Below are 57,671 nucleotides of genomic sequence, written 5' to 3'. Positions count from 1 at the left end.
TAGTAGTTGCACGTTTGGTACAAGGAATGGAACCGTTCACGTCGCAAGTAATATCCGCGATGGTGTTGATTCTAAAATCTGAATAGCGGGTTTCTTCCTCTGTAAAGAGCCTAGGTGCTTTCGGATCCCAGTAGGCGCAGGCTAGTAGTATATCTGTTACCCGAGTAAACTTCCGGAAGGTAGACTTATATAAATGAGGGTTCGCATAGAAATCCGGTGAATCCCACACCTCCACATCAGGGCGGGCATTATAATCACCGGTGTGCAGCTGCGCATAAACAGGCTCTGAAAACTGCTTGTACAGGTAATCGAACACGCTCACCTTTTTTATCCCCATCTTATCCAACACTTCCATGGCTCCTCCTGCCACACGACCTCCCCCAGTAACGGCAATCTTTATAGGAGGCAACTTCACTTTAAAGTACTCCTCCTGCATATCTTCCATTTCATGGCACAGGTAGGCTGGCTTCAGGTTAAACAGGCCGTGCTTTTTGCCATACGTCAGTATCCCGTTATAGGCCCCGACGATACCTGCGTAACGACCAAAGGCTACTACTCGCTGCCCTTCTGCTGTTTTCAGCGTTTCATAGTCTATCAGCGTGATGTTCTTGTCTAGAATAGCACGCAGCAGTTTCGCGTTATGAGGCTGCTTTTTAATGGTGTGGGAGAAGAACAGGTAAGTCTTGTCCGGGATAAGCTGCTCAAAGGGTACTTCCTTCACCCCCATCAGTACGTCACAGCTTGTCAGGTCCTGTTGCAGGGTAATCCCCAGTTCCTCATACTCTTCATCCGTGAAGCATCGCACGTCGCTTGGCTGTACCGCGATTTCCATTTCCGGAAACTTTTGCAGTGCCTCCACACACTTCTTCGGGGTAAGCGGTACACGCTTGTCCACAGGTACTTTTCCTTCCTTTATAATCCCGACTCTAAGCTTACTCATAAGGGTCACCTTCTTGAATTGTTAGACAATAAGATTTGTTAGGGGTACAAGAAAAAGCAACAGATTGCCCTGCTTGTGGTTAAACGCCTCCGCTCGTGTCAGCAGCTTGTTGCACAGCTCTTAAAAGGCTTATACCTTACTATTTAAGTCTGATGGTTCAATATACCAAACATTACTGTTACTTTTGTGAAAAACATGAAACCAGCGATGTTGCGCTGATTTCCGGCAACTTTTAAAACCCATAATTCCCAGTCAATAAAAACCGTTATGATATTTAAAACCAAACCTGCGGATGTGTTTAAGGAGCGCCACAATGGCCCCGACAAAGAGCAAATGCAGGACATGCTTACAACGATAGGGGTAAACTCGCTGGATCAACTGATTGAGGAAACTGTACCTGCCGCTATCCGGCTTAAGAAACCACTTAACTTGCCCGCTGCGCTTTCTGAAAGAGACTTCCTGAACAAGTTCTCGCAAATCGCCAAGCAGAACAAGGTGTACAAGTCGTATATCGGCCTTGGTTACAATGATACTATTCTACCGCCGGTTATCCTTCGCAACATCATGGAGAACCCGGGCTGGTATACAGCCTATACACCATACCAGGCCGAGATCGCACAGGGCCGCCTAGAGGCGCTGATCAATTATCAGACGATGGTAATGGAGCTGACCGGCATGGAGATCGCCAATGCCTCCTTGTTAGACGAGGGCACTGCCGCTGCTGAGGCCATGGCTATGTTCTATGCACAGCGCAAAGGCTCCCGCAAAAACGCCTCCCGCTTCTTCGTGTCAGAGCAAGTGCTGCCACAGACAATTGATATCCTGCTTACACGGGCTACGCCACTTGGTATTGAACTGGTGATCGGCGACCACCGGGAAGCAAACCTGGAAGACACAAGCCTTTTTGGTGCTATCGTACAGTACCCTGCTGCTGATGGTGCCATTTTCGATTATACTGACTTTATCGCAAAGGCGCACGCGCAGGATATGCTTGTTGCCGTTGCGGCCGATATCCTTTCCCTGACCTTATTAACACCTCCGGGTGAGATGGGGGCTGATGCCGTGGTAGGAACTACCCAGCGCTTTGGTGTACCAATGGGCTTTGGTGGCCCACACGCCGGCTATTTCGCTACGCGCGATGCCTTTAAGCGCGTGATTCCTGGCCGTATCATTGGTGTTTCAGTGGACGCCGAGGGTAACAAAGCGTACCGTATGGCCCTGCAGACCCGCGAGCAGCACATCCGTCGCGAAAAAGCAACTTCTAACATCTGTACGGCTCAGGTATTATTAGCCGTTATTGCCGGTATGTATGCCGTGTACCACGGTCCACGCCGTCTGAAGTATATCGGCCTAAACACATACGCCCTGACACAGCAGCTGGAGAAAGGCCTGAAGGCATTGGGCTTTGCGCAGCAGAACGAACACTACTTCGACACGCTGAGGATAGCTGTGGAGAGCGCCGACCTGCAGCAGGCGATCCGCCAAGAGGCAGAGGCTGCCGGCATCAACTTCCGCTACTTCAACAATACGAACATCGGTATCTCTCTTAACCAAAACACCGACCTGCAGGACGTGAAAGATATCCTTGCCGTGTTTGCAAAAGTAGCCGGTAAAGCTGGGGATGTACTAGATATCGACACGCTGCCAGAAGAAACAGAGGTTACATGGACTGATAGTCTGATTCGTAAGAGCGAGTACCTAACGCACGAAGTGTTTAACGAGCACCACTCGGAGCACGAGATACTGCGTTACATGAAGCGCCTGGAGAACAAAGATATTTCACTTGTGCACTCCATGATCTCTTTAGGGTCTTGTACCATGAAGCTGAATGCCACGGCCGAGATGATTCCGGTAACTTGGCCAGAGATTGGGCAACTGCATCCTTTTGCCCCTGCTGACCAGACACAAGGCTATAAGCAGATTTTCACTGACCTGGAAAGCTGGCTGTGCGAGGTAACTGGTTTTGACGGCGTATCGCTGCAGCCAAATTCTGGTGCACAGGGCGAGTACGCTGGCCTGATGGTGATCCGCGCTTACCACGAGTCACGCGGCGAAGGGCACAGAAACGTGTCCCTGATTCCTTCTTCTGCACACGGTACCAATCCAGCTTCTGCTGTAATGGCCGGCATGAAGGTGGTGATCGTGAAATGTGATGAGAAAGGTAACATCGACGTAGCTGACCTACGCGCGAAAGCAGAGCAGTACAAAGACCAGTTGTCTTGCCTAATGGTAACTTACCCGTCTACGCATGGCGTGTATGAGGAGAGCATCATCGAGGTTTGCCAGATCATCCACGATAACGGTGGACGCGTGTACATGGACGGCGCAAACATGAACGCACAGGTAGGCCTGACTTCTCCGGCTACTATTGGTGCCGACGTTTGCCACCTGAACCTGCACAAAACCTTCTGTATCCCTCACGGTGGTGGTGGACCAGGTGTTGGCCCAATCGGTGTGGTAGCAGACCTGGTACCGTTCCTGCCAGGACACGCCGTCGTGAAGACTGGCGGAGATAACGCTATCAATGCGGTTTCTGCAGCACCTTGGGGTTCTGCTTCTATCCTGCCGATCTCTTATGCTTATATCGCCATGATGGGTGGCGAAGGTCTGACAGAGGCAACGAAAGTGGCTATCCTGAACGCCAATTACATTAAGGCCCGCCTGGAGAAACACTATCCGGTGCTGTATGTTGGTAAGAACGGACGTTGTGCACACGAGATGATCCTGGATTGCCGAGGCTTCAAGAAAGCAGGCGTGGAGGTAGAAGATATCGCCAAGCGCCTGATGGACTACGGCTTCCACGCTCCAACTGTGTCGTTCCCGGTTGCCGGCACCCTGATGGTAGAGCCAACAGAGTCAGAAGCACAGGAAGAACTGGATAGATTCTGCGATGTGATGATCTCCATCCGTGAAGAGATCCGTGAGATAGAGGAAGGCAAAGCCGACCAGAAAAACAACGTGCTGAAGAATGCACCGCACACAGCCAAGGTGGTGATGGTAGAGAACTGGGAGCGTCCTTACTCACGAGAGAAAGCGGTATTCCCAATGGCGTACCTACGCGATAACAAAGTATGGCCAACAGTTAGCCGTATCGATAGCGCGTACGGAGACCGTAACCTGATCTGCTCTTGCGCTCCGACAGAAGCATACAATGAAAGTAGTAACGAAGTGGTAGCTGTAGGATAGGTTACCTAACGATAAAGAAAAGCCTGGCCGCTCCGGTCAGGCTTTTTTTATGCTTGCCACCCTACTGTCGTTTATTCGCCAAAGCTTAAGCCCCTTGTACCCTATGTGGCTACCTCTTCCGTATACATGACTACATGTACATATTAATCATAAACCAACAAGCTATGAATCGAACCAAAAACAAGATTACAGTACTCTTATCGGCCTTCTGCTTTATGCTGTTAACAGGCTGTGCCGTTACTGAAACTGTAAACTATGACCCTACAGCAAACTTTAGTGAGTTTCAGACCTTCGGCTTTTATCAGGAAAACCCAGCCGCAGAGCAGGATATAGCCGCCGGTAACTATAACACTTTGCTAGATCAATACCTGAAGTCCGCTATCAGGCAGACGCTGTCAGCACAAGAAGGACTGACCTATGACGCTACGAATCCAGATTTAAAAGTGGCCTACGATGTATCAGTTGATACAGAAACAAACGTGAACACTAATTATGCCTTTGCCCCAGGCTTTGGCTATGGCTACAGCTATTGGTATGGCTATCGCTATAATTATGGTTTCAACAATTTTCCAACTGCCTACCGTACCATTAACCAATACAAGGAAGGAACAGTGGTGGTAGACCTGGTAAATGCGGAAACCAACGAACTGGTATGGCGCGGGGTAGGCGAAGCTGTCGTGGACATGACAGGCAACATTAGCCAGGAAACGATTAACCAGATCATATCAGAAGTGCTGGAAGAATATCCTCCCAAGAACAATTAAGCTGGTACGCCTCTAACCAAGATGAGAAAGCCATACGTTGCAAATGAACGTATGGCTTTCTGTTTTGCCTCCCTCTAATCGTCATTCATGTTCCCCCGTATACCTTGTACAAAGCAATCTATCGTACATGAAGCACAAGAAACTAAGGCCCTTTGGCACTCTCCCGCTACTTATCTTTAGCATGCTGTTACTTCCGTTAAGTAGCTGTACAAGATTCCCGCTGGCTGATACAGAGTACATTTTTGACCCGTCGATTAACTACAGGCAGTTTCGTACTTATGCCTGGATAGAGCCGGAAGTTCCATCCCCCATTGAGGGAGAGGTGGGCCCTTTCTACAATACTTTGTGGGACCGCCGCATAAGGGAAGCTGTTTCCAGTGCTTTGGTTAAGGAAGGCCTGAACCCTACGGGTGGCGAAGAAATACCCGATGTACTACTGGCTTATGATGTGAGGGTAGACGACGGGCAACGTGCCGTTGAAGACAACACTTTTCCGCCCAGCTATGGCTACTGGTATGGCTACCGCTACCGCTATGACTACACGAACCTCGCCAGCGCCCGGAATATACGTGATTACCAGGTGGGCTCTATCATTGTTGACGTGATAGACCCTGTAACAAAGGAACTGATCTGGCGGGGCTGGTCAGAAGCAACTGTAGACCCTGCAGACATGAACGAAGGGTATTTGAATATGGTAGTAGCAGACATTATGGCCCGCTTCCCCCCAACACCTGACATTACCCGTTAAACTTGACCTTTTAAAACATAAAGCGGCAGCGATAACTCGATCGCTGCCGCTTTATGTTAGCCTGTAAAAGTTGTGCCTGCTTCGATTATCACCCTTAAAAGTTGTAACCCAGGTTCAAGCCACCATAGTAGTTCCGAGCCGGGGCAGGTTGAAAAAAGCGCCCCCCAAAGGCATTCAGGTCATTGCCCAAGCTATACTTTTCATCTGTCAGGTTATCTACTCCGGCAAATACCTCTAGCCCTAATCGCTGCCATAGTTGATGCCGGAAACCGGTTCTTGCGCCCAACACTATATAGCTGTCGGCATACACTGTGTTCTCATCATCCAGGGGGATTTCATCAACATAGTTGGCCGTAGTACGCAGGTAAAAGCCCGGTTTGGTATTTAGGTCTAAACCTACGGTAGCCATGTTAGGGGCAGCACCTGTTAATGCATTACCCGAAAGATCGGTCTCATCTTTTTGGTAATCGTCAAACCGGAAATGGCTGTAGGTATAACTGCCCCATGCTTTTACAAGGTTTAGTACCTGCTCAGGCTCATCCAGAACAGTATAGCCCAGGCTTACCTCCAAGCCCTTCTGATCTGTAGAGCCCACGTTTCTGAAAACGGCCACGCTCGATACGTCCTGCCGGCTCACAATCGTTTCCTTTAACCGGAAGTAGAAAGCCACTACATCAAAGCTAAACTTATCTGCCAGTGCGAAGCCGCGGATGCCCAGTTCGTAGTTCGTTCCCTTTTCTGCCTCCAGGTCATCGTTCAGGCTCCCATCTGATGTCAGGATCTCTTCTTCCGTTGGAGGGGAAAAACCTGAACTGACGCTGGCGTAGGCCGATACTTTCTCCGTAAGTTTCTTTAGCAAAGCCACCCTCGGAGAGAGCACTGCTTCAAAATTCCTGTTATACTGGTAAATCCCACCACTAGGAATCTGGTGCAGGCGGGTTATTTCATAGCGTGTGTCATTCAGGCTAATAGCAGCAGTGGCAATAAAATCAGCAGGTAGCTCTAGCTCTGTTTGGGCAAATACAAAACCTGTTTTAGCAACTACCTCATCATCTGTTCGCAAAGCCCCGGGTTCTCCGCCATTGTTGTTATAGGTTCGGGCAACTTCAAAGCCTCTCTGAAACTCAGCCCCCACCGTAAAAATGGCTCCTACACTTCCTAAATTTGTATTGTAAACAAAGCTGGTACGGCCCCCAAACTCCTGGTTCGTGTTACGTTCATAGTCTGTGTTAAAAGGGTTGTCCTTAAACTTGTGCAGGCCGTAGAGGGCAAGGTTGTTCCGGAAGCTGTCGCTGAACTTGTACGCTTGTTTCAAACCGATGTTAATTCCCTCCAGGTCCAGCGAGGCATTCTGCGCTACGCTCCCGAAGGTGCCACCGCGGGCCTGCCTCGGGTTCTCGGCATACTGCTCAAGCGTTAGCCCGCCGGGCAACTCATAGTACAGGTCAGAATAAAGAACATTAATCCCAACCGTCCGCTTTTCTGAGGGGCGGAACTCAGAGGAAATCAGCAACACATCCCGGTCAATAGCCGACTGCTCTCTGTAGCCATCATACTGCTGACGGGTATATTGTACCATGATACTTGCATTTTCTGTACCTGTACCTACCAAAGCGGCATAACGTCTAAAACCGTAGGAACCTGCTGTAGTCCCAACTTCTAGTACTTTTTCGCCTGATGCAAACCGGCGTGGCTCCAATAAGACAGTACCGCCTGTACCAGCTCCGTAAATACTGGCTGTCGGTCCCTTCAGCACCTCGATGCGCCCTATGTTCGCGGCATCCAATAAATTAAGAGCCGTTGTTCCGTTCGCCTCTGTAAAAGGGACACCATCGTAATAGACCTTCACGTTACGAATCCCATAAGGGGAGCGCAGCGTGCTGCCCCGAATAGAGAGGCGATAACTGGCAGGGGCGCGTTCCTCCATGCGTACACCCGGCACTGTATTAACAGCCCTTACAATAGAGCTTTGATCAAAGCGATCCAACACTTCCTGCTCTATCAGGCTTAAGGCTCCTGCCGTTTCAAGCAGCGGCCTGTTAGTTTCGTAACCCGTTATCACCACCTCCTGTAGGCTTGCCCCTTCTGGCAAGAGTTTCACATGCATCTCTTGTGTTGCTAAAGGAACAGGTACTGTTAGCGGCCTGTACCCTAGAGAGCTGAACCTTAAGTGCCTTGCTGCCGCTGGTACGGCTAAACTAAAGCGCCCCTGCTCATTACTGATCGTTTGCTCCCCAGTGCTGGCCGTCACTGTAACTCCCTGCAAGGGCTGTTCGGTGCCGGCACTAACCACTTGCCCGCTTACCACCAGCTGTGCCATCAGCGCTTCCGGTAAGAGCACCAGTACGAAGAAGAGAAAAAGGGAAACCGGTAAGCGAACTAAATATTTCATATTAGTGTGATGTAACGTTTTTAGGACCCAGGTCCGAAGCAAGACTGAGGCTGTGAGCGTGCTTGCCTCTATCCATTACTCAAAATTACCCTTATAGTTTGTCTGCACAAAAAACTGCCAGAACAGCCTAAAAATAGAAAGGCTCTGCAGAACCTGCAGAGCCTTTCTATTTTATGAAAGCTTATAAGCCTGTAACTTAGTTCTTCTTAATAGTGAACTCAGTACGGCGGTTCAACTGGTGTTCTGCCTCGGAGCACTTCACTCCGGTAGCACAACTATTCACCAGTCTTGTTTTGCCGTAACCTTTAGCTGTCAGCCTGCTTCTGTTTATTCCTTTAGAAACAAGGTAATCAACGGCAGCTTTAGCTCTCTTCTCCGACAGTTGCTGGTTATAGTTCAAGCTCTCACGGCTATCAGTGTGTGAGCTCATCTCTATCTCTATGCTCGGGTTGTTTTTCAACAGCACCACCAGCTTGTCTAACTCTTTCGCAGCGTCCGAGCGGATAGCCCACTTGTCCAGGTCATAGTAGATATTATCCAGAACAATCGCTTTTTCCAGCTCGTTTTTATCGAACAGTAATGCTACTTCCACTGTGTCAGGGGCTGCTGAAGGTATGTCCTTAGATAATCCCATCTTCAGGTAGCCTTCTCTCGTGCTGTTGAACGTGTAAGTATCCCCCTTGCGTGCATCCAGGTAATATTTACCCGCTCTGTCTGTAACAAGTACGGTAGAGTCAGTGGATGACTTCTCAGTTACTACGATGCGTGTCTGCGGCAGGGCCTCCTGCACTGTCTGCTTCTTCTCGTTTTGCTTACGCTCTATGGTTGTAATCGCAAGAACAACAGGTTGCTTCAGGATCTCAAAGCTGTAGATATCTTCTGTTCCGTTGTTTGAGTCACGGTTAGAGGACAAGAAACCTTTCTTTCCTGGCTTTGAGAACATGATGCCGTAGTCGTTCTTAGAAGAGTTAACCGGGTAACCAAGGTTTTTAACAGCTCTCCAGTTGCCTTGCTGCCCTTCAGCGGAGAAGATGTCCATTCCCCCCATCCCTGGGTGGCCTTCTGAGGCAAAGAAAAGTTTGCCTTCAGCATCTACATAAGGGAAGCTTTCACGCGCAGCAGTATTTACCACTGGTCCTGCGTTAACAGGTTTTCCCCAGCTACCGTCTGCCTGACGAACAGAGTAGAAGATGTCCGTGTCTCCCAGGCTTCCTGGCATATCAGATGCAAAGTAAAGCACTTTTCCGTCGGCCGATAAGGCCGGATGACCAACAGAGTAAGCGTCTACCTTGTTATAAGCGAAAGGCTGAATGTTCGTCCAGTTTCCTCCCTGCTTTTCAGCTGAGTAGATCTCCAAGCGGTTGATGTGGCCTTCCAATGCTTTGCTTTCAACCCAACTGGTCGGGTCTGGGTTTCCGCTCTCGTCCACTACCATGTTTGTGCGGGTAAAGTAGATCTTTTGCCCGTCTTCTGCTACAGCGGCAGTGGCATTGTGGTAACCGGCATTGACAGTTTCCTGCAAGGCTACTGTATTTGTCCAGTTGCCGTCCTTATCCTGCTGTGCTGTGAACAACTGTAAGTAAGGGCGTCCTGTCCAGCCATACACCTTTACCTTTTCCCTCTTTTGGGCCGGCACCCCTCTGTCAGAAGTAAAGAGAAGGCTGTTATTGTACATAATAGGGCTAAGCTCTGCATAGTCGGCTGTGTTAATGCCTTTCAGAGGCTCAACTTTGGCTATGGCAGCTTTGCTTTTCCACTTCGCTGCCTTGTCAACCGCCTCCATCAAGGCCTGTGCCTGCTCTGTTTTCTCCGGCATCTCCTCGCCCCACAGCATGTACTGCTCTTTTGCCTCTTTGTACTTGCCGTTTTGTCTTAGCGCCTCTGCATAATAGTACAGGTTGATTGGCTCTCGGCCTTCCATCGCCACTACCTTTGCAAACCAGTCTTCCGCCTGCTGGCTCTGCTGCGTTTGACGGTAAGCATCGGCAATGCGCTTTGCTGTTTCTAGATCAGGCTGACGTTTCTGCACAGCCTCCTGGTAGTTCGCCAGGGCCAGGGCAAACTCCTGGTTGTTGTAATAACTATTTGCTTTCTTTAGTGGCGACTGGCCTTTGGCCACAGGACCTAAACCTAACATCGCTGCCACTACTAGGCATATGGGTGTGTATTTATATTTCATGGATGTAAACGCTAAAGATTAAAAGTACTGAGGAGTCAACATGCTCGTGTCCTTCTTCTTGAAGAAGTAATAGCCGACAGAGACCTCGTGGGTATTGTAGTCAGAAAAGCCATTTAGCATCTTATCGAAAGAATAACCTACTCGAAGCTCTTTCAGCACTTGTAGTTCAGCAATAAATGCAACAGCTGTTTTCTTGCTCAGGGTTTCTCCTTCTGGATTGTTGAACACGTTCATGCTGGTACGGTAAGAGCTTCCTAACCACAGGCGCTCTCCTAATAACAGGAAGCCATTAAGGTCTACACTTGTAGGCGCATGGAAGTCCTCTTTCACCAACACGCTCGGCTTAAACTTCACAAAAGGACTCACATCGAACACATAACCAGAAGTAAAGTAGTAGTGGCGCTCCGGCTCTACCTGATCCATGTCTTTATACTGAATAAGGTCTGAAGCAGACACACCAGCATAAAAGCGGCTTGTGTGCAGGTAAGCACCGATCTTCACATCCGGCTTAAGGTCTGTTTGCTTACCGGTAGGAATAGATGGGTCATCCTGAATACCGAACTTAGAGCCATCTACAACATGCTGCACTAAACCTGGGGCAATACCTAAACTTAAAATCGCATTTTGGCTAACCTGCAGTTTTACAGCAATGTTTGCATAGGCACTAGTGACAGACTGTGCACCAATTTCATCACGGGTTAAAGTTAAACCTGCCCCCAGTCTGTCGTTGGCTACTAAGCCGTCAACAGTCAGGGCCTGTGTCTCAGGCGCTCCCTCTACGCCGGTCCACTGTGAGCGGTAAAAGGCATTGAGGTTAAGCACGTTCTTGCTACCCGTGTAGGCAGGGTTGATAGACGTACTGTTAAAAATGTACTGCGAGTACTGCGGGTTTTGCTGTGCGCTGGCTGCTGTTGTAAGCAGCAGCGCAAGCAGAAGGTAATATATTTTCATTTTATTCATCTGAATTACTTTTTTAGAGGCCATCAATTAGCGGAAAATAGTAGTATAGCCTGTGTATTCTTTTACAACGCCATCGCACACTGTTACCCTTACCTTATAGAAGTAAGTACCTTGTTCCAGCCTCTTACCATTCCAGTCGTTCTGGTAATTCTTCATCTTGTACAGTTCGGATCCCCAACGGTTGAAGATGGTTACCTCGTTGTTGGTGAACTTCTCTAGGTTCTTGATTTCCCAAGTGTCATTGCGTCCGTCGCCGTTCGGGCTAAAGGCTTTCGGGAATACCAACTGACCATCGGCAAGTGAAGCATCCATGGTAGCGCTTGTTACAGGGCTGCTGCAGGTGGCATTGCTAGCCATTACCGACACTGTACCTGTTGACGCTGGATTGCTTGCCTTCACCTTGATAGTGGTTGTACCCTGACCTGAAGTGATCGTGAAACCGGCAGGCACTGTCCAGGTATATTCAGTAGCTCCTGGCACAGCTGCGATAGAGTAAGTTAAACCTTCGCACACGTCGCTGTTATCCGAGATAGGGCCTGGAGCAACTAAAGGAGCCGCTACGTTAACCGCAAGAGGAGTACCTTCTGTTGTGCCGCAGTTGTTTGTAGCTGCCACAGAGATGGCACCACCTGTGTTACCGGCGTTTACAGTTATGCTGGTTGTACCCTGTCCGGAGATGATTTCCCAACCAGCAGGCACTGTCCATGCATACGTCACGTTTTCAGCAGGATTAGAGATGGTGTAAGTAAGGTTCTGGCTGTCCTGACAAACTTCTGTGTTTCCTGTCACGCTTGGTGCTACTGGCGCTAAACGGGGTGCTACAGCAAGTGTAGAGGCAGTTCCTGTACCACACTCATTTACTACGGCTACAGAGATGTTGCCGCCTTCAGCACCAACTTCTACTGTAATGCTTGTTGTGTTCTGTCCGCTTACGATTGTCCAGGTTGCCGGTACTGACCAATCATATCCGGTAGCACCTGCCACTTCATCGATGGTATAAGTAAGGGCGCTTCCAACGCAGTCGCCTGTCTCACCAGAGATGGCTGGGGCCGCTAGCTTATCATTTATCTGTACTGCCAGTGTAGCCGGGCTGCTGCTGCCACACGAGTTGTTAGCTGTTACGCTTATGTTACCGGCAGTGCTTCCTGCTGTTACAGATACTGTCGCAGTACCCTCTCCTGCAGTGATGACCCATCCAGCAGGCAATGTCCAGGTATAGCTGTCTGCACCGTCTACTGGTTCCACGCTATACTCTACTGTTGTACCGGCACATACTGTTGTGCTTCCGTTAACAGCTGCTGGAGCCTCTGGTGCGGTAAGAGTAGTGATCACTTTTGTAGCAGCCTCAGAAGAGAAGCAGCTGTTGCTCACAACCAGTGTCAGAGTGCCACCTTGTGTTCCTGCACTTACTTCAACTGTTGCGCTGTTGGTTGCAGATGTAATTTCGAGATCGCCTGATGCAGTCCAAGCATAAGTAACTCCAGGGCCAAAACCAGACACGGAGTACACGTTGCCCGTGCTGTTCACACACACTTCGCTCGCACCCGTAATAACTGGCAGTGTTGGAGGCGTTACCACCTGCACGTTTAATGTTGCATCTGCTGTCTTGCCACAAGCATCAGTTACTGTTGCTTTAATAGAACCAGAAACAGCATCTGCACCGGCATTTACAACTACCGTATTACCATTTTGAGAAACTAGCTCCCAGCCTTCAGGCAATGTGTAGCTGTAAGTTGCTCCTGCCACCTGAGTTACAGTGTAAGTAAGGTTCTGCGTGCCAGGGCATAGGCTTGCCTGGCCGGTTAAGCTCAGGTTTAACTCTGGGCAAATTACATCAACCGGATCCTGGTCTTCGTTGTCACCTGGCTCGGTCTCCGTGTTATCACTTACAACCTTTACGCTGTTTACCAGTGAGCCTGTGGCCGTTGTTTTGAAGACGATGGTCATGGTTGTGCTCTCGCCGTTGGCAAGCTCTCCTACCAGCCACTTGTTTGTAGTCTCATCGTAAGTTCCTTTCGCAGGGTCTGCGCTCACGAAGGTAAGCCCCTGCGGGATCTGCTCCGTCACCTCCACATCCGTAGCTACGCCTGGACCGGCGTTGCTAACAGTGATGGTGTAGGAAACGTTGGCTCCTAATGCCACCTGGCTCTCATTCGCACGTTTAGTCACACTTACGTCAGCCTTTGGAGGAGTAACATCTATCGGATCCTGATCTTCGTTGTCTGCTGGGTCTGGATCTGGGTTGTCACTTACAACCGTCACGCTGTTAACTAGTGGCCCCTCGGCTGTCGTTTTGAACACGAGGGTCAGCGTTGCGCTTTCGCCGTTAGCGAGCCCGCCCACTAACCACTGGTTTGTGGTGGCATCATAAGTACCCTTCTCTGTGCTGGCACTCACGAAAGTAAGCCCCTGCGGAACATTCTCCTGCACTACTACATTTCTGGCATCACCAGGACCGGCGTTGCTAACAGTAATGGTGTAGGAAACATTGTCTCCTAAAGCCACACGGTTCTCGTTTGCCTGCTTCGAAACGCTTACGCTTGCACGTGGCGGCGTCACCTCGATCGGCTCCTTATCATTGTTGTCACCTGGCTCGGTCTCCGTGTTATCGCTTACAACCGTAACACTGTTCTCTATTGCTCCTTCGACCGTTGTTTTGAAGACGATGGTCATGGTTGTGCTCTCGCCGTTGGCAAGCTCTCCTACCAGCCACTTGTTTGTAGTCTCATCGTAAGTTCCTTTCGCAGGGTCTGCGCTCACGAAGGTAAGCCCCTGCGGGATCTGCTCCGTCACCTCCACATCCGTAGCTACGCCTGGACCGGCGTTGCTAACAGTGATGATATAAGAAACATTGTCACCCAAAGCCACACGGCTTTCATTCGCACGTTTCGTTACACCTACGTTTGCAAGAGGAGGAATAGTAGTAATAGTCTCCTCATCCTCGTTATCGGCAGGATTTGTTTCCGAGTTATACCCATCAATACTAACTCTGTTGGTAATTTCTCCGGCTTTGGTTATTTTAAAAACAAGCCTGAGAGTAGCTCTTTCGCTAATTCTAAGCTCTGCTATCTCCCAGTTGTTAGTCGTCTCATTGTAATTCCCTTTGCTAGGTTCAGCTCTTACAAACTCTAAACCCTCCGGAATGAATTCTTCTACTATTACATTCGTCGTGCTGTTTGGACCAGCGTTATAGGCTGTGATAACAAACGTTACCTCCTCACCTACAATAAACCTGTCTCCCTCCACCTTCTTCTCAACAACTAGGTCCGTTTCGATCAGGTCTGGCAACAGCACTGTGCTGGAGCGGAAGTGTACCGCGCCTTCCAAAGAGATCGCGCGGCCGGTTAGTCCGGTACCGTCATTCAGTGTAATATCTCCTTTCGCAAGGATGTTACCGAGAAAGATGTTCGTGGTCAGAGTCGTGCTGTTCTGCACTACCCAGAAAATGTTCTTAGACTGTGTACCGTTGTAAGCAATTACACCGGCGTTAGGGTTCACAGCAAAGTCACCGTCTATAATAAAGACATAGGTGGCATTTACATCTCCTTTACCGTCTAAGAACAAGGAGCGTGATAAGTCCGCATTCCCGTTCACTTTATACACCCCAGGCGCTACAGCACTTGCTCCTCCAAGTGAAGAAGAAGCCAAGACCGTGGCTGGACGCCCTTTTAGTGCATCATACAATGCGCCAGCATCCGTCAAGGCATTGGCAGCAGCTGTGTTAGCTAACTCAGTACCGCCTAATACCGTGAGTTTGCCGGCATCTTCAATCACGTCGTTGGGAGAAACGCCTAAGTCACCTCGCACAGTGGAATTCCCTGTGTTCGTGACCTTCGTTTGTGCCAGGACGGCGAACCCCCTGGCCCGGTTCAAGTTTGTTCCTGTCTGTGCAAAGCCAAGGGTGATGCCCACAGCGAGGAAAACATAGACTAATAGTAAAGATCGGATCATATTATTTAATAGTGCAAAGTGGATATTCTCTTGTTTTTGGTGTATAACTGTGTGAATATATAAATATATAAGTATATAGACAAGTATATAAGGAGCTATTTTTTTACGAAAAAATCAATTAATCGTATTAAAATATATACATTAGTTAATATTTAATTATCGCGCACCAAGCCTACGGTTGTCGCCCTAAAGGCTTAAGCCATGTACAGTACCTGCCTAAGGAAGAGCATAGTAATAGGCTAATGTAACGGAAGGCAAAAGTAACAATATTTACATATAATAAAACAATAGATTTTAATATATTAGAAATAAAATAAGTCATAGGCAAGAAGGGCCTAACAACAATACACACAGGGTTTTAAAACAGAATTAAAAAAAGTGCCCGCAGAATACTGCACAAAAGAAAAAAAGCCCGGCTACAAGATCTGTAACCGGGCTTTCTGATTTTAAGTAATAAAGAAGTTTACACGTTCACGTGGCGCTCTGCATGATAAGATGATCGCACCAAAGGGCCTGACTCTACATACTTGATGCCGCGCTTCAAGCCCTCCTCTCGGTAGTGCTCGAACAGGTCCGGGTGAATAAACTCAGCTACCTCCAGGTGCATCTTGGTAGGTTGCAGGTACTGGCCTAGTGTCAGAATATCGCAACCGTTTGCAGCCAGATCGTCCATTGCCTGGTACACCTGTTCCCTTGTTTCGCCTAAGCCCAGCATGATACCTGTTTTGGTACGCTGCCCGTACTCTTTCGTGCGGCGGATCTGCTCCAGGCTTCGATCATACTTTGCCTGCGGGCGCACACGGCGGTAAAGTTCTTTTACCGTCTCCATGTTATGCGACACCACTTCCTGCCCAGGAGAGATCATGGTGATCAAGGCATCCCAGGTTCCTTTTACATCAGGAATAAGCGTTTCAATCGTGGTAGTGGGCGACATAAGTTTCACCTGCTTTACCGTTTCGTGCCAGATAGCGGCACCGCGGTCTTTCAGCTCGTCGCGGTTTACAGAGGTGATTACGGCATGTTTCACACCCATTAGTTTGATGGCCTCCGCTACGCGGCGCGGCTCATCTTGGTCATACTCGTTCGGGCGGCCAGTGGCCACAGCGCAAAAAGAGCAACTGCGGGTACACACGTTACCTAAGATCATGAACGTAGCTGTACCTGCTCCCCAGCACTCCCCCATGTTCGGGCAGTTACCGCTTTCGCAGATGGTGTGCAGCTTATATTCGTCTACAATGCTTCTTACTTTGGCGTACTCCTTCCCAACCGGTAGTTTTACACGAAGCCAGTTGGGCTTGCGTGGCTGGCCTAAGGCGTTCAGCCCCTCGGGCTTGGCATTAGGCTGAATAACCGGAAGTGTCATCATTTCATCCATGGTACAAAGATAGGAAGTTATGGGTTAAGAGATTAGCCCTGGGTTAAAAATATAGCCAGGGCATACTTCCCCCTTTAACAGGGCAGACTTCTGAATGTTTAGCGGTGTTACTTGCGGCTGCCGTAATACAGGTTGAGGTACACAGACGTGAAGGTTTGATTGTTGTCAGCCTGTGGGATGATAACAGGAGTACTGGCAAAAGCTTCTACCAAAAAGCCAACCTCTATACCCGCAATGCTTTCGTAGTAGCGACCGTACTCAAAGCTTAAGCCAGCTTTAAAGTGCACGCCGGGCTTGATCACTGTTTCCCCAAATCCTCTGAACACATTCTCGCTTCCCAGAATGTAATCTCTGTTGGGGTGCTTTGCCGGGTCATACTGCTCTGCTCTGACCTCGTTAAAGCTTCTGCCGCCGTAGTTGTAGTTAATATAGTAGGGAACAGCAAGACCAAGGGAAGGCCCCGCCGCTACCAGCGCATTTACCTGTACGCCTGACTCAGGCGCCTTTCTGAAGAGCACTAATTCTCTGCCATAGTGTGGGCGCACCACAAACAGGTAGTTTTGCTTCCCTTCCACAAAAGAGTCGCCTGACACGATGCTATACAGCCTGTTTTCTTTAGGGTGCTTTACCTCCACAATCTCTAGCCCGCCGAACTGGTACATACCGTCTTCCATATAATACGAAGAACGCACGAATGCACCGCCAATCAGACCACCGTTTGAGTTAAAGTTAATACCATAACTCAACTCGTTCCGAAAGTTTTCGTCATCATCCTGTGCCTGGGCAGGAAAAACAGCAGCAAAAGCAAAAGCTAATAAGAGTAAAAGGTATCTAGCCACCTACTGTGTGAGTTTAAGATTATATAAAAGTAAATAACTTTACGCTGATTTCAAAAATAGAGTTAAGACCTATGGCAACAATAACAAACACGTATCAGGGCAACTTACGCACTAGCGCTCAGCACCTTGCCTCTGGCAACACGATTATTACCGATGCCCCCACAGACAACAACGGCAAGGGGGAGGCTTTCTCGCCCACTGACCTTGTTTGCGCTGCCCTTGGCAGCTGCATGATGACCATTATGGGCATAGTGGCCAACCGCAACACCATTGATATAGAAGGCACAACGGTAGAAACGACAAAAATCATGGCTGCGGAGCCGCGGCGCATTGCAGAAGTTATCCTTCAGTTCAAAATGCCTGCGGGCAAGACCTACACCGACAAAGAAAAGGCCATGCTGGAGAATGCTGCCCGCACCTGCCCTGTCGCGCTTAGCTTGCACCCGGACATAAAGCAAACTGTCTCTTTCGAATACTAGAAAGGAAAACGGCGTGGCAGGATTCTGCTACGCCGTTATGTTTTTCTTCAGAGCATCTACGCTGATGCTCATGTGTGACGTGTCGTAGGTACAAACGCCGTCCTGCAACAACAAGAGCTGGGGCGACTCGTGCCGGACCTGCAGCACTTCTGCTACCTCATTCGAAACAGGCCGGTACTTCAGCAAGTCCAGGTAATAAGGCTTTACGTGATCTACGCCCGCACCATCCCACTGCCGTTCAATTCGGGCTTTTGCCGTAGCACTGATAGAGCAGGAAGTGCTATGCTTAAAAATAACGACAGGGGTGCTCTTCGATTCTTCTATTATCTCATCCAGCTGCTCTACGCTGGTCAGGGGATGCCAATTCATGTAATACTCGTCCTTTCTCTTCTTTTAAATGTCTGTCTCTGTCTTCAACTGCTTATACTTTTTCTTCTGGAAGAGGTTCTTTAGTTTTTCGCTCAAGGTTAGCTTCTTGCTTTTCTCAGCACCTTCTCTCTTCGATACTTTTCGGCCAGCCACTCCTTTTCGAAATGTATAAGTATCGGTATTCAGATGTGTTTCTTTGTACAAGGCATCGACCTTAGCTGCCTCTTTTAATGACTGCCGCAACTCCTGCTCATGCTTGCTGTGCGATACATGGTTGATTTGAGCGGACACGGGAACGCTAAACAAGAAAAACAGCAACAAAACCAAGACTACTTTCATTACCTCACTCAAATGAATTTTGTGCTACACCTCTACTCTTTTGTAACAGGTTATACTAGTCTTTCTAAAAGTAGTTCTGTTACACCCTTACCAAATGCCTCTTTTCACCCGCCCGTTCTTGTCTTTCGGGACTTTGATTGCCTCAAGACCCTGTGAATTTCCTCCGGTTATCTTAATCTTGTTGCGCTTACTTATCGGCTTAGGGCAAGGAATAATGCCTTTCCGCTGACAGCCACTACCACCGAGCAGCATCAGGCAGAGCACAACCAGAAATAAGGGTCGAAAGTTTAGCATTGCTCCAAAGTTATATTTTTTGCTTTAAAGTAAATAATACAAAAAGCAAAATATAAACCCCGGCCCTCGTAGACCATGACTTATATTTTGCTTTTCCAGACAATTAGCTTAAAGCTTCCTAATAGTTGAGCATCGCCTCTACTTTTTCGCGCAGGCGCTGCCTTGGCAAAAACTCCTGCTCCAAAGGTGGTGCAAAAGGCACAGCAGTATCTAAACTGGCTACGCGCGAAACGGGGGCATCCAGGAACTCAAAGCAGTTTTCCCCAATCCACGCTGCTATCTCTCCACCAACACCTCCCGTGAGGGTGTCTTCATGGAGGATGATCACACGACCTGTTTTTTCCACAGCCGCCCGCACCGCTTCTTTGTCCCAAGGCAGCAGCGAGCGCAGGTCCAGTATTTCCAGGCTGGCTTCTGGTAAGTCCTGCTGCAGCTGTTTGGCCCAATGCACCCCCATGCCGTACGTGATAATTGTCAGGTCCGTGCCTTCTGCCACTGTTCTGGCCTTGCCAATCTCCACGGTGTAATAATCGTCCGGTATCTCCTGCGAGATGGAGCGGTACAGCAACTTGTGCTCGAAGTACATTACCGGGTTGGGGTCTTCGATGGCGGCATTCAGCAAGCCTTTGGCATCATAGGGCGAGGACGGATACACCACTTTAAGCCCAGGTGTATGGAAAAACCAGGCCTCGTTGCTCTGGGAGTGGAAAGGTCCAGCTGCCGTACCGGCACCTGTTGGCATCCTTACGACTACATCAGCATTCTGCCCCCAACGGTAATGGCTCTTGGCCAGGTTATTCACGATCTGGTTAAAGCCACAGGTCACGAAGTCAGCGAACTGCATCTCCACGATGCTCTTCTTCTGGCGAATCGACATACCCAAGCCGACCCCCACAATGGCAGACTCACAAAGCGGCGTGTTGCGGATGCGATCTTTCCCGAACTTATCCACAAAACCCTCCGTCACCTTAAACACGCCGCCATACTCTGCCACGTCCTGCCCCATCAATACCAGCTCAGGATAGCGTTCCATGCTTTGACTGATCGCATCAGAGACGGCATCTACGAAGCGGCGCTCTGTTTTCGCATCCGAAGCAGGCTTAGTTACCTCCTGGTGGAAGGGCTTGTACACGTCTTCCAACTCCTCCTGCCGGTTGGCCTCTGGCATTGGCTGGGCAAAAGCAGTTTGCAAACCATTCTCGATCTCTGCGCGCAGCTCTTCCTTAATGGTCTCCATGGTTTTCTGTGTCAGCACCAGCTCATCAAGCAGGTACTTCTCAAAGTTTTCCACAGGATCTTTCTTCGACCACTTTTCAAACAGCTCCTGCGGCACGTACTTTGTTCCGCTAGCCTCCTCGTGGCCGCGCATCCTAAAGCTAATTGCTTCGATGAGCATCGGCCGCGGATTTTTTCGAATGCTATAGGCCGCCTGGCGCACCGTGTCGTACACCTCCAGCACGTTATTGCCGTCTATCTGCAGTGCATCAATGCCGTAGGCAGGCCCTTTGTCGATAAAATGCTTGAACTTGAACTGTTCGTTCGTAGGGGTAGAGAGGCCATAACCATTGTTTTCGATCATGAAGATAACCGGCAGCCCCCACACAGCCGCCACATTCAGCGCCTCGTGGAAGTCCCCTTCTGAGGCGCCCCCGTCCCCACTGAAAACCAGCGTCACCTTTTCTTTCTTCTCCAACAGGTCTGCGAGAGCAATTCCATCTGCCACCGCTAGCTGCGGCCCCAGGTGCGAGATCATGCCCACGATGTGATGCTCGTTCGTACCGAAGTGGAAGGAACGGTCGCGGCCTTTGGTAAAGCCGGTAGTTTTGCCCTGAAACTGCGCAAACAACTTGTCCAGCGGCACCTCGCGGCTCGTAAACACTCCCAGGTTCCGGTGAAGCGGCAAAATGTACTCGTCTTTATCCAGCGCCATGGCTGAGCCGACAGAAATGGCCTCCTGCCCGATGCCGGAAAACCACTTGCTTACCTTGCCCTGGCGCAGCAGCACCAGCATGCGTTCTTCTATCATGCGCGGCTTCAGGATGGCCTTATACAAAGCCAGTAATTTGTCGTCTGTATAGTCTTTTCGGTTATAGTTCATTGTCAAGTGCGAAACTTCGTTATAAGGTAGCAAGTTACTATATAGGCGGGTGCTCTGAAATTTATGCCGCTAATTTTTACTTTTGTTCTTTCAGGAGAGGTTGAAAGGCTAATTTGTTAAGTGGCTTGAGGCATGGCATTTGAGTTGAAAGATGCTCCAAAGAACAAATTAACAACCCGACAGTTTAACAATGATATATGATAGACTTTAAAGAATTTACCCTCGATAACGGGCTGCGCGTAATCGTGCACGAAGACCATACAAGCCCCATGGCTGTACTGAACGTGCTATACAATGTTGGCTCCCGAGATGAAGAAGAGGCACATACGGGATTTGCCCACTTGTTCGAGCACCTGATGTTCAGTGGCTCGAAGAACATACCTGTGTATGACGAGCCGCTCCAGCGAGTAGGTGGCGAGAACAATGCCTTCACCAGCCCAGACATCACGAACTATTACCTCTCCCTGCCAGCCCAGAACATAGAAACAGGCTTTTGGCTCGAGTCGGACCGCATGTTGGAGCTGGCCTTTAGCGAAAACGGGCTGGAGGTGCAGCGCAAGGTAGTGGTGGAGGAGTTTAAGCAAAACTACCTGAACCAGCCCTATGGTGACGTTTGGCTAAAGCTGCGCCCTCTGGCTTACAAAGAGCACCCCTATAAGTGGGCCACGATCGGCAAGGATATCTCCCATATAGAAGAGGCAACGATGGATATTGTGAAGGCTTTCTTCCGGAAGCATTATTCTCCCAGCAACGCCATATTAGTTGTAGCGGGCAACGTCACGTTTGAGCGGGCAAAAGAGCTCACAGAAAAATGGTTCGGCCCTATCCCAGCCGGGGAGCGATACGAGCGTCGTATCCCGCAGGAGCCAAAGCAAACCGAGCCACGCGTGCTGGAGACAAGTGCAGATGTACCACTCAATGCCATTTACAAGGCCTACCATATGCCGAGCCGCACCCACGAAGACTACTATGCCGTGGACCTGATCAGCGACATTCTGGGCCGTGGCAAGTCCAGCAGGCTGTACAACAGGCTTGTAAAGGAACAAAAGCTTTTCAACTCTATCTCTGCCTCTGTATCCGGCTCGATCGAACCCGGGCTGTTGATTATTCAGGGTAAGTTGAACGAAGGTGTGGACCTGCAAGAGGCCAATGCAGCCATCGAGGCCATCAACCAGGAACTGATCGACCAGTGTGTGGACGAGGAGGAACTGAACAAGGTAAAGAACCAGGCGGAGACGAGCATCGTCTTTTCCGAAATAGAGCTGCTGAACCGCGCCATGAACCTGGCCTACAGTAAGCTGTTAGGAGACACCAACCTGGTGAACCAGGAAGGCGAGAAAGTACAGGTCGTTACGCCGGAAGACGTACAACGCTGCGCCAAACAAGTACTTGACCCGAACAACTGCTCTACGCTCCTTTATAAAGCAGAGAAAAAGAAGGTGGCTGAGCCTGTAGCGGAAGAAGCCTAGGTCTTTATCAAGGGCTTTTGAGCAAAGGGTAAAAGGCAGTAGATGGTCCCTTTTCCAAACAGCAAACTCTTTTAAAAGAAGCTCCGCGCTACGACAGCATACAGTAGCACGGAGCTTTTGTCTTTTATAACGGTACCGCCTGCCCGTCTTGCTCTTTCCCAAAATGCCACTCCCCTTCCGCAACCCTACACTTACAAGTTTTGTATATACAAATAAAACAACTACCTTTGCAGCACACCTATGCGGATAGAAGAGGAAATACACCAGAAGCACTTTAAAGACGACTACCGTCGGCTCATGGCTAACCTGTTGTTTACCAACAACTGGCTGAACCAGCAATTGATGCCGTTCTTTAAGGACCTGGGCCTGACGCTGCAACAGCACAACGTGCTGGCTATCCTCAGAGGGCAGCACCCGACCCCTGTCTGCTTTGGGGACATACAGGGGCGCATGGTAGACCGCAACTCCAACGTGACCCGCCTTATTGACAAGTTGATAGAAAAAGGCTACGTGACACGGGATATCTGTGCTGCCAACCGCCGGATGATTGATGTACGCATAACCGAGAAAGGACTGCAAAAGCTGCAGGAGGTGGACGAGAACTTCCCCAAATTGTTTGAACGCTTCCATAGCCTCACGAAGGAGGAAGCTGTTTTAGTGAGCAACCTGTTGGATAAATTACGCGGGTAAGCCGTTTTTTTGCCCTTACATTTGTATAAACAAATAATGTACAAACACTTATAAATATACCTATGAAAAACGTACAAACGAAAAACGCTACTGTTCCGGCATTAGGATTCGGCACTTTCCAGTTAGAGGGCAGCACAGCCCAGCGCATGGTCACAGCCGCACTGGAGACAGGTTACCGCCATATCGACACAGCACAGATGTACAATAATGAGGAAGCAGTCGGCCGTGCTATCCAGGAATCTGGGGTAGCCCGGGAAGAGGTGTTCCTGACAACAAAGGTATTGCCATCTAACCTTGCTAAAAAAGATTTCCTGCCCTCCGTAGCGCAAAGCCTACAGAAACTGAAGACAGAGCAGGTTGACCTACTGCTGATTCACTGGCCCAACCCGGAAGTTCCGGTAGAGGAGTATATAGGCGAACTCGTTAAGGCTCAGGAAAAAGGCTATACCAAACACATTGGGGTAAGCAATCATACCACTGCCCTGCTGGACCGGGTGCTGGCCACAGGCGCTAACATCATCACGAACCAGGTGGAGTACCATCCCTTTCTGAATCAGGACAAGCTGTACGCTTACCTGCGCCAGCACGACATTACGCTGACGGCTTACAGCCCGATCGCACATGGCAAGGTAATGGGTAACCCCACGCTAAAGAGCATTGGTGAGAAGTACAATAAGAATGAGGTCCAGATCACGCTGCGCTGGTTAATTCAACAAGAAGATGTATTAGCCATTCCAAGGTCTTCCAAAGAGAGCCACATGCAGTCCAACTTCAACATTTTCGATTTTGAACTGACACAGGAGGAGATGCAGCAGATAGGCAAGCTAACGCAGCAAAATAACCGCCTTATTAACCCATCCTTCGCACCGAAATGGGACTAATTGAATCTTGAATGAGTGAATAGGTACTGGACCAAGTCTTATTCCTCTGATAATAACAACTAATACATGACACAAGCACTTTTAAGACCGATAAAATTACACGACCTGGAATTGAAAAACCGGGTAGTCATGGCCCCCATGACACGAACGCGTGCCAATAACCCGGAGAAAGCCCCTACCGACCTGATCGCTACTTACTATGAGCAGCGCGCCAGTGCCGGGCTTATTATTTCGGAGGGCACCCCCGTTTCTCCACAAGGCGTGGGGTATATCAACATCCCCGGTATTTACTCAGAGGCACAAGTAGAAGGCTGGAAAAAGGTAACGAAAGCCGTGCACAACAAAGGCGGCAAGATTTTCGCCCAGTTGTGGCACGTAGGGCGCATTTCGCACCCCGATTTCCACAATGGCGAGTTACCCGTGGCCCCTTCTGCCATCAACCCGAACGACCAGGTGTTCACAGAGAACGGCTTTACCTCTACTGTTACACCACACGCCCTGACGGTAGAAGAGATTAAGCAGATCGTGCAGGACTTTAAGCACGCGGCTAAAAACGCCATAGATGCCGGATTTGATGGTGTGGAGATTCACTCATCGAATGGCTATCTTTTCCACCAGTTCTTTGTGACCTGCTCTAACACGCGTACCGATGCGTACGGGGGATCCAGGGAGAACAGAGCACGCCTCTTGTTCGAGGTTTTAGATGCGGTAAAAGAGGTGATCCCGATAGAGAAAGTTGGCGCACGCCTGAACCCCAGCATGCACAACCTGTTCGGCATTACAGTGGATGAAGAAACGATTCCGACCTTTGACTACATCATCGAAAAGCTGAATGATTACAATTTAGCTTACCTGCACCTGTCGGAGCCTTTCTCCGATGTAAGTAACGTGCCTTTTGCAGAGCCACATATTGCAAAACGCTACCGACCGCTGTACAAGGGCAACCTGATCATCAACAAGGGCTTTTCGCAGGAGGCAGGCAACAAAGTAATAGCAGACGGAGACGCAGACATGGTCGCCTTCGGCGTGCCCTTTATTTCTAACCCAGACCTGCCCATACGCTTCGAGCAAGGGGCCGAATTACAACCAGCGGACCGCAACACGTTCTACGCTAAAGGGCCGAAGGGGTACACAGACTACCCTTCTCTGGCAGAGGCCCAGCGACAAGAAGCCTAAGTCGCTTCTTCCAGTGCCAAAGGCTGTATCGATTACCCTTCTTTGCAGAAGGTACAGGCCTAAGCCGAAGGCGCTTTTACATATATACCTGTAAAGCCAGTCCCCATCCAGGGGCTGGCTTTTACGTTTGCTGTTAAAGCACAACCGGCTCAAAGCTCAAAAAACGAGCCTGCTTTAGGCCGCATTCGTTATTTTAGTTAGATTTACTTTTTATCTTCTCCGCCTAGTGCGGTACTACCTGTTTTTTTACACCTACTATGAAGTTAAAAATACGAACAGGCTTTGGCTACGACGTGCACCAGCTAAAAGAGGGGCTGGACTTCTGGCTGGGCGGCATTAAAATCCCCCACACGCACGGAGCGCTCGGCCACTCTGATGCTGATGTGCTGATCCACGTTATCTGTGATGCCCTGCTGGGTGCCGCCAACATGCGCGACATTGGCTTCCACTTCTCTGATAAGGACCCCAAGTACAAAGGCATCGACAGTAAAATACTGTTAAAGGAAGTGGCACACTTATTGGCTATGGAAGGCTACGAAATAGGCAACATCGACTCAACGGTATGCCTGCAGGAGCCAAAGGTGAACCCGCACATCCCGGCCATGAAGGCTTGCCTGGCAGAGGTACTGGGCATCCCGGAGGAGGACATCTCCATAAAAGCCACGACCACAGAACACCTGGGGTTTGTGGGGAAGAAAGAAGGAGTAGCCGCCTTTGCGACCGTCCTTATCCAAAAGCAGTAAAAGGATAAACGGCACCAACAGAAAAGCTCAACTTATAATAAACAAACCTTATCTAAAACTAAACTATGAGACATAATGTCTATGCCTACTTCCTGCTAGCCGCACTCGGGTTCGGCTGTGCCGGAAGGCCATCCGCCACCAACCCTATCACTGATTCTGCGAAACTAAGCGAGGCAGCACCCAAATATGCCAGCACCATTACAGCAGATGACCTTTCAAAGCACCTGCACATTATCGCATCTGACGAGTACATGGGCCGCAATACGGGGGAGAAAGGCCAGAAAATGGCAGCAGAGTATATTTCCCGTGAGTTCCGGGAGGATGGTTTGACAGGACCTGTGCAGAACAGCACGACGAGCCCGTACTACCAAACCTTTGACCTGGAGAAAAGCGTGTGGGGCGAAGGCTACCTGCGCGTAGGCAATGAAAAGTACCTGATGATGCAGGACTTCTTTGTGCTGGGCAACTCTCCGTTCCAGACCGAGCAGGCAGTGGATGTGGTATTTGCCGGCTATGGCATTGATGATCCGAAGTACTCTGACTACAACAACCTGGATGTAAAGGATAAGGTAGTGGTGGTACTCGCAGGAGAGCCCAAAGACCGCCAGGGCAATTTCCTGATCAGCGGCACCGATAAGGCCTCCGACTGGGGCAACGACTACCGGGCCAAGCGTAACGCCGCCACTAAGAACGGAGCGAAAGCAGTTCTGATCGTGACAGGCACTAACCCCGGGGAATTCAACAGCCTGACACAGCGCTATAAGGCCTACGCCAGCCGCCCTTCTATTAGCCTGAAGAATGATCAAAGCAACCCTTCAGCCGCCTCCATTTACATTTCTCCTGTAGCGGGAGCTGCTTTGCTGGGCACCACCACCGATAAGCTTTTTGATTACGGCAACCTGGTAACCCAGGCAGGCAAGCCCGTTGCGGCAAACTTTACAGGCGTAAAAGACGTGAAGATAAAGACAGAGCGCATTGCTACGCCTCTACCTACTGAGAACGTGCTGGGCTTTGTGGAAGGCACAGACAAGAAAGACGAGGTAGTGGTAGTAACAGCGCACTACGACCACGTAGGCGTAGACTCTACCCTGACAGGTGATCAGATCTTTAACGGCGCGAATGATGACGGATCGGGCACTGTTGCCGTACTGGAAGTAGCCGAGGCCTTTGCCAAGGCAAAGCAGGAAGGCTACGGACCGCGCCGCAGTGTGCTGTTTATGACTGTAACGGCAGAGGAAAAAGGACTGCTGGGCTCTGAGTACTACTCCGAGAACCCTGTCTTCCCGCTAGAGAACACCGTTGCTAACGTGAACATCGACATGATCGGACGCACTGACTACGATCATGAGAAGACTGGCAATGACAACTATATTTATGTGATCGGTGCTGATAAGCTGTCATCGGAGCTGCACGCCATAAACGAGGAGGTAAATGAGAAGTACGTGAACCTGGACTTGGATTATACTTACAACGATGAGAATGATCCAAACCGCTTTTACTACCGCTCAGACCACTACAACTTTGCCAAGCATGGTATTCCGATCGTGTTCTACTTTAACGGGGTGCACGCCGACTACCACAAGCCAAGCGACGAGGTGGACAAGATCAATTTTCAGAGCGCTGAGAAAGTAGCCCGACTGGCGTTCCACACGGCATGGGAGCTGGCTAACCGCGAAAACCGCATCGTGGTAGACAGCAACAAGAAGTAAGACATGGAGAGTTGGTAACCATACAGGTAGTCAGCGAACTAAACGTAAAAGCGACAAAAGCAGCAGTTCTTTTCGGCAATTAAACCACAAAAGGTTGCTGTTAGCTTAACGGCTCTATTAGCTTTCAGAAAAACACCCTAACTTTAAGGGTGTTTTTTCTTTTTTAAGGCACCTCAAGATGAAGCTTTTGTAACGAAACACCGAAGGGGGGAACAGCATGAGTAAACTGAAACAGTTTCTGCAGGATGCAGAGACAAAAGCATTTGATCAGGGCCACCGGGCAACCATTAAGTTCAACATCGGCAAGTACAACGCCGCTGTGCAACGGGGCCTTACCCAATACACCGACCATGAACTGGCCCGTGAGCGGGCTTCCTATATAAAGACGAACGTCATCAACAACTTGGATAAGTACCTGATGGAGTTCGAGGCCAATTTCACGGCCCGTGGCGGCAAGGTGATCTGGGCACGCGATGCACAGGAGGCACTGAAGGAGATCGGGGAAATCATGAAGCGCAGGCGCGCCCGTTCTGTGGTTAAGTCCAAGTCGATGAGCACAGAGGAGATCCACCTGAACGACTACCTGGAGAAGAACGGCATTGAGACCGTGGAAACCGACCTGGGTGAGTACATTGTGCAGCTGGCAGAGCAGCGCCCCTACCATATCGTGACGCCGGCCATGCACATGTCCAAGAAAGACATTGCCGACCTGTTCGTGCGCAAGCTGGGCATACAGCCCACAGACAATGCCGAAGAGTTGGTAGGCGTAGCCCGAAAGCTGCTGCGCGATAAGTACACATCAGCCGAGGTAGGCATCACAGGAGGTAACTTCCTGCTGGCCGACGTTGGCGGCATAGCCGTTACGGAGAACGAGGGTAACGCCCGCCTCTCCACTACTTTCCCGAAAACACATATTGCGATTGTAGGCATCGAGAAGCTATTGCCTTCCTTTATGGACCTGGAGCTCTTCTGGCCTTTACTTAGCACCAGCGGCACCGGCCAGAATGTAACGGTCTATAACACCATTATGACGGGACCTCGTCAGCCGAAGGAAAAAGACGGGCCGGAGGAGATGTACGTGGTGTTGCTGGACAATGGCCGTACGGATCTGCTGGCCCTGCCAGAGAAACGGGAAGCCCTGAACTGCATTCGCTGTGGCGCCTGCCTGAACGTATGCCCGGTGTACAAGAACATCGGAGGCCATACCTACGAGAGTACCTACAGCGGCCCCATCGGCTCAGTGATCACACCGCACTACAATGGCATGGCCGAGAACAAGCACCTGAGTTTTGCCAGCTCCCTGTGCGGGGCCTGTACCTCTGTATGCCCTGTAAAGATCAACATCCACAACCTGCTGCTGCTTAACCGCAAGCAGAGCGTGGACCAGGGCCTGGCCGACGGGCAGGAAACAACGGCCTTTAAGCTCTGGCTGAAAGCCATGAAAAGCCGCACCCTCCTGAACCTGGCGCCTGCCGGAATCAAAAACTTTGTACTGAAACAGGTATTGAAAGATAGCTGGAGCAAGCGGCGGGAGCCACTGCACGTGCCTAAAAAGTCCTTCAACCAACTCTGGAAAGAAAGGAACCGCTAAACCAGAAAGCCTGCGTTACTGCAGGCTTTCTGGTTTAAGACCAGGATGCTTCTAAAGCCTGTAAGCAATTGTGATGAAGTAATCTCTAAGTCTTTCTACTGTAGATCGAAGAAAAAAGCTTTCCCAGTTTTCCCGAGAGGCGCCTTGTGGATGTTGCGGTGCTGAGCGACAGCGAGGCAGCCGAAGCAGAGCGGAGGCAGCTTCAGACACACAGCGCTGAGCGGGAAAACGCGCCCTCGCGGACGTGGAGCGCACGTAGTTTGCAATGAAAAAGGACTTAGGTGATTCTACAGGATCAGCAGGCACTACGCTAGCATAGACAGAATAAGAATTGCGATCCTGAGGAGTTTACATTAAGCTTAACACAACGCTATAAGAAACTCCAGCATATATTCTACAGGCAACAATAAAGCACCTGCACACCGCAAACTATTTTAGGCAGCGCTGGGATATAGTTGACCGGAAATATCTAACTTGTGAGCATTACACTTAAGACTGACCTTACCCATGACCGTTTCTAAAATGGCGCAGAACCTGATCGGCTCCGAGATAATTCGGGTAGCCGGCGAGGTGAACGCAATGATAGCCAAAGGAGAACCTATTTGTAATCTTACCATTGGCGATTTTAACCCAAGTATTTACCCTATTCCCGAAGCGCTACGCAAGGGTATTACCAAAGCCTACGAACAGGGCCACACGAACTACCCGCCTGCAAACGGGGTAGCTGTGCTCCGCAAAGCCATCGTCGCCTTTAACCAGGAACGACTGGGCCTTGTGTACCCAGAAAACGACATACTGGTGGCGGGTGGCTCACGCCCCCTGATCTATGCTACTTATATGACCCTTATTGATCCGGGCGACAAGGTGGTTTACCCGACCCCGTCCTGGAACAACAACCACTATTGCCACCTGTCAGGGGCTACACCTGTGGAGGTGAAAACGCGGCCGGAGAACAACTTTATGCCAACCGCCGAAGATGTGAAACCACACCTGAAAGGGGCAACCCTGCTGGCGCTGTGTTCGCCGCTGAATCCTACAGGCACCATGTTCTCCAAGAAAGACCTGGAAGAGATCTGCGACCTGGTACTGGAGGAAAACCAAAACCGTGGTGAGGGCGAAAAGCCCCTGTACGTGCTCTATGACCAGATCTACTGGATGCTAACTTTTGGTGCTACCGAGCATTATGATCCGGTAAGCCTCCGCCCAGAGCTTCGCGATTACGTGATTTACATAGACGGCACCTCCAAATGTTTTGCTGCAACGGGTGTGCGTGTGGGTTATGCCTTTGGCCCGACAGGAGTGATGGACAAAATGAAGTCGATTCTAGGCCACGTGGGCGCCTGGGCACCAAAGGCCGAGCAGATGGCTACAGCAGAGTTTTTACAACAGCCAGAAGAAGTGGACAGCTTTATGGCTGAGTTTAAGCCTAAGGTACAGGAGAGCCTGAACGTGCTGTATGATGGTTTTCAGCAACTGAAGTCCGAGGGCTTTAATGTGGATGCGATTGTGCCTATGGGTGCTATCTACCTCTCTGCAAAGCTAGACCTGGCCGGCAAAGAAACACCGGATGGCAAAGAACTGCAGACAAGCCAGGACGTTACCTTTTTCGTGCTGCAGGAGGCAAAGCTTGCCGTTGTACCTTTCTCTGCTTTCGGATCGTCACGCGACATGAACTGGTTCCGCCTGTCAGTAGGAGGCGCCTCCCTGGAGGATATCAAGGCCTCATTGGGAAGACTTCGGGAAGCACTCGGGAAACTTAAATAGAAGCAAGGCAGTAAACCTAGTCTAAAAAGAGGAGCTGCCATGTTTCTGATACTGCTAACGTTTGTAAAACCCTTGTCCGAGGTAGAAAAGTACATAGACCAGCACGTGGACTTTCTGGACAAGAACTACGCAAACAAAAAGTTTATTTTCTCCGGGCGGAAAGCCCCCAGGACGGGCGGCGTTATACTGGCGTATAACTGTAGTGAAGAGGAGGTACGGGAACTAATAGCCCAAGACCCCTTCTACAAGCACCAGATCGCCAATTTTGAGGTCATCAACTTTCAGCCCACCAAATATGACAAGCGGTTTGAGCCGTTCTTAAACGAACAGGAGTAAGACTAGGCTAAGCATAAACAGCAAGGGCCACCTGTATGCAGGTGGCCCTTGCTGTTTATGGTCCTGAGCTTATTTACTCAATTGTGATCTGCCGGCTGATGCTCTCTTCCAGCGAGATCAATGTTTCGGTGCGCTGCACCCCGTCTATGGCCTGCAGTTTCTCGTTCAGCACCTCCCGCAGGTGTTTGGTGTCGCGGCAGATGATTTTGGCGAACATACTGTAGGAACCGGTGGTATAGTGTAGCTCCACAATCTCCGGGATTGCCCGCATTTGCGCTACGGCATCCTTGTACTCTGACCCTTTCTCCAGGAACACCCCGATAAAGGCGCATACGTCAAAGCCCACGGCAGAAGGGTTTACGAGTAGCTGAGAGCCTTTTACTACCCCCATTTCTGTCAGCTTTTTCATACGTACGTGTATGGTACCTCCGGAAACTCCTAGCTCTTTGGCGATATCTGTATAAGCACGAGTTACATCCTGCATGAGCAGCCTGAGAATCTGCTTATCCAGATTATCAATTTCATAATTCATAAGCTCCTATACTTGCTGTTTTTAACAATGTCCCAAATATAGCAGCTTTTTATTTATTGCTCCTCAAGCCTCCGAATAATTAATTAATCACTTATCAACAAAAACATACTTTTATTAACCGATTTATGTATATTTAAAATAAAACCGGGTTATTTTTTAATAAAATGGAGCTAAAAACACTATCTGAGCCAACAGAGTTGGAAAGCACCCTGAGCCACCTAAGCCGGGCTACGCTGCCAAAAGTGCTACAAGTGCAGCAGGGTATTGTGCGCGCTACACACGAGTTCATGTTTAAGAAAGGCTTAACGCAGCTCATGCCGCTCATGCTCTCCCCTATCACCGATCCCCTGAACCATGGGGTGGTGGATGCCTCAATCGGGTATGCTGGCCGGCAGTGGAGCCTTACTAAGTCTATGATCTTCCATAAGCAGTTAGCCCTGCTGAACCCGGACTTAGATAGCCTGTATATTGTGTCTCCCAACGTACGCCTGGAGTTTGCTGATCGCGCCGATACCGGGCGTCACCTCTTCGAGTTCACGCAGATAGACTTCGAGTTTAAAGGGAAGGACCGCTTCTATGTGATGGAGTTTATGGAAGAGCTGGTAAACTTTGTTTTTGCCCGGCTAAACAAGGAACTACCGGCCCTGCTGTTAGAACTGCGCGGAGAGTTGCTGCCACAGTACGAGAAATGGCCGGTATACCGCACCGAAAAGCTGGAGGCTGCCCTCGGCCCGGACTATGAGCGCATCAAATCTGAAGAGAGTACCGAGCCTTTCTGGCTCATGAACCACCGCCGTGAGTTCTATGACAAAGAGGACCCAAAGCGCCCTGGCACGTACCTGAACTATGATGCGGTATGGCCTGCCGGCTTTGGTGAGGGCCTGTCCGGCGCAGAGCGTGAGAATGAGTACCATCAGATCCGAAAGCGCATGGCCGAGGTAGGCACGAACGAAGAGACCTTTAAGCACTACCTGCGGGTAGCGAAAGAGCAGGGCCTGCCTAAAACAGCTGGCGGTGGCTTCGGGGTAGAACGCATGACACGCTTCATTTGCCGCTTAAAAGATGTGGACGAAGCAACTGCTTTCTCGCGCAAGCCCTTTGCCAAAGCTTTGTTTTAAACAGTCAGAAGGCAGGTAGAACAGTTCTACTTGAAAGGTGCGGTAGTGCTGGAACAACCTGCACTACCCGCTAAGAAATCAAAAAAGCGCCTGAGTGATTTGTTAACTCAGGCGCTTTTTGATGCTACTTCAGGCTACCACTGGTAATAGCCGTTCTCTTCGTTATCGTTCAGTATCTCAGCTGCCGTGTTCGGGCTGCGGTGAATATCCTTCAGCTTGCGCTCCTTCCACACGGCGGCAGACTCCCGCACGACCTCCAGGTGGGCATCGGACTTGATGCGCTCTTCCTCCCGCTTGGCATCAATCTCATAGTCCATACGGGAAGAGAATTTGGCTTCGGCCACTGCTGTGCGGGTGTCGTACTGTTTCTGGCGCTCCGCCACACGCTGCATTTCCTGTGTGGTGCGCTCGTGCTCGATGCCTTTCAGGATATCATCGTACGGCCCTTTGCTGGAAATAAGCTTGGTAAAGATAGGCGCTGTTTCGAGGCAGATAAACAAGAGGGTTATAAAGAACACCGGCAGCCATGGCAGTTCGTCCAAAGCACTGATGCGGGCCATCAGGCCATCATAATTCTGGAAGCTCTCCTGCCCCTCCGCCACGGTCTCGTCATACTGCTTCATGAGTTCCGCAATACGCTGCTCCCGGAGCAGGATACGCTGCTGTGCGTCGGCTTGCAACAGCTTGAGCTCTTCATCCACCTTATCGTATTGCAGTTTCTTCTCCTCATAGATAGGCCCTTTGCCTATCTTGCCGGTACCGCCTGTACCATCGGCCTCGGCAGCCAAGGCTTCGTACAGTCTGTTACGCTCCTCTAACTTGGCGGCCACTTCCTCCCGTATCCCGGCTATCTCAGATTTGACAGAGTCTACCTCCGCGAACTGTTGGTTCACCAGCGACTTGTGCTGAATAGCGAGCTCTGCCTGTTTTTCCTTCAGGACGGCCTGTATCTCCTTGTCAAAGATCTTCAGCTCCAGCGGCTTTGAGATTACCACTGCCAGCACCAGGGCTAGCAGGATACGCGGCGTTACCATCAGCAGTTCTTTCCAGAACTTGCCCTCTTTGCGAATTGTTGATACGATAAACCTGTCGAGGTTAAAGATCACAGCCCCCCAAAACAGACCAAAGGCAACGGCCATGGGTACGGAATCGAAAACGGTATAGAGCGCATAGCCACCCGAAATACTGGCTAGCAGGCCGGTAAACAGCACAGTAGCCCCCACACCGGCATATTTTATGTGCTCCGACTTAGAGCACTTTTCAAGAATGGTATCATCAGCACCCGCGCACCACCAAAAGAAATTCTTCATGTATTGCTATTAAACTAAGAAAGATTGTTAGGCTACAAAGAAAGCCTTGATTCTTATAACGTATAAAAGGCTGTAAGTTATACTATTTAAGCAACATAAATCCTTAAAAGCCAAGGCTCTGCTTCTGAGCGGTAACAGCCGGTCTGTTTACTATGGTTCAAAGTTCTCTACCGGCTCGTCCAGCTTCTCGTAGAGCAGCAAAGAGGCCATGGCACTCGCCAGCACCATGCGGATATCACGGGGTAGGTCAGGGAGCAGCCAGGCCTTGCCGTTGTTGATCACCTGTACCGCACCCACTACCTCGTCTCCATTCATAAACTCATAGCCGATGATCTCGGACATAGGCAGGCTCCTGCCCTCGAACTTGTACACGGGAGAGATGGTGTAAGTCGTTCGGCCATTCGATACCTCTCCCTCAAACTTATTTCGCCTTAAATAGTCGCCGGGGTCTACCGTTAGCAGGTGCCAGTCACCACTTTCGGGGGAGGTAAAGTGGCTGGCGTAGTACTCTCTGTTCGGGGAAACGTCTATCGTTACGCCTGTGTTGGACCGCAACGACTTATCGTGCAATCTGCTGGCCCCAAACACATACCACTCCTCCCCCTGGCCATCTTGCAAACTGAACTGGTACTGTTGTTTGGCATCTATGTTATGATAACTGAAGATAGAGAAGTCCCTCATTCTACGCCACCCGCGGTCTACGTTAGCAACGGTAAAGTCCCCGATATTAAAGTTACCGCTGGGCCGAAAGGTTGTACGGCCGGCGACAGGAAGCTCCTCTGCTTTTTGCATGAAAGCAGGCTCCACAGCCATGTGTGGTACGGAGCAAGCGGGCAGCACCAGTACAGCAGCCAGCGTAGCCATCAGAAAAGACTTTTTCATAGTTTTACAGTTTGGGAATGAAGTACTTCTATAATATCACAGGCTTATATATAGTTTTAGCATATATAGTGCCAAAAGCTGGTTAAGAAGCCTTCCCACTCTGTTAAGCACAACCGAAGAAGGGTGGCCAGGCCCAAGCATGCGACTAGCGTAACAGCTTGTAAAAGGCTGTCTCTCTTTTATGTACATAGATGCGCAAAACGCGGCAAGCGTTGCATGGACCCAGGTAAGCTTTTGACAGCGGACAAGAAGACCTCCAGACAAGAAGCCTAAAACAAAAAAGGTAGCCCACCTTTCGGTCAGCTACCTTTTTTGTACAGGATGAAAGGCGTGCTACTCTACTTCTTCCTCATCCGGCAATATCTCCACGTCCTGCACCAGTACGAAGTTCTCAATCTCGCGGGCTTTCGGGGTGTTCGCCAAGCCCCCTTCGGCTGTTTCTTTGTACTTGCGCTCCATGCTCTCGCCTACCTCGCCCAAGGCAGCCACACACTGGTCAACCGGAATTACCGGGTTAACCCCCGCAATGGCCAACTGAGCCGAAGAGAAAGCAATGGCAGCCGCACTGGCATTGCGCACAATACACGGCACCTCTACCAGGCCCGCCACCGGGTCGCACACTAACCCGAGCATACACTGGATGGTGATTGCCACAGCATGAAACACCTGCTCCACAGTGCCACCGAGGCAATACACAATAGCACCGGAGGCCATGGCCGCAGCACTGCCCGTCTCTGCCTGGCAGCCGCCTACAGCCCCGGCCAGAGAGGCATTCTGCTCTATGATTAAGGCGATACCTGCCGAAACCAGCAAACCTTCGTGTATCTTCCGGTCGTCCAGGCCATGCAACTCCTGCAGGGTCGTAAGCGTGCCCGGCAAAATACCGGAAGCCCCTGCTGTAGGAGCCGCTACCACACGGCCCATACAGGAGTTTACCTCCTTGGCACCCAAAGCCCGCGACACGAGCATCTGGAACTCTGGCGACAGCACGGTTACCGGCGATTTGGCCACCTTTTTAGCACCGTTGTTCACCATACCCGAACGGGATTTCATATCCTCCGTCAGGCCGGTCTGCACGGCATCTTTCATCACCTCAAAGGCCTTGGCGATATTCTCCCAGATAAACTCCTCCGTACGTCCTTTCTGCTCTATTTCGTATTCCAACACAGGCTGGTAAAGCGGCTCTCCTGTTTCGGTGCAGTGCTTTTCCCAGCTCTTAAAATCGGTGAATAATAATGACATAATCTTAGTTTCTAATACTGTCCGCCACTTAAACGCACAGGCTACAAAGGTAGCCAATTTTGAGCGGCTTCCTGGCCACCCTATTCATAACGATGTCTGCTACCGGAAATGTTCGCCCTGGCCATTATAGTTTTCGGTGCAGCAGAAGTGTGCTGTGGCCGCCCTCACTGCTTCATAACAGTCCCGATCAAGGCACAGGATAACTCCTGCTGCTGCAGGTCGTTTCATTTAAGAAAAAAGCACTATGGCAAACCTCTCGGAAGAAGAAAAGCAAAAGCTGCTCAACACACTGGACGAGCTCGAAAGCGAGGCCTCACTGGTAAAGTTCGCCATCAAGAAAAAGCTGCAGGTACTGGAACCCGTCAAGATCATGCCCTTTTATGGGTTTGCCAGTGAGAACTATGTGTACCTGAAGGGGCGTGTACTGGAGCGGGAAAAGATTCGGAGCCCCCGGAAGGTAAACAGCATGCCTGAGCAGTGGCTGAACATGTGGAAGCGCCTGGAGTCGGACGAGATACCGGGGGCCAAGCTAAAAGCCAGCTTCAATGGCAGAGAGCTGGACCTGGAGACTGACCAGGAGGGATACTTCGATGTGGAGATACACACCCAAACACCGCTAAACTTTGAGCAGGCAGGCACCACCGTGAAACTGCAGTTACAGGAACAGTACACCGACAAGGACCAGAAAGACGCCGAAGGCTACCTGTTTGTGCCGGATAAGCATGCGGAGTTTGGCGTTATCTCAGACATAGATGATACAGTGCTCGTTTCGCATGTAAAGCAATTTATGGGTCGCATGCGCCTGATGCTAAAAGAGAACGCGACAGAACGCCATCCCTTTCCGGGTATTGCCGGTTTCTTGCGGGCACTGTGCAAGGGTAGTGACGGGCAAAGGCAAAACCCGCTCTTTTTTGTATCTGGTAGCACGTGGAACATCTATGATCTGCTTATCAGCTTTCTGCGCTCGCACCATATACCCGAAGGCCCCCTGCTGCTCCGCGACAGGGCTACTGCCTGGGACCACGGAAAGTTCGAAACCAGTGAGCAGGCCTATAAGCTGGAGAAAGTCCGCCATATTCTCGATACTTACCCCTGGCTTAAGTTCATCTGCATTGGCGACAGCGGACAGCACGACCCGGAAACCTACCAGCAAATTGTACAGGAGTACCCCGGGCGCATTTTAGGAATCTACATTCGTGATGTGTCACCAGACGGGCGCGATACTGAAGTAAGAAACATGGCCCGGCAGGTGCAAGAGCAGGGAGTAGAAATGAAACTGGTGGAGGAAACCTTATCCGCAGCCCGACACGCCGCCGAAAGAGGGTGGATCCATGAGAATGAGCTGGAGGATGTAAGGCAGGCCCGCGCAAAAGATGAGCAGCAGGACACTTAAAACAGCGTACCCAGAAGAGGAGAGCTTTTGCTAGCAAAAACAACCTGCCGTACGTCTCTGTCGCACCATTCTAAACTACTATCTTTAAGGGCACACAGTCACCTTTGCCTTTAGGAGTTATGGTCTTTCGAAAACTGCTGCCTTTCCTGCTTCTGGTCCTTTTAGCCGCTCCACTGGGGTATGCGCAAGTCCCGGACAGTACTGCGATGGATAGCAGTAAGGTAGACCGCCGGAAGCTTGTTCCCATTGTAGCCTCAGAGGCTGCTTTTTACCTGGGCGGTATGTCTTACCTGCAGTTTATCTGGTACAAAGACCACGAGCGGGTGCCTTTCCATTTCTACAACGACACCAAGGGTTACCTGCAGGTTGATAAGTTCGGGCATGCCTTTGGTGCTTATGTAGAAAGCTATATAGGTTATAAACTGCTTCGCCACGCAGGTGTGCCGAAGGGTAAGGCGCTACTTTATGGCGGCACCCTGGGATTGGTGCTACAAACCCCTATCGAAGTGTTTGACGGGCTCTACGAAGGCTGGGGTTTCTCTGTACCCGACATGGTCGCCAACACGGCTGGTTCCGCCCTGGTTATCGGGCAGGAGATCCTGTTCGGCGAGCAAGTGGCCAAATACAAATTCAGCTTCTCTCCTTCGCCTTACTACCGCCAGGCGAACGGTTACCTCGGCGACAGTCACCTGGAAAGCCTTTTCCTGGATTATAACGCACACACATATTGGCTCAGCGTGCCTATTAACAAACTAGCACTTAAGAACACCTTGCCAGATTGGGCAAACATAGCTGTTGGCTACAGTGCCAATGGCATGTTCGGGGAGTTTGAGAACAAGCGCTATTACCGGGGAGTACACCTGCCCGAGACAGCACGCTACCGGCAGTACCTGCTTTCCTTAGACATCGACTGGACGCGGATAAAAACAGACAGCAAGCTGCTCAACACCCTTTTTAAAGGCATGTTCTTTATCAAGCTTCCTTTCCCGGCACTAGAGGTAAACTCCAAAGGACAGGTGAAAGGCCACCTGCTTCATTATTAAAAGGTTTACCTAACCGGCCCACCTTTTACTCGTTCAAAAAAGGACATGTAATACGCATACCATGAGCAACACAAAACACATCGCAATACGAGTGTACGGCAAAGTACAGGGGGTATTTTTTAGAGCCAGCACACAGGAGCAAGCCCAGGAACTGGGCCTGAACGGCTTTGTACAAAACGAGCCCGACGGCACCGTGTACCTGGAGGCCGAAGGGGACACCGATGCGCTAAAGCAGCTGGAGCAATGGGTGCATCAGGGGCCAAAGCGCGCCAGGGTAGAGAAGGTAGAAGTACGGGAGCTGGACGAGCTAGAGGGATTTGAAGGGTTTGAGCAGCGGAGGTAAAGAGCACGAGGAAGATGAACTGTTACACATTTTCCTCGTGCGTCAAGGATCAAAAAGCATTACCTCCAGTACCTTTTAGCGTACAATATAAAAAAACGACGCCCGCTATGAGAACATTAGAGCAGCTTTCCCTTACGATCAGAGGCCTGTACGAAACAGTAGCCACAGAGCTTTCTTCTCTGGATCTTAACTCTCTTAACTATAAAGTCTCCTCCGATAGCTGGAGCGTGCTCGAATGCCTGGAGCACCTGAACCGCTACAGCCGCTACTATAACCCAGCCCTCTCCAAAGCCATTGCCCATAACCATGATGGCCCTTGTGAGCCTGTTATTAGTTACAGCTGGCTGGGGAAAAAGTCGCTGGACATGGTGCGCCCGCAGAACATGAAGAAGCATAAGACGGTAAAGCACATGAACCCCAACAACAGCCAGCTGAACCGTGCTACCATAGAGGAGTTCCTGAACCACCAGGTTGAGTTACTGAGCCTGCTAGAGGGCGCTAAAAACACTAATCTTAACAAAAAAGCTGTACCTGTAGAGTTCTTCAAACTGCTAAAGTTACGAATTGGTGAGGCCTTGGAATTTATCGTGTTGCACGAGGAGCGCCACATACAGCAGGCCCTGCGCGGAAAGCAGCGACTGGCACACCAGACAGCTGCTTAGAAAACCCTTTGGCCTTTTAACGCTTTTTATAAATTTTAAACAGAATTTAACTTACTTGCGCCGCAACTGTTGTATACACAAATATAAAGGCAACAGAAAGACTGCTTATGCGTGAGAAGGTTATTAACTATGGGTTTTTCTTTACAGGCTTAATGCTGTTTGGCCTGGGTAATGCTACTGCTGTACAGGTAAAGTACCTGGGACTACACCCCTGGGAGGTTCTGAATGTGGCTTTGTTCCAGCAGTACGGCTTCTCGATCGGTACCTGGAGTACACTTGTAGGCCTGCTGTTTGTGGGCATTTCGTGGATGATGAACAGGAAATACATCAACATTGGCACTTTCCTGAACGCCCTGCTGATCGGCCCCTTCACAGACCTCTTCCTTTGGCTCGGCTTTCTGCCGGAGGCTACTCATACGCCGCTCGATTACCTGACGCTGGCCTGTGCCATGGTGATAACGGGTATTGCCGGCGGCATGTATGTGGCGGGCAGTGTTGGTGCCGGTCCCCGCGATGGTTTTATGCTGTCTATTTCTGAAAGGCTGAAGCTGTCTGTAAGCCGGTCCCGCATACTGGTAGAAGTGATCGTGCTCGCCATCGGCTATCTGCTTGGCGGACCGGCATTCATCGCTTCTTTTTTCTACACCCTCATCATCAGCCCTATTTTCCAGTATGCCCTCAAGTTCTTCCGTAACCTGCGCATGCGCCTGATTGAGCAGGAGCCTGTAAAGGCATAAGTTCCCTTCTTTAAGGCTAAAGTGTCCCCTGTACCATTCAAGGAGATAGGGGATTACATTCTTACAGCCCTTCAAAAAAAGCTGCGCGGCTCACCCTTCTTGTGAGAGGTTCCCCACTTAGGAGGGCTCCTGGGTGGGTTGCTTTGCCCTGGGTATTCGCTGGAATTAAGCCTCCCGCTCCGGTAGCTTTACCTGCACCTCTTGTTTCTCCCCTGTGCTTAAATCTACCTTAAAGAGTTGATGGCTGTTGGTGCTGGTTACCCACAGTTGCCCATTAAGGAAGAGCAGGTCGTTCGGTTCGCTGAGGCCCTCCGTAAGGGTGCGCACCCGCTGCGTTTCCATGTCCAGGATTTTCACTTTCCCGTTGTAGGTATCGGCTATGTATACATCGCTGTCAATTACCTCTACTCCCATACAGTGCTGTAACAGGGCATCATCCACATGGCCATCCACATCCCCAAAGTCAAACAGGCCTCTGCCCAGGGGCGTCAGCACCATACCTGATCGGGTGTTAACGGTACGGATAGCACTGGCCTCGGCATCGGCTACGTACAGCACGTGCCCGTTATTGGCTAGCCCACTGGGTTGGTTAAAGGCAGCCTCTTGTAACGAGCCATCGGCAAGGGCCTCGCGCCCGTTCCCGGCGAAGCGGTACACCTTCTCCGTACCTACGTCCATCCGCAGGACCTGGTGGTTCCCTGCATTCGCGATGTACATGCTGTCACCTAGTACGAGCAGATCCCATGGGCTATTGGGGTTTACCGGCTCCCCGATCTGGTCCTCGTCAAAATAGTAGTCCAGTTCTCCGGTGCCAGCGACGGTACTTACCTCTTTCCGCTCCAGGTCTGCCTTTCGGATAGCGTTGTTTTTTGTGTCCGCTATATAAAGGGTATTATCCTGCAGCGCCAGCCCTTGCGGCTCATAGAAGCTGGCCTCTGTGTAGCTCCCGTTCCCGAAACCTTCTTTACCGTTGCCAATCACCTCCAGCACTTGCCCCTCGCGGCTTAGCTTCAGGATACGATTGTGCCCGCTGTCAGATAGGTAAAGGTTCCCCTCACTGTCACCTACCAGTTTGGAAGGAAAAAGCAATGTGCTGTCTACAGGCTTTTCCACATGAAACTTAACCGGCTCCCGGTTAAGCTCATCCTGAAACGTATCCTTTAGTTGTTCGATATAGGGCTTTACCGTGTCGTACACCCCTTCGCCCGCGTGCTGGCCGATCACTTTCCCGTGAGGGTCTATCAACGTTACTGTAGGCCAGGCCCGGACACCGTACTGCTCCCACACCCTGTAATCGGCATCGTTCACCACCGGGTGCTCAATCCCGAACTTCCGAATGGCCTGCGCGATGGTCTCGCTTCGCTTCTCGGCGTCAAACTTGGCCGAGTGTACGCCGATCACCACTAATGTATCCGCATACTCCTCCTCCAGCCGCTTGAGGTCTGGCAAGATGTGCTGGCAATTGATACAGCCAAAGGTCCAGAAGTCAAGCAGTACGATTTTCCCTTTGAAGTCCTTGATAGACCAGCTTCTGTCTGTGTTCAGCCAGCCATACTGGGTCTTGATGTCAGGTGCGTTCACGCGTCCGGTAAGCATAGTATAAATTTGTTTAGGCGTTGGGGCTGTTGTTTTAACTCGTACAGGTTTGCAGAGGCAAATGTTTTCGGGCCTGGCTACGCTCTGGCAGGCTGTTCGTTCCAGAACCCGGCACTCCCGCAGGCTTTCCCACAATTTTATTGTAATTTTGTGGAAAACAGCTGCAAAGCAATGGCAGATACCTACATCTCTGACTTCGGCACCATTCTGCTCTTCCTTATCGGCGGTGCGATCTTTGTATCGATCGGCTTGCTGACAAGTAGGCTGTTGCGCCCGAACAGGCCTAACCCTGAGAAGCTCGCCACTTACGAATCCGGAGAGGAGCCAATAGGCAATGCCTGGGTACAGTTTAACCCGCGGTTTTATGTGGTGGCGCTTATCTTCATCATTTTTGATGTGGAACTGGCCTTTCTGTTTCCGTGGGCTACAGTGTTCGGACGTGAGGAACTGATAGCGGCAACAGACGGTGTGTGGGGATGGTTTGCCCTAATTGAGATGTTCATCTTTATTGGCATACTGGTGTTGGGGCTGGCCTACGCCTGGGCCAAAGGTCACCTGGACTGGATAAAGCCGGCGCCGGTGCTGCCAAAGAGCCGTTCTAAAATACCAATAGACGTGTACCAGCGCGTAAATGAGCGGAAATACGAGGTAAAAAAGCAACCATCTACCCCCGAGTAAGTGTTTGCCCTATACCTAAATCTTAAACATAACGGATTACCCCTACTGTGAATATACCTCAGGACAAGACAGGAGAAGGCGGCATTGTCATCACCAAACTGGACGACCTGCTGAATTGGGCGCGACTGACCTCGCTGTTCCCGATGGGCTTTGGTTTGGCTTGCTGTGCCATTGAGATGATGGGGGCTTATGCCTCCGGGTACGACCTGGACCGCTTTGGCATTATTCCGCGTGCCTCCCCACGGCAATCAGATGTGATGATCGTGGCTGGTACCGTTACTTTTAAAATGGCAGACCGGGTGCGTCGCTTATACGAGCAGATGCCGGAGCCGCGCTATGTGATCTCGATGGGCTCCTGCTCTAACTGCGGGGGCCCCTATTGGGAGCACGGCTACCACGTGGTAAAGGGCGTAGACCGCATTATACCCGTGGATGTGTACGTGCCGGGCTGCCCGCCTAGGCCAGAAGCGCTGATTGGCGGCTTCCTCCAGTTACAGGAAATCATCCGAAAGGAAACCATCCGCGCACCAAGGGCTGTGCAACAGCTCATGGCCAAGCGCGCCGAACAAGGGCAACCTGTTGCCGACGCGGATAAGCCAACAGAGACCATTCATCATTCAGTTATTCAAAGTTAAAACCGTGTCGTTCGAGGAGCTCAGAGATTTTATAGCGGATACTTTTGGTCCGGAGGTTATACAGGAGGTCAAGGACAACAAGCTGCAACCTTACCTGGTGATACAAGCGGAGCGGATAGCGGAGGTGTGCCTGGAGCTGCACGATAACCAGTCGACTTACTTTGACTACCTCTCCAGCCTGACAGGCATCGACAATGGCCCCGCGGCTGGCACAATGGAAGTGGTGTATAACCTCTACTCTATCCCTTACGATCATCAGCTGATGTTAAAGGTGGTTGTGGCGCGCAACACCACACCGGAGCAGCCTATGCCACAGGTCCCTACGGTTACCTCTGTCTGGCGCAGTGCCGACTGGCACGAGCGGGAAATCTTCGACATGATAGGCATCCTCTTTACTGACCACCCCGACATGCGGCGCATCCTCTGTGCAGCCGATTGGGAAGGGCACCCACTCCGCAAAGATTACAAGCAGCAGGACTATTATCACAGTATAAAGGTACCCTTTGACCAGCACAACGAGCTAAACGGCTTTAAAGGCGAGCCGCAATGGCTGGTAGGGCAACCAACTCCATTCTCCGATAAGCGGGAGAAGCCGGAGTAGCACAGGCCAAAAAGCAGGAAAGGCCGCCAGTTATACTTTAGGCAGCCTTTCTTTTATACATAGCTAATCTTACTGCGTGTTTCTTACTGCACGTTCTTAAAGAACGTAGGCGAATTACCATATAAGGGTGTTCTGCCATCCCACTTCTCAATAAATTGCTGCTGAATGAGCAGCGGCGTGAGGGTGCGCTGGCGCAGCTCGTTGGCGCGGGCTTCGGCCTCTGCCTCTACGATCTTCTTGCGGGCCTGGGCTTCGGCTACTTTTAGCTCGTTCTCTACCTGCATGGCCTGCTGCACAGCGCGGTTCTTTAAGTTAACAGCCTTCACAATTTCGTCCGGGTACTGTAGCCCGCTGGTCATTTGCTCCAGTTCGAATCCTTCTTTGCGCAGCGACTCTCCCAGGGCTATCTGCACTTTATCTTCAAAGGATTGTCGGTTAGAGATGATGCTGTCGGTACTGTATAGGTTGAACTGTATACGGAAAGCGTCGCGGGTATAATTATAAAGGGTGGTCTTGGTAATTTGGTCGATGTCTTTGCGATATTTGGCGAAAATGCGCGGGCTCTCCCCGGCGCTTACTCGAAAGGAGACAGTTGGATCTACTGTGAAAACGGAACCGTCCTTGGCATTCACAGTAAAGGCATTGTAGTCCACGGTTTGTACGAAAGTCGGGAACTGGAACACCTCCTCGGTAAAGGGGTTGTACCACACGCGCCCTGTTACCAGGCTCACGTCCTGCACGCCTTTGTCGGTGCCGTACAATTTCACAAGAATACCCTCATGGCCTGCATCAATGCGGGTACAGGACTTCATGGCGGTGATGGAGAAAACAAGTATCAGGATGATGCTGATACTCCAAGTCAGGAGCTGACGCACGTTGTTCATGGCTTAGGCTTTAAGTCTTTTGAAGGAAAATCGAATAACGAAGAAGTTGGCTACCACAAGCACCACTAGCAAGGCCAGTCCGATCGCCACCGAGAGGTCAGAGGGCTGCCGCACCAGTGAGGCTATTTCTGTAAAGGTCAGGATGTCGACCAAAAGCAGCAGGCCGAGCAGTAGGATGTAAGCGAACTTCATGGGGAGCGTTTAACACAGGCAATATACCAAGAACCTTTTATTATTGTACTTCTTTGGAGCCGATTGCCTCATAAAAGCATGAAGAATCCTTGTTCTTTTGGTGTTACAGTAGACTCTCCTTCTCTTTCGATGGCGCGAGTTTGTACTTTCGCGAGCACTAACTTGTACTCTTGCCTTTTACTCTATTCCCTTAATTTAATTATATGTCTCAAATGAGTAAGATTACTTGGATCATCAAGCCTATGTATCATACTATGGCAATTACTACAAAGCACAGCAAAATCTGTTTGAATATTAATCTGATGTTGTCCAACGCCTAAGTCAGAAATTGGGGTTAAATGGTGTGCTTCTATAAAGTTACGGCCGAGATCCCCATATTTTATTGTGAAGTCAAATTCACATGCTTCACATATATAACCTTTATATTTTTTTACTTTTTTTGATATTCTAGAATTACGTTCTATTCTAAAGTGAAGTCGATATTGTTTTTTTTCTATAGCTGTTAATCCTTCGTTTTCGTCAATATGTGTGTCATTAAAATTAAGCTCTTCATAGAGGTGGAGAAAGTGTAAGATATCAGTAATTAGCTCAGTTTCATTAGGTAAGTTGTCGGCTGGATAATAACGTGCTACTATATTGCCTGCTTCATAAAGCCTGGCATTAGAATTTGTTGAGTTGAGGCTTATTTCAAATAGATCGTTTGTGTCTATATCGATTTTCGCTCTATAGTCTTCTGCTCTAAGTTTTAGTACGTTTCTTGCTTCTCTTTTATAATAGTCTTTTACCTCTGTTACACCTTGGTTTAAGGATAAGTATACTCCTGACATATCGGCCTTGAATAGAAAGACTGGATAGTATCCTGATTGTGCAGTATCAGTTACTAGAGTATCAAGTATTGCAATCCAAGGACAATCTGTCCAGTTGCCTTTACCGGGAGAACCAACAACTTTATACCTAGTTTGATCGGATACTATTCGACTTAAGATTTCTGGGAACTCATGCCTCAGTTGGTCTGCTAGTGGGTTGCCCGCAAAAGCTTGACGCTTTTGAGTAAGATAGTTTTCGATTGGTTCTCTTAGTAGTCTTTCCATAAAGTTTCAGCGGACTATGAGTTATACCCTCACCTTTAATACAAAGGTGATCCTATAAACACTAATATACCATAATCTTAATATTATTGTGTAATATGAAGGCTCTCTAGTAATTAGTCATTTCCAACAAACCCCTGCACAACTCCTCCTTTTTTCCGACCTTTGTAACTATTCAGTTTACAGTATTGGAAAGAACCTCAACAATATACCAGGACTACCTACTACAGTCAGAGCCGAACAAATTCAGCGTAGATAATCTGAAGGCGGGCGAGATGATCGTAAACATGGGACCGCAGCACCCGAGCACACACGGTGTTCTGCGCCTGGAGGTGGTAACAGACGGCGAGATCATACAGGAAGTAGTACCGCACATCGGTTACCTGCACCGCTGTTTCGAGAAGCACGCCGAAAACATGGCCTATAACCAGACCATCCCCTATGTAGACCGCATGGACTATCTGGCTGCCATGAACTCGGAGCATGTGTGGGCAATGGGGGTAGAGAAGTTGTTGGGCATCACCGACCAGATCCCGAAGCGGGTAGAGTACATCCGCGTACTGGTGACGGAACTCAACCGTATTGCCTCGCACTTCGTGGCCATTGGTACCTACGCCATCGACATCGGAGCCTTTACTCCATTCCTATGGCTGCTGCGCGACCGGGAGCACATTCAGCGCCTGCTGGAGTGGGTGTGCGGCGCCCGCATGCTGTACAATTATATTTGGGTGGGTGGCCTGTATTATGATTTGCCTATTGGCTTTGAGGAGCGTTGCCGTGAGTTTATAACGTACCTGCAGCCAAAGCTGGACGAACTGGACACTATCCTGCTCACGAACAAGATCTTCGTAGACCGCACCGCTAATGTAGGGGTACTCCCATTGGATGTCGCCATCAACTATGGCTGCTCCGGCCCCATGCTGCGTGGCAGTGGGTTGAAGCACGACCTGCGCCGCGTAGCCGGCTACAGCGTGTACCCGGAGTTGGAGTTTGAGGTACCCATAGGCCAGGGGCTTGCCGGCACCACCGGCGACTGCTGGGACCGCAACTACGTGCGGGCACTCGAATGCCGGGAATCGGTTAAGATTATAAGCCAGTGCCTCGACAGACTACAGAGTGACTACAAACGCACCCCGGGCTTTGACCCGCAGGCGGCCTGCCCTAAAAAGATGCGCATGACGGGCACACAAGAGCTTTACTTCCGGGGCGAGACACCACGCGGAGAGTTAGGCTTCTTCTTCCGCACTACCGACCGCAGCGATATGCCTTTCCGTGTGAAAGGCCGCGCCCCTAGCTTTGTGAACCTGTCTGTGCTACCTGAGATCAGCAGAGGAGCTATGGTGGCAGACCTTATCGCGATTGTGGGCTCTGTAGACATCGTGTTGGGCGAGGTAGACCGGTAAGGCTAACTCGCCAAAAACCAACCTTAAGATTGCCTGTATAGTCTCCAGGCGCTTTTAGGGCAGTTGCCCTAAAGAGACAGAGCTCCCACATGGCAGTTTCTGCCAGAACAACTTTTTAATTATGGTTGCGATAATATCAATGTTAACATTGAGTTAAGATATTACAAAATCGCTAGATATGACTAGAGCCTTCAAGTTCTCTAAGATACTTACTGTGCATTTGCTGTGGCTTTGCCTACTGGCAAGCCCGCTAACAACACAGGCGCAGGTAAAACCTAAGCCTACGCGTACCACGGCAGATTCAGCCTTTGTCCCGCCTGATACAGTGCTCCCAGGACAAAAAAAACCGTTTACTGAGGCTCAACGCCTGGAGGGGGATAACAAGCGTTTTCTGAAAAGAGCTGTGATCCCTTCAGTAGCCCTTATCGGGGCGGGTATCTACACGATAGGGGGGCGCGGCATTTTAAGTAGCCGCGACGTCTTTGATTACAGAACGAAAGCGTTCCCCGAATTTGCCACCGATGCCGACGATTTTGCCATGCTGGCACCGCTGGTAGGGCTTTATGGCTTTAACCTGATCTCGTCTCAGAACCGACACGAACTGGGTCGCCAGACCTTACTGCTAGTGTCCGCCGGTGCCCTTACCTCGGCTTTGGTTTGGCCAACGAAGAAGCTAACGGACATTGAAAGACCCAACGAAAAGCCTTATGCTTTCCCATCGGGGCACACCGCCTATGCCTTTACCATTGCTACCTTTATGGACAAGGAGTTCCGCCATAAGAGCCCTTGGGTAAGTGTGGCGAGCTACGGTATTGCGGGTGCCACAGGCGTGCTGCGTGTACTGAACAATGCCCACTGGATGTCTGATGTACTGGCGGGAGCCGGTGTGGGCATTCTTTCGGTGAATACAGTATACTGGATCCATGCTAAGCTCACCGAAGGCGGGGGACTGAACACGGCCACGGTGGTACCTATCATGCTACCGACCGGCCATATGGGCATGGCCGTCGCAATACAGTTCTGATAGATAGGCAGAAACAGCATATCAGGCGCTTCCTCGTCAGAGAGAAGCGCCTTTTTATTTTTATCTTTACAGAATGCCAAGTACACGTCTGCTATTCCTACTGTTACTCTTTTGTTTTATCACTATGGTAGCACCGGCACAGGTGCGCGAGGTATCTGGTACAGTGCGGGATGCCAACACAGGCGAGGAGCTACCTTTTGTTAGCATTGCTGCAAACGGGGGGGAGACAGGGACCACGACTAACTTAGAAGGGCGCTTTAGGCTACGCCACAGCAAGCCTATCACCAGTCTCCGCTTCAGCTATGTAGGCTATGCCCCGCAGGTCGTCTACCCTGACTCCTCCCAGCGCTTTAACATACGACTACAACCAGCCGCAGCGCAGCTACAGGAGGTAATTGTGCGCGGAACTGGGGAAAATCCTGCGCACCGTGTTATTCGCCTGGCAAGGCAGAACAGGGAGCGTAACAGCCCTAAAAGCTTACAGGCTTACTCGTACCGGACCTATAACAAGTTTATACTAACCGCTTCCGATGCTCAGCAACTGGATCTGAGCGATAATCCAGAATTATCCCCCAAAGACTCCGCTTACCTGAAAATGCGCAAGCTTCTGAACAAGCAGCACCTGTTTCTGATGGAGAGCGTAACAGACTATGCCTACCTGCAACCCGACTATACAAAAGAAACCATACTGGCCACACGGGTATCGGGGCTTCAGCAGCCGAGCTTCGGGGTTGTGGCCGCGGAGGCCAGAGACTTCTCGGTATATGAGGACTTGCCCGTTTTTTTCGGGAAGCATTACCTGAGCCCCCTTAGCCCGGGCAGCACGAGCAAGTACAGCTTTACTTTACAGGAAACAAACGTGCTGGGCCAGGACACTGTCTTTGTCGTTTCCTATAAGCCACAGGAAGGGAAAAACTTTGAAGGCTTAAAAGGCCTGCTCTACATCAACAGCGACGGCTGGGCAGTGCAACACCTGGTGGCTCAATCAGCAGATGATGAAAAGCGCGATATCAAGCTACAGCAACAGTATGAGCAGGTAGGTCCTGAACAGCGGTGGTTCCCAACGGAACTGGACGTGGAGATGTCGATTCCTCAAATTACACTAGGGGGCCACCAGCCTTATGGACACCTCCGCACCTACATCACCAACATTAACCTGGCTCCTAACCTTCGCAAGTCAGACTTCGGTGTGATAGCCCTCGAACAGAGAGCCGATGCTCACCTGCAGCCCGATAACTTTTACCAAGGGTACCGCCCGGACTCTCTCAGCCTTCTGGAGCAACGCACGTATCAGCGATTGGACAGCGTAGGGCAAGCCGACAAGTTGGACCGCACCGTCCGGACGCTGGAATACCTTACCGCAAAACAGGTTCCCATTGGCCCTGTAAGCCTTGACCTGAACCGCCTGCTGCGTGTCAGTAGCTTTGAGGGCCTGCGCTTGGGCCTGGGAGTACATACAAATGCTTTACTGTCGGAATGGTTCTCCCTTGGAGCTTACTGGGGCTATGGTTTTAAGGATGAAGAAGCAAAGTATGGAGCAGATGCTGTTGCGGTACTTCACAAGCCCTCCGAGCTCCGCCTAAAAGCTGTTTATTTCAAGGACTTGCTGGAGCCTGGAGGAAGGCGCTTTCCCTTTCAGTCAACAGGTGGTCTTTTAGGTAATCTTCGGCCTGCCGTACTTCCTCTCCTCGATTATACCACGCACAAAAGCCTATCCCTGTCGGGAAGACCGTTCCGCTACTTGCAAGGACAGGCCACGCTGCGGCAGGAAGAACGGCGGCCTACCTTAGCTTACAGCACAGTTCATGATAAACAGCCTGCCTTTAACTTAACGGAAGGAGTAGTCAGCCTTCGCTACGCTTACGGCGAGAAGTTCATGCAGCAGTTTAACCAACTTATGCCGATGGGCGCTGACTACCCTGTGTTTTGGCTACAGTACACCCGCGGTTTTGATGACTTTTTAGGCGGCAACTACAGTTACAACAAGTATGAGGCGCGGGCAGAAGTACTCTTGCGCCACCGGACCTTTGGGGAAAGCAGCTTCACGCTCACCGGTGGGATAGTCGGCGGGAATGCTCCTTTTGTAAGCCTCTTCAACGGCTATGGCAGCTATAATTCGGATTATACGGTATATGCTGGCGAGGGCTTTGAAACCATGTACCCTTACGAGTTCTTCTCCGACCGCTACGCTGCCCTCTTCTTCTCCCAGAACCTGGGAAAGCGCCTGCTCCGCACCCGCTTCTTTAAGCCGGACGTTGTTTTGGTCACCAACATTGGAGTTGGCGGCTTAAAGCAACCATTGGAAGTACTACCACAGGAGCAGTACCGCAGCATGCAGAAAGGCTTTTACGAGTCAGGGCTTATGCTGAATAACATCATCAGCTCTCCTTTCACGGGCATAGGCGTAGGCGCTTTTTACCGCTATGGCCCCTATGCGCTGGAGGAAGCCGAGGATAACTTGAGGATTAAACTGACACTGACAGTAGCCTTCTGAGATTATTCCATGTGGAAGTGGCACGCTTGTCTTTAGCTCTCTCCCCAGGCAAGCACCCGTTTGTGCTTATTTCTAATCGAGGCTAAAAGTCCAGCACACGCCAGGATATGTAAGCATAGTTAGTTCCCTTAAACGAAAGAACCCACCATACTTTCAGGTATGGTGGGTTTATAAATTCAGCTATTCCTAACCTTTTACTCGTGGTAGTTAAGGACTCTGTGCCCTCCATCGAGCAGGTAAGTGTCGCGCTTGAAGAGCTCCACGTCTGCCTGCATCATGTCTTTCACCAGTGCCGGCAGGTCGTACTTGGGCTCCCATCCCAGCTTGGTTTTGGACTTGGTGGCATCTCCTATCAGCAGTTCCACCTCTGTCGGGCGGAAGTAGCTCGGGTCCACGCACACCACCTCTTTTCCTATCTCTACCTGGTATTCGGGGTTGTTGCAGGCCGCTACGTAGCCCTTCTCGTCCACGCCCTCTCCTCTGAACTCTATTTCGATGCCTACTTCGGCAAAAGACATCTTCACAAAGTCACGGACAGTGGTGGTAACGCCGGTGGCGATGACGAAGTCCTCCGGCTCGTCCTGCTGCAGGATCCGCCACATGGCCTCCACGTAGTCCTTGGCGTGCCCCCAGTCCCTTCTTGCCTCCAGGTTACCCAAGTACAGGCACTCCTGCAGGCCCATGGCGATACGGGCAGCGGCCCTGGTGATCTTCCTGGTCACGAAGGTCTCGCCCCTGAGCGGGGACTCGTGGTTGAAGAGGATGCCATTGCAGGCGAACATGCCGTAGGCCTCCCGGTAGTTGACCGTGATCCAGTAAGCGTAGAGCTTGGCCACCGCGTAAGGGGAGCGGGGGTAGAAAGGAGTGGTCTCTGACTGAGGCACTGCCTGTACTAAGCCGTACAACTCAGAAGTGGAGGCCTGGTAGACCCTTGTCTTCTCGGTCAGGCCCAGTATCCGGATCGCCTCCAGAATACGGAGCGTGCCAAGACCATCGGCGTTAGCCGTGTACTCGGGCGTGTCGAAGCTCACCTTCACGTGGCTCATCGCTGCCAGGTTGTAGATCTCGTCGGGCTGGGTCTCCTGGATGATACGAATAAGATTGGTAGAATCTGTTAAATCCCCGAAGTGCATCTTGAAGTTGACGTTCTGCTCGTGGGGGTCCTGGTACAAATGGTCCACCCTGTCGGTGTTGAACATCGAGCTTCTCCGCTTCACCCCGTGCACCTTGTAGCCCTTGCCCAGCAAGAGCTCGGCCAGGTAGGCCCCGTCCTGCCCCGTGATTCCTGTTATCAGCGCTGTCTTCATATTGGGTTAATTATAATTTTCTAATTATGATTGATAAAGTTAAATATAGCTCTTAGCTCACGGCCACATGCTTCTCCTTAAAGTCCTGGTAGGCCAGGGCAATGCCCTCCCGAAGCGCTGTTTGGTGTCGCCAGCCCATCTCATGCAGTTTTGTAACATCCATCAGCTTTCTCGGCGTGCCATCCGGCTTGGAGGTATCGAAGGCCAGTTCTCCTTCGTAGCCTACCACCTCTTTTACTACTAATGCCAGATCCTTGATGGTGATGTCCTCACCGGTTCCGATGTTCACAGGTTCTCTGGAGCTATAATGATCCATCAGAAAGAGGCAGGCAGAAGCCAGATCATCCGCAAAAAGGAACTCCCTCCTTGGGCTTCCTGTGCCCCAGATCGTCACGGTTGGGTGGCCGCTTTCTTTTGCCTCATGGAACTTGCGGATAAGGGCAGGCAACACATGAGAGTTCTGTGGATGGTAGTTATCGTTGTAACCGTAGAGGTTGGTGGGCATTACGCTGATGAAATCCGCTTCGTATTGGTCACGGTAGGTCTCACACAGCTTCACTCCCGCTATTTTGGCGATGGCGTAGGGCTCGTTCGTCTGCTCTAAGGGGCCCGTCAACAAATACTCCTCTTTTAACGGCTGAGGCGCAAGCTTGGGGTAAACCCCAAAAAGAGGAGCTTCTTTACTCCTGTCTTATAAGCTGAGTGGATAAGGTTAGCCTCGATCATGAGGTTATCGTAGAGGAAGTCCGCACGGTAGGTGTTATTAGCAACAATGCCTCCCACTTTGGCCGCTGCCAGGTATACGTACTCAGGCTTCTCCTCCTCAAAAAAGGCCTGTACCGCCCCCTGATCCCGAAGGTCCAACTCTGAGGAAGTACGGGTAAGGATGTTAGTAAAGCCTTTCGTCTCCAGGCTCCGCACAATGGCTGAGCCCACCATACCCCTATGGCCTGCCACGTAGATTTTCGATGTTTTATTCATTAGATTTAATCAGAAATAAATCAGGAGAGCAAGTAACAAGGGCTTTTACTGTTTTCTTGGGCCTAGGTTACGTAGACTCTCTACTATTTTAACTATCCTCTATATTTTAATTTTTTGATATTGTATAGGCCTGCCGTTGCTTGCTCTTTCAGAACAGAGAAAACATTTAACAACAGCATAACAAGGCACTAATATACTTATTCAGGCAACGTTAACATAAATATAAAAGCTGATAATTGTAAAAAAACAAGCAAACACCTCTTGTTATAAAGCAAAAGCCTTAAAGAGGCATTAAGGATTTATATACAGGTACTTGTTACAGGGCAACCGATTATCTAAACTCCACCAATAGGAACAGGTTTCCATACACGTGAAACTATTTTACCGACACCTTTCGGCCTGCCAAGGATAAGTATAAACCCCTCGATCAAATCTTAGTATATTCAGGGAAAACCGAAGTCCTTTTATGAAGCTTTTGTCTGCTGCACAAACCCGGGAAGCCGATGCCTTCACGATCAAAGAAGAAGGAATGTCCTCTTCTGACCTAATGGAAAGGGCTGCGAGAGCCTTTGTAGGTTGGTTTGAAAACAAGTTTCAACCAACGCAAGCGGTTCATATTTTCTGTGGCCCCGGAAACAACGGTGGGGATGGGCTGGCTGTTGCGCGCCTGCTACAGCAACGTAACTATGCTGTACAAGTGTACCTGGTAGGCGACAACAGCAAAGCGTCAGCCGACTTCAAATTGAACCTGGAAAGGTTGCCGCAAGAGATACCACACCAGCACTTAAAAGAGAAACAAGATATTACTGCACTTCCGGAAGGGGCCTGTGTGGTTGACGCGCTTTTTGGTACAGGTCTAAACCGCCCTGTATCCGGCCTGTACGCCGAAGTTATAAACTCACTCAATGGCAGCAACCTTACCATTACCGCCATTGATATGCCCTCCGGTCTTTACACTGACAGCCAGACACCGGCAGAGGGGGCAATTGTTCAGGCAAACTATACGGTGAGCTTTCAGCTTCCGAAGCTGGCTTTCTTTTTACCGCAACATGAGGCTTTTGTGGGAGAATGGCATATTGTGCCAATTGGGCTCAGCGATAGCTTTATTGCTGCGGTAGAAACCCGCCTATACTTTACTACTCCACAAGACGTGCGGCACCTGCTCAGGCCCCGGAAGAAGTTTTCTCACAAAGGCCTCTATGGCCATGCCCTCTTGCTGAGTGGTGGGTTTGGAAAGATGGGCGCTGCTGTGCTGGCCGCCCGTGCCTGCTTGCGTGCCGGGGTGGGGCTGCTCACTATTCAGGTACCCGCTACCGGCTATACTGTGCTCCAAACAGCCGTGCCAGAGGCAATGACCTTGGCGGACAAGCACAGGAGACACCTTTCAGAACTGCCGAAAGAGACAGACAAGTTCGACGTAATTGGCGTTGGCCCTGGAATCGGAACAGAACGGGTAACCAAAACAGCCCTAGGGCAATTACTCGCAACCGCCTCACAGCCCCTTGTTGTGGATGCGGATGCCATCAACATTATCGGAAGCAGTGACAAATTAAAGGGTCAGCTTCCACCTGATAAGGTGATCTTTACACCGCACCCCAAGGAGTTTGAGAGGCTGGTAGGGAAAAGTAACAATGAATATGACCGCCTCTACGACATGCTCGACTTTTGCCGCGTGTACCGCTGCTATGTTGTCCTGAAAGGCAACAACACCACTATTGGCACCCCCGACGGGAAAATCTTCTTTAATACGACCGGGAATGCTGGAATGGCTACCGGAGGCACCGGTGATGTGCTGACGGGTATTGTAACGGCACTGGTAGGACAAAACTACAGCCTGGAAGAAGCTTGTTTACTTGGCGTATATCTACATGGTCTGGCGGGGGATCTGGCGCTGAAAGCAGTTGGCGAGATCAGTATGACGGCCTCTGATGTGATAGACTTTCTGCCTCAGGCCTTCCTTAAACTACAAGCCTAGCTAAAAGCAAGGTAGACCAGGCCTGCATGCAGTAGCATAGCACCGTCGGCCAGGATGGCATAGTAGATACGAGGCCTTTCATCAGAGGAGAAAAGAACGACAAGGGAAGCCCCAACCGCACTGCCCACCAAAGCTAGCTGTACTGCCCCAACTTCAGTTTGCAGGGCTGTTAGGACGTACAACACCAGCAATCCGAGAGACAGCAACTTCGTGTTCTTTACGCCGACAAGGCCCGGAAAGGTGAGGGTATTCGTTGCCTTATCATAGGCGTAGTCCCGTATATCGAACAGCAGGGCTAGGGCAAGTATAAACAGGAAACGGCGCCCTAAGATCTGCAAAGCCTGTGGCTCCCACACTGCTAACCCTGCATCTATCAGGGGTAACAGCGCTGTTACCATGGCCCACACATAAGCGATCAGGAAAACCTTGAGCAGGGGCATACTCCGTAGTGGGCGTACTTGCCTGGCCTTATAAATAACCGGCACCGTATAACCTACAGAGATCAGGGCAAGGTGCAGGACAAACCAGATGTTAACCCTAAAGCCGTAGCTAAGATATAAGGCAACGGCCCCTGCCAGGCTCGCTATTCCTAAGGCAGCCAGGAATCGTTTGTTGCGCTGACTCCAGGCTGCGCTTCTTCTATCCGGTTTTTGGCCCGGCCTGAGTAGGAGGCTTTTTATGCTGCTTACGTTATAGGTAAAGAGAGTAGACAGAAAAACAAACGCTGCCATAGGGAGAGAAACAGGAAGCCCTGCCAGTAGTTGGGTCTCTACAGTCAAGCCGAAGGCACAGGCAGAAATAAACACACTGCTGTACAGGAGCGCCTCCAACAGCCTCAGAGGCAGCCTCCATAAGAAATGCCGCTGAGGTTCTTTTAAACCAACAGTTCTGTCTTGCTCCATTATTGCAATTACGGAACAAATGGACGCTCATTCAAGTTTAGGCGGCCATCTATAAAGGCAAAAAGCCTGACACAGGAAATCCTACGCCAGGCTTAACAGGAAAAGTAATTTCTTTTACAGGGCTTTTTCTCTTTTAGAGGGCTCTCCAAAAGTAGTATTGTACAGGTCGATGCTGTCCTGAATAATTTTGTAGGCCTGCTCGCGGCCTAAGAACTGCTCTACGATCACCTCTTTGTGCTCTAGCTTCTTATAATCCTCAAAGAAACGACGCATCTCTAGCAGCGTGTGTGGTGGCAACTCAGAGATATCATTGATGTGACGCACCGACATATCGTTGTTTGCCACAGCGATGATTTTATCATCCTCCTCGTTGTTGTCTACCATTTGCATTACCCCGATCACTTTAGCATCTATCAGGCACATCGGCTGCACATCGATAGAGCATATCACCAGGATGTCCAAGGGGTCTTTGTCATCGCAGTAGGTCTGCGGAATAAACCCGTAGTTTGCCGGGTAATGGATAGAAGAGAAAAGAACGCGATCTAGTTTCAGCATTCCACTCTCCTTATCTAACTCATACTTCGCCTTTGATCCTTTGGGAATCTCAATGATAGCGGACACTACTTGCGGAGCCTCTTCGCCGAAGCTCACACTGTGCCATGGATTAACACGATCCAATTTCTCCATATTCATCTTTGTTTTTACTGCGCCGTCTATCATTTTGTTTTCTTCTGCAGGCGCGTTAAGTTTTTAATTCATGTATTCTTGTAAAGGCCTTCCAACGCTTCCGTTGGGTTCCTGAATGTTTAACCAGGCTGCAATGGTAGGGGCTATATCGGATACCTCTACGGGTACAGCACTGTCTCCTGACTTCACTTTCCAGCCATACCAGATAAGCGGTACGTGCGTATCGTAATTGGAGTAAGAACCGTGTGTGGTTCCCTTTGGCTCCCCACTGCCGTAGCCTTCAAACCAGCCTGGCTCTAACAGTACAACAACGTCTCCGGAGCGGCGGACATTAAAGCCGTTCTCCACCCGCCTCATGAGGCCCTCATTCCAACTAGTCCCCAGCAAAGTGACGGCAGGAACAGCTCGCATCACGCCATCAAAGCGCATCACGTAATTTGCTACGCGCTGTTGCACTTCGGCCAAATTTAAGTCTTTCCTGTCAATTAACTCTCTATCCAGGTACAACTGCTGGTTGATGTAACGTTCTACCCACTTACCATCCCCATAAGTTTTATCCAAGTATAACTCTACCGAATCCCGTACAGGATTCGAAGTTGCCACCCCAGAAGGTATATTCAGGCTTTCGAGATAAGCAGGTACGTGTGCAGCGCCATGATCCGCCGTTAAGAAGAACAGGACGTTTTCCTT

Annotated in this window: 48 protein-coding genes and 1 pseudogene (2 of these 49 running past the window's edge); 26 read left to right on the top strand and 23 right to left on the bottom strand. The window is 50.4% G+C overall.

Translation table 11 applies throughout. From position 1 onward, the window contains the following. Positions 1-940: the 5' portion of an NAD(P)-dependent oxidoreductase gene (locus CHB92_RS05545; RefSeq protein ID WP_089318179.1), read on the bottom strand. Its footprint begins 302 nt before the window's first position; 940 of the gene's 1,242 nt are visible here — the first part of the coding sequence; its start codon is at positions 938-940; its stop codon lies off the left edge, out of view. 267 nt (positions 941-1,207) lie between these two features. On the opposite strand from CHB92_RS05545, the gene gcvP reads away from it, so the two are divergent. The 3 genes from gcvP (at position 1,208) to CHB92_RS05530 (ending at position 5,638) form a co-directional block, all read left to right on the top strand. Then, the gene (gcvP, locus tag CHB92_RS05540; protein WP_089318178.1) at positions 1,208-4,126 is read left to right on the top strand and encodes an aminomethyl-transferring glycine dehydrogenase; all 2,919 of its coding nucleotides are present in this window, start codon (positions 1,208-1,210) and stop codon (positions 4,124-4,126) included. Positions 4,127-4,290: 164 nt separating this feature from the next. After that, positions 4,291-4,890, top strand: a complete 600-nt coding sequence (locus CHB92_RS05535; RefSeq protein WP_179222963.1) for a DUF4136 domain-containing protein — start codon at positions 4,291-4,293, stop codon at positions 4,888-4,890. 127 nt (positions 4,891-5,017) lie between these two features. Beyond that, the gene (locus CHB92_RS05530) at positions 5,018-5,638 is read left to right on the top strand and encodes a DUF4136 domain-containing protein (protein ID WP_179222962.1); all 621 of its coding nucleotides are present in this window, start codon (positions 5,018-5,020) and stop codon (positions 5,636-5,638) included. Positions 5,639-5,732: 94 nt separating this feature from the next. Here the strand turns inward: CHB92_RS05530 and CHB92_RS05525 are convergent, their stop codons facing one another. The 6 genes from CHB92_RS05525 to CHB92_RS05500 all read right to left on the bottom strand — a co-directional run bounded on the left by CHB92_RS05525 (position 5,733) and on the right by CHB92_RS05500 (position 17,334). Then, positions 5,733-8,030, bottom strand: coding sequence for a TonB-dependent receptor (locus CHB92_RS05525; RefSeq protein WP_179222961.1), 2,298 nt, complete (start codon positions 8,028-8,030; stop codon positions 5,733-5,735). 196 nt (positions 8,031-8,226) lie between these two features. Beyond that, positions 8,227-10,209: an OmpA family protein gene (locus tag CHB92_RS05520; protein WP_089318175.1), complete on the bottom strand. Its 1,983-nt coding sequence runs from the start codon at positions 10,207-10,209 to the stop codon at positions 8,227-8,229. 18 nt (positions 10,210-10,227) lie between these two features. Continuing rightward, complete coding sequence (locus CHB92_RS05515) at positions 10,228-11,160, bottom strand: PorP/SprF family type IX secretion system membrane protein (protein ID WP_089318198.1); 933 nt, start codon at positions 11,158-11,160, stop codon at positions 10,228-10,230. A 36-nt stretch (positions 11,161-11,196) separates the two neighbouring features. Continuing rightward, positions 11,197-15,120 (bottom strand): ice-binding family protein, encoded by a 3,924-nt coding sequence (locus CHB92_RS05510; RefSeq protein ID WP_089318174.1) that lies wholly within the window; start codon positions 15,118-15,120, stop codon positions 11,197-11,199. A 463-nt stretch (positions 15,121-15,583) separates the two neighbouring features. Then, entirely contained in the window at positions 15,584-16,486 is a 903-nt protein-coding gene (gene lipA, locus CHB92_RS05505; protein ID WP_245842309.1) for a lipoyl synthase, read from the bottom strand. A 116-nt stretch (positions 16,487-16,602) separates the two neighbouring features. Next, complete coding sequence (locus CHB92_RS05500) at positions 16,603-17,334, bottom strand: hypothetical protein (protein ID WP_089318173.1); 732 nt, start codon at positions 17,332-17,334, stop codon at positions 16,603-16,605. Between the two features lie 71 nt (positions 17,335-17,405). On the opposite strand from CHB92_RS05500, the gene CHB92_RS05495 reads away from it, so the two are divergent. Then, the gene (locus CHB92_RS05495; RefSeq protein WP_089318172.1) at positions 17,406-17,813 is read left to right on the top strand and encodes an OsmC family protein; all 408 of its coding nucleotides are present in this window, start codon (positions 17,406-17,408) and stop codon (positions 17,811-17,813) included. Between the two features lie 27 nt (positions 17,814-17,840). Here the strand turns inward: CHB92_RS05495 and ytxJ are convergent, their stop codons facing one another. The 3 genes from ytxJ to CHB92_RS05475 form a co-directional block, all read right to left on the bottom strand. Further along, positions 17,841-18,182 carry a bacillithiol system redox-active protein YtxJ gene (ytxJ, locus tag CHB92_RS05490; RefSeq protein ID WP_089318171.1) on the bottom strand — a complete coding sequence of 114 codons (342 nt, stop codon included), beginning with the start codon at positions 18,180-18,182 and terminating at the stop codon, positions 17,841-17,843. Positions 18,183-18,206: 24 nt separating this feature from the next. After that, the gene (locus tag CHB92_RS05485) at positions 18,207-18,521 is read right to left on the bottom strand and encodes a hypothetical protein (RefSeq protein WP_089318170.1); all 315 of its coding nucleotides are present in this window, start codon (positions 18,519-18,521) and stop codon (positions 18,207-18,209) included. 412 nt (positions 18,522-18,933) lie between these two features. Beyond that, the gene (locus CHB92_RS05475) at positions 18,934-20,913 is read right to left on the bottom strand and encodes an alpha-ketoacid dehydrogenase subunit alpha/beta (RefSeq protein ID WP_089318168.1); all 1,980 of its coding nucleotides are present in this window, start codon (positions 20,911-20,913) and stop codon (positions 18,934-18,936) included. Positions 20,914-21,110: 197 nt separating this feature from the next. Here CHB92_RS05475 and CHB92_RS05470 point away from each other — a divergent pair, with 197 nt between their 5' ends. From CHB92_RS05470 to CHB92_RS05430, 9 genes are all read left to right on the top strand, one after another. Continuing rightward, entirely contained in the window at positions 21,111-22,382 is a 1,272-nt protein-coding gene (locus CHB92_RS05470; protein WP_089318167.1) for a M16 family metallopeptidase, read from the top strand. A 240-nt stretch (positions 22,383-22,622) separates the two neighbouring features. Continuing rightward, a complete protein-coding gene (locus tag CHB92_RS05465; protein WP_089318166.1) occupies positions 22,623-23,072 on the top strand; it encodes a MarR family winged helix-turn-helix transcriptional regulator in 450 nt (149 codons plus the stop codon). A 62-nt stretch (positions 23,073-23,134) separates the two neighbouring features. Then, entirely contained in the window at positions 23,135-23,953 is an 819-nt protein-coding gene (locus CHB92_RS05460) for an aldo/keto reductase (RefSeq protein ID WP_089318165.1), read from the top strand. Positions 23,954-24,019: 66 nt separating this feature from the next. Then, positions 24,020-25,129: an alkene reductase gene (locus CHB92_RS05455; RefSeq protein WP_089318164.1), complete on the top strand. Its 1,110-nt coding sequence runs from the start codon at positions 24,020-24,022 to the stop codon at positions 25,127-25,129. Between the two features lie 257 nt (positions 25,130-25,386). After that, complete coding sequence (gene ispF, locus CHB92_RS05450) at positions 25,387-25,872, top strand: 2-C-methyl-D-erythritol 2,4-cyclodiphosphate synthase (protein WP_089318163.1); 486 nt, start codon at positions 25,387-25,389, stop codon at positions 25,870-25,872. 65 nt (positions 25,873-25,937) lie between these two features. Then, positions 25,938-27,581, top strand: coding sequence for a M28 family peptidase (locus CHB92_RS05445; protein ID WP_089318162.1), 1,644 nt, complete (start codon positions 25,938-25,940; stop codon positions 27,579-27,581). Positions 27,582-27,798: 217 nt separating this feature from the next. After that, on the top strand, positions 27,799-29,172 hold the full coding sequence (locus CHB92_RS05440; RefSeq protein ID WP_089318161.1) for a LutB/LldF family L-lactate oxidation iron-sulfur protein: 1,374 nt from the start codon (positions 27,799-27,801) through the stop codon (positions 29,170-29,172). Positions 29,173-29,679: 507 nt separating this feature from the next. Continuing rightward, positions 29,680-30,936: a pyridoxal phosphate-dependent aminotransferase gene (locus CHB92_RS05435; protein WP_089318160.1), complete on the top strand. Its 1,257-nt coding sequence runs from the start codon at positions 29,680-29,682 to the stop codon at positions 30,934-30,936. A 39-nt stretch (positions 30,937-30,975) separates the two neighbouring features. Further along, a complete protein-coding gene (locus CHB92_RS05430) occupies positions 30,976-31,272 on the top strand; it encodes a YciI family protein (protein ID WP_089318159.1) in 297 nt (98 codons plus the stop codon). 73 nt (positions 31,273-31,345) lie between these two features. On the opposite strand, the gene CHB92_RS05425 is transcribed toward CHB92_RS05430, so the two are convergent. Beyond that, a complete protein-coding gene (locus CHB92_RS05425; protein WP_089318158.1) occupies positions 31,346-31,804 on the bottom strand; it encodes an Lrp/AsnC ligand binding domain-containing protein in 459 nt (152 codons plus the stop codon). A gap of 164 nt (positions 31,805-31,968) precedes the next feature. Here CHB92_RS05425 and CHB92_RS05420 point away from each other — a divergent pair, with 164 nt between their 5' ends. After that, on the top strand, positions 31,969-32,922 hold the full coding sequence (locus CHB92_RS05420; RefSeq protein ID WP_089318157.1) for an asparagine synthetase A: 954 nt from the start codon (positions 31,969-31,971) through the stop codon (positions 32,920-32,922). Positions 32,923-33,056: 134 nt separating this feature from the next. On the opposite strand, the gene CHB92_RS05415 is transcribed toward CHB92_RS05420, so the two are convergent. The 3 genes from CHB92_RS05415 to sdaAA form a co-directional block, all read right to left on the bottom strand. Next, a complete protein-coding gene (locus CHB92_RS05415; RefSeq protein ID WP_089318156.1) occupies positions 33,057-34,232 on the bottom strand; it encodes a DUF4407 domain-containing protein in 1,176 nt (391 codons plus the stop codon). Positions 34,233-34,382: 150 nt separating this feature from the next. Continuing rightward, positions 34,383-35,114, bottom strand: a complete 732-nt coding sequence (locus CHB92_RS05410; RefSeq protein WP_089318155.1) for a hypothetical protein — start codon at positions 35,112-35,114, stop codon at positions 34,383-34,385. A 333-nt stretch (positions 35,115-35,447) separates the two neighbouring features. After that, a complete protein-coding gene (gene sdaAA, locus CHB92_RS05405) occupies positions 35,448-36,356 on the bottom strand; it encodes an L-serine ammonia-lyase, iron-sulfur-dependent, subunit alpha (RefSeq protein ID WP_089318154.1) in 909 nt (302 codons plus the stop codon). 244 nt (positions 36,357-36,600) lie between these two features. On the opposite strand from sdaAA, the gene CHB92_RS05400 reads away from it, so the two are divergent. The 5 genes from CHB92_RS05400 (at position 36,601) to CHB92_RS05380 (ending at position 40,534) form a co-directional block, all read left to right on the top strand. After that, the gene (locus CHB92_RS05400) at positions 36,601-37,749 is read left to right on the top strand and encodes an App1 family protein (protein ID WP_089318153.1); all 1,149 of its coding nucleotides are present in this window, start codon (positions 36,601-36,603) and stop codon (positions 37,747-37,749) included. A gap of 119 nt (positions 37,750-37,868) precedes the next feature. Beyond that, positions 37,869-38,792: a DUF2279 domain-containing protein gene (locus CHB92_RS05395; protein WP_089318152.1), complete on the top strand. Its 924-nt coding sequence runs from the start codon at positions 37,869-37,871 to the stop codon at positions 38,790-38,792. Positions 38,793-38,853: 61 nt separating this feature from the next. Further along, positions 38,854-39,135: an acylphosphatase gene (locus CHB92_RS05390; RefSeq protein WP_089318151.1), complete on the top strand. Its 282-nt coding sequence runs from the start codon at positions 38,854-38,856 to the stop codon at positions 39,133-39,135. A gap of 107 nt (positions 39,136-39,242) precedes the next feature. Further along, positions 39,243-39,797, top strand: a complete 555-nt coding sequence (locus tag CHB92_RS05385) for a DinB family protein (protein WP_089318150.1) — start codon at positions 39,243-39,245, stop codon at positions 39,795-39,797. A gap of 107 nt (positions 39,798-39,904) precedes the next feature. After that, entirely contained in the window at positions 39,905-40,534 is a 630-nt protein-coding gene (locus CHB92_RS05380; RefSeq protein ID WP_089318149.1) for a YczE/YyaS/YitT family protein, read from the top strand. Positions 40,535-40,699: 165 nt separating this feature from the next. Here CHB92_RS05380 and CHB92_RS05375 read toward each other — a convergent pair whose 3' ends face one another. After that, positions 40,700-42,130: a thioredoxin-like domain-containing protein gene (locus CHB92_RS05375; RefSeq protein ID WP_089318148.1), complete on the bottom strand. Its 1,431-nt coding sequence runs from the start codon at positions 42,128-42,130 to the stop codon at positions 40,700-40,702. 171 nt (positions 42,131-42,301) lie between these two features. Between CHB92_RS05375 and CHB92_RS05370 the strand changes: the two genes are divergently transcribed. The 3 genes from CHB92_RS05370 to CHB92_RS05360 are packed head-to-tail and all read left to right on the top strand — an operon-like array spanning position 42,302 to position 44,044. Beyond that, positions 42,302-42,808, top strand: coding sequence for an NADH-quinone oxidoreductase subunit A (locus CHB92_RS05370; RefSeq protein ID WP_089318147.1), 507 nt, complete (start codon positions 42,302-42,304; stop codon positions 42,806-42,808). 47 nt (positions 42,809-42,855) lie between these two features. After that, positions 42,856-43,443, top strand: a complete 588-nt coding sequence (gene nuoB / locus CHB92_RS05365; protein WP_089318146.1) for an NADH-quinone oxidoreductase subunit NuoB — start codon at positions 42,856-42,858, stop codon at positions 43,441-43,443. A gap of 4 nt (positions 43,444-43,447) precedes the next feature. Continuing rightward, a complete protein-coding gene (locus CHB92_RS05360; protein WP_089318145.1) occupies positions 43,448-44,044 on the top strand; it encodes an NADH-quinone oxidoreductase subunit C in 597 nt (198 codons plus the stop codon). An 83-nt stretch (positions 44,045-44,127) separates the two neighbouring features. Here the strand turns inward: CHB92_RS05360 and CHB92_RS05355 are convergent, their stop codons facing one another. The 3 genes from CHB92_RS05355 to CHB92_RS05345 form a co-directional block, all read right to left on the bottom strand. Beyond that, complete coding sequence (locus CHB92_RS05355) at positions 44,128-44,928, bottom strand: SPFH domain-containing protein (protein WP_089318144.1); 801 nt, start codon at positions 44,926-44,928, stop codon at positions 44,128-44,130. Positions 44,929-44,931: 3 nt separating this feature from the next. Beyond that, the gene (locus CHB92_RS05350; RefSeq protein ID WP_089318143.1) at positions 44,932-45,120 is read right to left on the bottom strand and encodes a hypothetical protein; all 189 of its coding nucleotides are present in this window, start codon (positions 45,118-45,120) and stop codon (positions 44,932-44,934) included. A gap of 182 nt (positions 45,121-45,302) precedes the next feature. Further along, positions 45,303-46,211 (bottom strand): MrcB family domain-containing protein, encoded by a 909-nt coding sequence (locus tag CHB92_RS05345; protein WP_089318142.1) that lies wholly within the window; start codon positions 46,209-46,211, stop codon positions 45,303-45,305. 185 nt (positions 46,212-46,396) lie between these two features. Between CHB92_RS05345 and CHB92_RS05340 the strand changes: the two genes are divergently transcribed. The 3 genes from CHB92_RS05340 (at position 46,397) to CHB92_RS05330 (ending at position 51,129) form a co-directional block, all read left to right on the top strand. Continuing rightward, complete coding sequence (locus CHB92_RS05340; RefSeq protein ID WP_089318141.1) at positions 46,397-47,611, top strand: NADH-quinone oxidoreductase subunit D; 1,215 nt, start codon at positions 46,397-46,399, stop codon at positions 47,609-47,611. Between the two features lie 403 nt (positions 47,612-48,014). After that, positions 48,015-48,635, top strand: coding sequence for a phosphatase PAP2 family protein (locus CHB92_RS05335; protein ID WP_245842307.1), 621 nt, complete (start codon positions 48,015-48,017; stop codon positions 48,633-48,635). Between the two features lie 124 nt (positions 48,636-48,759). Further along, complete coding sequence (locus CHB92_RS05330) at positions 48,760-51,129, top strand: DUF5686 and carboxypeptidase-like regulatory domain-containing protein (RefSeq protein ID WP_179222960.1); 2,370 nt, start codon at positions 48,760-48,762, stop codon at positions 51,127-51,129. Between the two features lie 194 nt (positions 51,130-51,323). Here the strand turns inward: CHB92_RS05330 and gmd are convergent, their stop codons facing one another. Together gmd and CHB92_RS05320 are read right to left on the bottom strand one after the other, a co-directional pair. Continuing rightward, entirely contained in the window at positions 51,324-52,436 is a 1,113-nt protein-coding gene (gene gmd, locus CHB92_RS05325) for a GDP-mannose 4,6-dehydratase (RefSeq protein WP_089318138.1), read from the bottom strand. Between the two features lie 52 nt (positions 52,437-52,488). Beyond that, positions 52,489-53,417 (bottom strand): annotated as a pseudogene (locus CHB92_RS05320) (GDP-L-fucose synthase family protein). A gap of 466 nt (positions 53,418-53,883) precedes the next feature. Between CHB92_RS05320 and CHB92_RS05315 the strand changes: the two are divergent. Further along, complete coding sequence (locus CHB92_RS05315; RefSeq protein WP_089318137.1) at positions 53,884-55,392, top strand: NAD(P)H-hydrate dehydratase; 1,509 nt, start codon at positions 53,884-53,886, stop codon at positions 55,390-55,392. On the opposite strand, the gene CHB92_RS05310 is transcribed toward CHB92_RS05315, so the two are convergent. From CHB92_RS05310 to pafA, 3 genes are all read right to left on the bottom strand, one after another. Beyond that, the gene (locus CHB92_RS05310; protein WP_245842305.1) at positions 55,389-56,294 is read right to left on the bottom strand and encodes a UbiA prenyltransferase family protein; all 906 of its coding nucleotides are present in this window, start codon (positions 56,292-56,294) and stop codon (positions 55,389-55,391) included. The genes CHB92_RS05315 and CHB92_RS05310 overlap by 4 nt on opposite strands. A 114-nt stretch (positions 56,295-56,408) precedes the next feature. Beyond that, positions 56,409-56,981, bottom strand: a complete 573-nt coding sequence (locus tag CHB92_RS05305; protein ID WP_373422640.1) for an inorganic diphosphatase — start codon at positions 56,979-56,981, stop codon at positions 56,409-56,411. A 63-nt stretch (positions 56,982-57,044) separates the two neighbouring features. After that, positions 57,045-57,671: the final stretch of an alkaline phosphatase PafA gene (gene pafA / locus CHB92_RS05300; RefSeq protein ID WP_245842297.1), read on the bottom strand. The gene runs 1,080 nt beyond the window's last position; 627 of the gene's 1,707 nt are visible here — the last part of the coding sequence; the start codon falls outside the window, past its right edge; its stop codon occupies positions 57,045-57,047.

The organism is Pontibacter ummariensis, from assembly GCF_900188175.1.
Classification (GTDB): Bacteria; Bacteroidota; Bacteroidia; order Cytophagales; family Hymenobacteraceae; genus Pontibacter; species Pontibacter ummariensis.
This window is presented reverse-complemented; position numbering and strand designations above follow the sequence as displayed.

Bases quoted from the DNA above. Each gene is read 5' to 3' on its own strand.
- CHB92_RS05410 (WP_089318155.1), bottom strand. From the start codon at position 35,114: ATGAAAAAGTCTTTTCTGATGGCTACGCTGGCTGCTGTACTGGTGCTG.
- CHB92_RS05355 (WP_089318144.1), bottom strand. From the start codon at position 44,928: ATGAACAACGTGCGTCAGCTCCTGACTTGGAGTATCAGCATCATCCTG.
- CHB92_RS05475 (WP_089318168.1), bottom strand. From the start codon at position 20,913: ATGAACTATAACCGAAAAGACTATACAGACGACAAATTACTGGCTTTG.
- CHB92_RS05535 (WP_179222963.1), top strand. From the start codon at position 4,291: ATGAATCGAACCAAAAACAAGATTACAGTACTCTTATCGGCCTTCTGC.
- CHB92_RS05510 (WP_089318174.1), bottom strand. From the start codon at position 15,120: ATGATCCGATCTTTACTATTAGTCTATGTTTTCCTCGCTGTGGGCATC.
- CHB92_RS05390 (WP_089318151.1), top strand. From the start codon at position 38,854: ATGAGCAACACAAAACACATCGCAATACGAGTGTACGGCAAAGTACAG.
- CHB92_RS05465 (WP_089318166.1), top strand. From the start codon at position 22,623: ATGCGGATAGAAGAGGAAATACACCAGAAGCACTTTAAAGACGACTAC.
- CHB92_RS05460 (WP_089318165.1), top strand. From the start codon at position 23,135: ATGAAAAACGTACAAACGAAAAACGCTACTGTTCCGGCATTAGGATTC.
- CHB92_RS05445 (WP_089318162.1), top strand. From the start codon at position 25,938: ATGAGACATAATGTCTATGCCTACTTCCTGCTAGCCGCACTCGGGTTC.
- CHB92_RS05525 (WP_179222961.1), bottom strand. From the start codon at position 8,030: ATGAAATATTTAGTTCGCTTACCGGTTTCCCTTTTTCTCTTCTTCGTA.
- CHB92_RS05495 (WP_089318172.1), top strand. From the start codon at position 17,406: ATGGCAACAATAACAAACACGTATCAGGGCAACTTACGCACTAGCGCT.
- CHB92_RS05400 (WP_089318153.1), top strand. From the start codon at position 36,601: ATGGCAAACCTCTCGGAAGAAGAAAAGCAAAAGCTGCTCAACACACTG.
- CHB92_RS05350 (WP_089318143.1), bottom strand. From the start codon at position 45,120: ATGAAGTTCGCTTACATCCTACTGCTCGGCCTGCTGCTTTTGGTCGAC.
- CHB92_RS05420 (WP_089318157.1), top strand. From the start codon at position 31,969: ATGGAGCTAAAAACACTATCTGAGCCAACAGAGTTGGAAAGCACCCTG.
- gmd (WP_089318138.1), bottom strand. From the start codon at position 52,436: ATGAAGACAGCGCTGATAACAGGAATCACGGGGCAGGACGGGGCCTAC.
- CHB92_RS05370 (WP_089318147.1), top strand. From the start codon at position 42,302: ATGGCAGATACCTACATCTCTGACTTCGGCACCATTCTGCTCTTCCTT.
- CHB92_RS05530 (WP_179222962.1), top strand. From the start codon at position 5,018: ATGAAGCACAAGAAACTAAGGCCCTTTGGCACTCTCCCGCTACTTATC.
- sdaAA (WP_089318154.1), bottom strand. From the start codon at position 36,356: ATGTCATTATTATTCACCGATTTTAAGAGCTGGGAAAAGCACTGCACC.
- CHB92_RS05310 (WP_245842305.1), bottom strand. From the start codon at position 56,294: ATGGAGCAAGACAGAACTGTTGGTTTAAAAGAACCTCAGCGGCATTTC.
- CHB92_RS05455 (WP_089318164.1), top strand. From the start codon at position 24,020: ATGACACAAGCACTTTTAAGACCGATAAAATTACACGACCTGGAATTG.
- CHB92_RS05395 (WP_089318152.1), top strand. From the start codon at position 37,869: ATGGTCTTTCGAAAACTGCTGCCTTTCCTGCTTCTGGTCCTTTTAGCC.
- gcvP (WP_089318178.1), top strand. From the start codon at position 1,208: ATGATATTTAAAACCAAACCTGCGGATGTGTTTAAGGAGCGCCACAAT.
- lipA (WP_245842309.1), bottom strand. From the start codon at position 16,486: ATGATGACACTTCCGGTTATTCAGCCTAATGCCAAGCCCGAGGGGCTG.
- CHB92_RS05375 (WP_089318148.1), bottom strand. From the start codon at position 42,130: ATGCTTACCGGACGCGTGAACGCACCTGACATCAAGACCCAGTATGGC.
- CHB92_RS05485 (WP_089318170.1), bottom strand. From the start codon at position 18,521: ATGAAAGTAGTCTTGGTTTTGTTGCTGTTTTTCTTGTTTAGCGTTCCC.
- CHB92_RS05415 (WP_089318156.1), bottom strand. From the start codon at position 34,232: ATGAAGAATTTCTTTTGGTGGTGCGCGGGTGCTGATGATACCATTCTT.
- CHB92_RS05470 (WP_089318167.1), top strand. From the start codon at position 21,111: ATGATAGACTTTAAAGAATTTACCCTCGATAACGGGCTGCGCGTAATC.
- CHB92_RS05305 (WP_373422640.1), bottom strand. From the start codon at position 56,981: ATGGAGAAATTGGATCGTGTTAATCCATGGCACAGTGTGAGCTTCGGC.
- CHB92_RS05380 (WP_089318149.1), top strand. From the start codon at position 39,905: ATGCGTGAGAAGGTTATTAACTATGGGTTTTTCTTTACAGGCTTAATG.
- CHB92_RS05515 (WP_089318198.1), bottom strand. From the start codon at position 11,160: ATGAAAATATATTACCTTCTGCTTGCGCTGCTGCTTACAACAGCAGCC.
- ispF (WP_089318163.1), top strand. From the start codon at position 25,387: ATGAAGTTAAAAATACGAACAGGCTTTGGCTACGACGTGCACCAGCTA.
- CHB92_RS05430 (WP_089318159.1), top strand. From the start codon at position 30,976: ATGTTTCTGATACTGCTAACGTTTGTAAAACCCTTGTCCGAGGTAGAA.
- CHB92_RS05520 (WP_089318175.1), bottom strand. From the start codon at position 10,209: ATGAAATATAAATACACACCCATATGCCTAGTAGTGGCAGCGATGTTA.
- CHB92_RS05435 (WP_089318160.1), top strand. From the start codon at position 29,680: ATGACCGTTTCTAAAATGGCGCAGAACCTGATCGGCTCCGAGATAATT.
- CHB92_RS05345 (WP_089318142.1), bottom strand. From the start codon at position 46,211: ATGGAAAGACTACTAAGAGAACCAATCGAAAACTATCTTACTCAAAAG.
- CHB92_RS05440 (WP_089318161.1), top strand. From the start codon at position 27,799: ATGAGTAAACTGAAACAGTTTCTGCAGGATGCAGAGACAAAAGCATTT.
- CHB92_RS05385 (WP_089318150.1), top strand. From the start codon at position 39,243: ATGAGAACATTAGAGCAGCTTTCCCTTACGATCAGAGGCCTGTACGAA.
- CHB92_RS05425 (WP_089318158.1), bottom strand. From the start codon at position 31,804: ATGAATTATGAAATTGATAATCTGGATAAGCAGATTCTCAGGCTGCTC.
- ytxJ (WP_089318171.1), bottom strand. From the start codon at position 18,182: ATGAATTGGCATCCCCTGACCAGCGTAGAGCAGCTGGATGAGATAATA.
- CHB92_RS05330 (WP_179222960.1), top strand. From the start codon at position 48,760: ATGGTAGCACCGGCACAGGTGCGCGAGGTATCTGGTACAGTGCGGGAT.
- CHB92_RS05315 (WP_089318137.1), top strand. From the start codon at position 53,884: ATGAAGCTTTTGTCTGCTGCACAAACCCGGGAAGCCGATGCCTTCACG.